Raw genomic sequence first — 53344 nt, forward strand, 5'->3', positions numbered from 1 at the left:
ATAAAGAGTTTGAGATTTCAATCCATCATATTTCATCCTATGATTCAGCAACGCCACAAATCCAGAATACAATTCAGCATATTTATGGTCTAGTTAGGTAGTCTTAGAGTGGGAACGGGTTATTGGTGACAGCGAATAAAGTGCAATAACTGGATGTGGGGACTGCCTTGTGCTTTATTAAATTGATCATCAAGCGCGCTAATACTGGTGAAAGTATACGTTCTTTGATAGACTTATATTGAATTGGCAAGCATACCAAGTAGTATTGAGCTGCATCTAGTTAATTCAAATTAAGAGCCTACGTATTACACTTAGCCGCGATCGCATCTATCTAATAAATTTTTTTGGCTAATCTTCCCTCAATTTGGCATGAAATGCAGTTGTGTCTCTAAAATAGTATTGCGTCTTAACTATAATCTATAGCTTCGATTGCAATTTATGAATTTGGGTGGATGAAGACGGCATCTTTTGAGTATCATATATTGGATGTCAGCTTATCCAAGCTCACATAACGCCTCACATTTACCGTTATTAGGGTCTGTGCTGTCATAGCAGTGTTTAAAAAACTCGCTTGCCAGAGTTTAGCTATTGCTAACAAAGTTTATAACAGCCAAACTTTCTGACTTCGGTTGCCAGTGACAACATTTTAAATATCGCCTTACCAGTCCTGATTTTTTGTGCAATTGGATCTGTGGTAAGTAGCGCTCAACAGTATGTAGTAATTACTGAGTTATCAGCATAATTACCATACTGCCATATTTCTGTAAAAAAATATTCAGTACTTTATAAAGGAAAACGTCAATAATGTTACTTAACTTTTGTACAAATCAGCAAATCTGGCACAAACTATCTCGTAAAAGCTTTAGTTTCTTGTTATACATATAATCATAGCCTATCTCCTTGCTACATAAATATTGCTCCTCCACAGCAACCCCCCTCTAGAGAGTCTACACATGCTTAAACCCCTTTTGCTGTCAGGCTGGTTCCGCGCGCGACCACTTTTTACTTACGCTGTCGTTATGATACTAATTGCACCCTTATTTGGGGCATCGAGTTATTCAAGTACAGCAAAAACTAAAGTAGCAAAAACAACTTCTACAGCGGAAGAATCTAATTCTGTTTCCCAAGAAGTTGTTGCGGTTGGGGAACCGAAAACAACCGAAATGACTAAAGCAGAGCAAGTCAACTCCTTAACAGCACAACTTGACTCTAATCTGAAGAAAATGCCTGTTGTTGAAGAACCACAGGTGTTACAAGCAGATAAAATTAAGTCTTTAGTAGAAAATAATTCTCTATCAAATAGTAATGTGTCTGTTAGCGACCAATTGAATGGTGTTGAATTGGCACCAGTAGTAGATGTACCTATTAGTCAATTTAAATTAGTACAAAAATTAAAAGCTGCCAGAGTCCAGTCTTTGAAAAGAGGAGAAAATATCCAGGTAAGAAAAGCTGTGGTGGCGAAATTATTAGCGACTGCTCAAGTTGCACCAAATGTAAGAATATCACAACCAAGCACGACCACAGAAATACCTGTTGAACAGCTTGACGAAGAAGCCCAAGCAGAACAAACAGATCCGATAGGAAGTCCTCATCCGATTCCTTGGAAGTGGATTACAGCTACTCAAGAGGCTATTGGTTCTCAAGGTGGTTCTGGAGTGCGCTACTACCGCAGCATTCCTGTGGTTTCTCCAGATGGCAAATATGCTGTTTATAGTCGAGTGCAGCTAGAAGTAAAACCAGAAATGTATAATAGCCGCGTCACCAGCGTTCTGTTTGTTCAAGATTTACAAACCAAGAAGTTGTGGGTGATGGCTTCAACTGCTGGTGATAAAGATCCGCTTTTAGAGACAAAGGTGGTGTCGTCGGAACCAACTGATGCCAAGGGTACAATTGGGGTGTTAGTTCCTGTAAGTTGGTCAGAAAAAGGCGATCGCTTTTTAGCACGCAAGTTTGAAGGTATATTTAACACTGGGGATGCTACAGATCATGCTGTCATCTGGGATCGGCAACAAAATCGCGCTAACACTGTCGCTCCTGCTCAGGTAGAAAATGACCATGAGAAGATTGCAGTATTGTTAGGTTGGAGTAAAAGTCAACCAGATCATGTACTTTTCCGTGCTGGAGAAATGGGTGAGGAAAACTGGCCTCTCGTAAAAGTTTCTAACAACGGTGAGACTGTAAATACAACTACAGATGCTGATCAGCCGATTACTTTTGGTAGAGAACTTACAGAAGTTTGGTCAGGGCCACAAGTTGCCTATCGATAGCATACAAGAAATAGGATATGGCTGAGTCATGGAATGATTGAGAGGGATGATTGTTGATGTAAATTCCCAAATCATCCCGCAATTATGCAACGCCAAAAATAGCATGTATTCCCGTTGTTACTAACGCTGACAACGGGAAATTTTTTTCTTAACTACTCTGTAATTTGGAATCTGGCTCGCTTTCTTGAGAAGCTTGACTCAAAATTAGTGCTGTTAAAACAAGAATAGCGCCAGCTAGACCACGTATTCCCAATTGTTCGCCAAGCAGCCAATATGAGAATATAGCTGCGAATAATGGCTCTATGGTGTAAATTAAAGCAGCGTCGCAGGCTGAAACCCATCGTTGTGCTTGGATCTGAAGCCAAGTTACAGCAGCAGTCGCAATCAGCGTTAGGTATACAATTCCTCTCCAGTGCTGTTCTATTGCCTCAAACTGGTTCAATATTTGCGAGTGACTCCAGAATGCGCCTAGCCCCCCAGTAAACAGTAATTGAATACCAGTGAGTGGTAAGGTGGGATGACGTAAAGCGACTCGCTCTATATACAATGTATAGACTGCATAAATAACTGCATCACAAAACATCAACACATCGCCAATTCCTAACTCCCCCTCTTCCCAAAACATCGCACCAATGCCAATTACAGCAATTACAGCTGCTAGGAGAGTTCTCAGCATTACACGCTGACCAATCAGCCATCCCAGCAGAGGTACAATGAGGGCGCTGAGGCTGACAATGAATACTGCTCGGTTTGCTGGTATTGTTCCAAGTGCGATCGTTTCGATCGCTAAGTAGAAAAATAACAAAAGTCCCAGTATTACACCATCACGGAGCAAAAGTAAATTTAGATTACGTAAGTGGATTGCAAAAAAAACTGACGCTATCATAAAGCGTGTGCCGATTAACACGCTTGGTGAAACGCTACTAACAATGTCTTTAGTCAATGGGAAAGTTGTCGCACTAATTAAATTAACAAGGATAAGCAGTGTTATTCCTTTTAAGTGCAAGGTATTTGCAGTCTGCATCAGATTATTGATTGAATAATGTTTTTTTACAAAAAAGGTATTAAAGTTTAAAGGCGAGTAGAATTGTGCAGCAATTGCGGTGAAGCAGTGCTTGGTTAAGCTTTAACTAAGTAGAGCAGTTGCTGTTGGCAACGCAGGAAAACTACACTTTAGGGCTTTAAAGTCTCACGCCAATCTTCTTAAATTGGGAGATCCATGGAGGATTTTCCAAGTAGAGTCAGCAGTATGCTCTTGGTGATTTTCCCTGTTGTAGTAGTTGTCGTCAAGTAATATGACAAAAAATCTTAAATTGCTAGGGCCAAAAACCCCGAAGTAAACCATTGTAGAGACGAGTCATGACGCGTCTCTACCAAAGGATTTATCACTACTTATATAACCATCAAAAATAAAGTAAATACTAGAATTAAACCTCTTGAGATGATCAATGCTTTCCTATTCAGAGGTTTCATCTTTGACTCGGCGGATGGGTAAATTAGCAATTAGGGCTGTTGTACGTTGGTTGCTTTCTAGCGAGAACTCCAAACCGTCTGTCTCAATTTCTACATAGCGACAGACTACATCTAGGATTTCTTGGCGCATTTTTTCTAACGTTTGCGGGGTGATGTCGGCACGATCATGAGCAATCACCAATTGTAGGCGACGCTTTACCTGAGTGCGACTGGTGTCAGGACTGCGAAAAAGTCGTTCTAGAAGTTCAATCATTGCAAATTAAGTCTGGGGCGGAGACTGGAAAATGAGTTAAACAATCTTTGTCCACAATAACCTTCGCAGACGGGCGAAGATGCTGTCATGGGATGAGTCGAGATCTAGAAACTCGACAGATTCTCCTTCCAATCTACGAGCAATGTTCTCAAAGGCTATGGCAGCTAAAGAGGGAGTATCCCCTAACACCAGAGGTTCGCCGCGATTGGTAGAGACGATTACGCGTTCATCGTCAGGGATCACCCCAATTAGGGGGATGGCGAGAAGTTCCTGAACATCTTGCACTGACATCATATCATTAGCACGTACCATTGTAGCTCTGATACGGTTAATTATTAAGTGAACACGCTTAACGCCTTGTGCTTCTAGCAACCCAACTACGCGGTCAGCATCCCGAACGGAAGAAATTTCTGGTGTGGTGACGATTAGGGCTTCTTTTGCCGGGGCGATCGCATTTTTAAATCCATTTTCAATTCCGGCGGGGCTGTCGATAATCACATACTGGTACTTTTGTGCCAGTGCATTCACCAATAATTTCATCTGTTCGGGGGTGACAGCATCTTTAGAACGGTTTTGTGCTGCTGGGAGGAGTACAAGATTGGTTTGCCGTTTATCTTTTACTAAAGCTTGTTCTAAGCGGCACTCTCTAGCTAGGACTTCTACCGCTGTATAAACGATGCGGTTTTCTAGTCCTAGCAGTAAGTCCAAATTTCTTAGACCAAAATCCGCATCAACTAGAGCAACTTGACGCCCCATTTTGGCTATAGCCATGCCCAAATTTGCCGAAACTGTGGTTTTACCCACTCCACCTTTGCCGGAGGTAATCACGATAATGCGAGTCATGATAGAAGTGCGCGCGATTAAGGTTCAAGAAATTTTACTAAGAATTTACGGCTCTTGATTGATTCTAGTTAATTGATTTCTGGAAAAATCAGTAGCCTTGGCGATGCGAATTCCTTTGGGTGTGATATGTGCCACTTCTGGAGAAAATCGCGTTGGCGATTTCTCTGGTGCCCTAGCTACAGCATCTGCGATCCGCAATTGGGTTGGTTCCATTTGCAGGGCCATAATCAGACACTCACGATTGCCGCCGGCACCGGCATGAGCGATTCCACGTAGACGACCCCAAATTAGAATATCTCCATCTGCAACTACAATACCACCTGGATTTAAATCTCCCAAGAGAATTACTGTTCCAGGATGACGAATTTCTACTCCAGAACGTACAGTCATTTCGAGATACAGTGCATCTGCTAAAGGTATGGGAATCTCTCTGGAGATAGAGTTGATTTTTGGTTGTAGTTGTTCTACAGAGTAACCAGATGTCACAGCGGCAATTGCGGTTTGCCGTCGGCTTGTGGCTACAGATGTCAGATGGAATTGAACTTTGTTTAAGGTTTCTGCCAGTTCTTGCAGTTGTCTGCTATCTAGTAAGCGGTCTTGTGCTAACAGATGCACTGCTGTGTTAGCTTTACGTAAGCGATCGCTAGCGTTGAGACGCTGCTTAATTTGTTGCCAAATCTCAGTCCAACCAACTTCCGAAGCCGGAACTTGAGATTCTGTTGGCAAAATTAATAACAGTCGCCCCTCTTCAGTTTTAAATTGGACTTGAATATTTTGATTGCTTTTTTGCTGTGCTAATTGTGACTCATTAGCATTAGCATTAGTCAGGATATAATCTGCATCTGAGTTAGCAGAAATTAAACCTTCATTAGCAGGAGTAGAATCAGATTCTTCTTCAACCAAGGTAGCATTTGATTTTAAATAGCGAAGAACAGATCTTAGCTCAGCTTCTGGGAAGATGGAATCTGATTCTCCATCAGAAACATGAGAATTTACCTGATCCTCAGCGGTAGTGGAATTTGATTCTGCATTAGGTAGTGCAGAATTTGACTTTAAATCAGGCATAGCAGAATCATAAGTCATGCAACACTAGCCAAAAGACAGTAGTCAGTGCTGAGTTAACCTACAATAGATTGTCCCCAAGGCATCAGCATCGCCGACATTACCCGGAAACAGCACTACAGGTAAGTTAGGAAACTGGGGATGATCTGGTGGTGTCAGCACCATTGAACACCCAGCTAAAATTTGACCGAGTAAACGCGCAGAAGTTAAGGCGAGTCCAGTACTTAAGACATCGTTTGAGGTGATGCCACCTTTTGTGATTAAAAATCCTATGCCAGATGGTAAACCGCGCACAATATCCATTAATAAACTTGAAACCTTTGTCCCAAACTCCAAACGTGTCTTTACATCCTGGAAAGTTAGTTCTTGGCGACTGGTAAAAATTACTGGTGTTTTACCAGCCTCGTGTACAACTTGGATACTTTCCTGGATATTGGTTAGCAGTGTAGCAGATTGATTCACATCATCACCAAGTAACTGCTCAACATTCACCTCAATACCGACTGTGCCCTCAACTTGCAACAGTGCTGCTAACTGCTGAGTCGTCTTTTTGACGTGCGAACCAACAATGACGGCACCTGGTTTACCTTGCTTGACATACTGTGCCATATTCTCGGCTGCGATCGGTTGGGGGGGTAAAGCTACCAAGGCGGTTAAAATACTGGCAGCGCTACGAAATAGAAAGCGTTTTCCTTGACTTGCTGCGGCTAATACGTCTACTGCAAAGCGGTTGAGATCTGCTTGAGTTTCACCATCGACAACAGCGCACTGATTACTAGAGAGTTTGAGTAGGCGTTCTAGACTACCGGCTTGAATATCAGCCAAGAGAAATCTTGTTACTGCCTGTGCTGGAATTTTACCTTGGGTTTTTTCTTCTACATATTTGGGTAAGTAACTGTGATGGTAGCCAAAGACCGAATCGCGAGCAAATTCAGTTTCATGGACTGGAGTGGGTGTACCATCAATAATCAAATAATGCACACTATCGCGGGTGATGCGTCCGCCCTCAAAAAATGCTGGGACGAGAAAATGAGCATCAAAGGGGCCGAGTTCAGTAGCGATCGCATCGGTTTCAATGGGATAATGTCCCCGTAATGTCGAATCAGAACGGCTGACAACCAGAAAATCTGTAATTTCTGTCGTATTCAAGGCTATTTTGAGGTTTTGACAGACTTCTCTAGTTACAGATGCGGCTGACTCTGGGGGTAGGGATCTGGTATTAGTCAGCACAAAGAAAATTGGTGAATCATCCCGTAACCCAGTGCATAAAGTATCCACATCCCATTGCATCAGCAGCAAGCAGCTGTGGACTGTTTGAGAACCTGTAGGGTCATCATCCAGGACGATTATCTTCGGTTTGTTGGTCATTTAAGTCACCGGGGGACTGTAGATACAGTAGGGAAAAGGGAATAGGGAACAGGGTTGAAAGTCTTTTTTATATAACTTTGTTCTGAAAATTTGTACCTCATTTACCTGCGATTTGCGGTATTTTTTGTTAAGACTGTCATTGGTCATTGGTTATTTGTCCTTTGTCTTTTGTAAATACAAATGACTAATGACAAAGAACAACCCTAACGAGTCAATATACAGTTAAAATGCGCCATACTTATTCTTTCTGCAATTTTCTGATTTCTGCTTGCACCTCAAGAGCAATCTGTAAAGATTGATTGAGCAGTTGACCGTATTCGCCTGCCTGACTACTAACTTCTAGAGCTTGCAGATTAGCTAAATTATTTATAAATAAATTTTGATTGTTGGCAAGCAGTTTTTTATTATCTCGTAAAACCCGCTCCGTTTTCAGAGCTTGCACTAAATCTTCTCTAATTAGTTGTAAGGCGGTAATTACTTGCTCACGATCATTAATGCTACTTTGAGAGTTTCCTGATGTTGCTAGTTGGTCATTAATATCGATCGCTTGCACGACGGCATGATATTTATCGACTTCATCTAAAAGTATAGTCAGCGCGTGGGGACAGGTAAAGCGCCGCCAAAGCCATCGCCCAACAAGCACAGCCACTGGGACTAAAATTAACAATAAAAGCCCCAATTTGATTGAAGAACCAATAGTTGGCAAAATCAGAAATGCATAAATAAAACCAACAATGATCGGAGTTAAGGCTAGCGCTACCAAGGCTTCATTCATCAAAAATCCTAATCGCTGTTCGCGATCTTTGATCATAGAAGGTCGGAAAACGTCTTCTGAATCGAAGCCAGTCAAACGTTTCAATTCTCCCTTGCTAATTTCCAAGCCTATTAAGTCCGGCTGCACAGCTCTGGATACTCCTATGGAAGCGCGATCGCGTGTTTATGCTATTGTAGTTGGGTTTTGCTGGTGAGTAACAACACTCTCGTCAATATCAATTGGCTGTAAGCTGTTTTAGGGCACTTGTAAAAATCTACATATGGCAACAATTAACGACAACTACCTCAAGCTAAAAGCAGGTTATCTGTTTCCGGAAATTGCTCGCCGGGTTAATGCCTTTGCTGAGGCTAATCCTGATGCTAAAATTATTAAGCTGGGCATCGGTGATGTTACTGAACCACTCCCAGAAGCTTGTCGCACAGCCATGATTGCAGCTGTCGAGGAGATGGGCGATCGCACCACTTTTAAAGGCTATGGCCCAGAACAAGGCTATGCTTGGTTACGCGAAAAAATTGCTACCCAAGATTTCCAAGCACGGGGAGCGAATGTGGATGCTGCGGAAATCTTCATCTCCGACGGTTCTAAATGTGACACAGGCAATATTCTAGAAATATTTGGTCACAACAATGTCATTGCTGTGACAGACCCCGTATATCCCGTATACGTAGACACTAATGTTATGGCGGGAAATACTGGAAGTGCTAACGAGCAAGGCGAGTTTGAAGGCTTAGTCTATCTACCAATTACCGCTGAAAACAACTTTACTGCCGAGATTCCCTCAAAGAAAGTCGATTTAATTTATCTCTGTTTCCCGAATAACCCCACCGGTGCAACTGCAACTAAAGAGCATTTAAAAGCCTGGGTAGAATATGCTAGAGCTAATCGCTCAATCATATTCTTTGATGCCGCTTACGAAGCTTACATCACCGATGCGGAGATTCCCCACTCAATTTATGAGATTGAAGGTGCGAGAGAGTGTGCGATCGAGTTTCGTTCTTTTTCTAAAAATGCAGGCTTTACAGGTACTCGCTGTGCGCTAACTGTCGTACCCAAAACACTCACAGCAAAAGCCGCCGATGGTTCCGATATGGAATTGTGGAAGTTGTGGAATCGTCGCCAATCAACTAAGTTCAATGGTGTATCTTACATCGTCCAACGGGGGGCCGAGGCAGTTTATTCGGCGGCAGGACAAGCACAAATCAAGACACTAGTCAATTTTTATTTAGAAAATGCCAAAATTATTCGGGAGAAACTCACAGCCGCTGGGTTGGCAGTGTCCGGTGGTGTGAATGCGCCTTATGTTTGGGTAAAAACACCGAATAGTTTATCGAGTTGGGAATTTTTTGATAAGCTGTTACAAACTGTAAATGTGGTAGGGACACCGGGGTCTGGATTTGGTGCTGCGGGTGAAGGTTACTTCCGCATTAGTGCGTTTAATAGTCGGGAGAATGTGGAAGAGGCGATGAAGCGAATTGCCGAGAAGTTTCAAGTGTAAAGCGATCGCTTGGAGTCACTTTTGTTAAACTCGTTCTATTGGTTTCGGTGGGCAGCATTACCCACCAACCTTTTAAATTTAAATGCAGAGGTTCGCAGAGGATGATGACAATCAAAGAACAAATTCTTCAAGAACTAGAGCAAGTACCAGAACCGACTTTACAAGAGATACTGGAGTTTGTGCGCTCTTTAAAAATTAAACAGCAACATGAGTTGCAGCAAAGTGATACGTGGAAAGCTTATCTAGCTTCTAAGCAAAAGAGAGAGGAGGTCTACCGTCGCCTTGCAAATTCCTAAATTTCTGATCATGGATGAGGTATTAGCTATTCACGCTGACCAAATTTCCAGCTTTGGCGGTAGTCATGGTGTCCGAGATGAAGGTTTGCTAGAATCTGCTCTTGCTCAACCCCAAGCTACATTTGCTGGAGAGCTTTTGCACGCTACAATGCATGAGCAAGCAGCAGCCTATCTTTACCACCTAGCCATGAATCATCCTTTTATTGACGGGAATAAAAGAACAGCATTCGCAGTGATGGATACCTTTATCAGGCTAAATGGCTATTCTCTGAATCTCACAGATGAGCAAGCTTATGACTTGGTAATGCAAATTGCTCAAGGTCAGATGAATAAATTAGAACTGGCAGATTATTTAGAGCAAGCGATCGCACCCATATAATAAAAAATACTTTTTTTGACTTTTGCAAATCATGATCAATCGCGGCTTTCTTCCATGATTATTTAGGGCGATCGCCTGTACCAAGAAACATTTGATACGCTGGGTTTTGATGCTCATCCCAATAGCGATAACCAAGCGTATCTAAAAAAGCTTGCCATTCTTGCATTTCATAAGGTGGAACTTGGATACCAACTACAATTCGACCGTAATCTGACCCATTGTTACGGTAATGAAACATACTAATATTCCAGTCTGGACTCATGGAACCAACGAATTTCATCAACGCGCCTGGACGTTCAGGAAACTCGAAACGGTAGAGTAATTCATTGTTGGCTAAATGAGAACGTCCACCAACCATGTGTCGCAAATGCAATTTTGTCAGTTCGTCATCTGTTAAATCAAGGGTTTTAAAACCACACGATTCAAAAATTGTCGCTATCTTTGTCGCATCGGCACGGTTTTGAATTTGCACGCCGATAAAAATATGTGCATCTTTGTCATCTGCGATCCGATAGTTAAACTCAGTCAAATTACGTCTGCCAATACATTCACAAAATTTACGCAGACTTCCGCGTTCTTCAGGAATTGTGACTGCAAAGATTGCTTCGCGGCGTTCACCAAACTCGGCTCTTTCTGCAACAAACCGCAGGCGATCAAAGTTCATGTTCGCACCGCAGGCAACAGCAATTAAAGTTTGTTCTTGGATTTGTTCTCGTTCTGAGTAGATTTTAGCAGCTGCGATCGCCAGTGCCCCCGCTGGTTCTAAAATTGAGCGTGTATCCTCGAACACATCTTTAATCGCTGCACAGGTATCATCTGTATCAACCAAAATAATATCGTCTACATACTGCTGGCATAAGCGGAAGGTTTCTTCGCCAACTTCCCGCACTGCCACCCCATCAGCAAACAAACCCACCTGAGACAAGCGTACCCGATGCCCAGCTTGCAGCGATTGACGCATAGCATCAGCATCTACTGGTTCAACCCCAATAATCTTAATTTCAGGACGCAACCGTTTGACATACGCGGCAATTCCCGAAATCAACCCACCCCCACCAATAGCTACAAAAATTGCATGGATAGGTTGCTGATATTGCCGCAGAATTTCCATACCAATAGTTCCTTGTCCGGCAATTACATATGGATCATCAAAGGGATGAATAAAAGTTAAACCTTTTTGCGCTTCTATTTGACGAGCATAGGCGTAGGCATCATCATAGGTATCTCCATGCAAAACTACCTCTCCCCCACGCGCTTTCACTGCGTCTACCTTTACCTGGGGTGTAGTAACAGGCATCACAATTACAGCTCGTGTTCCTAGACGACTCGCACCAAGGGCAACCCCTTGAGCATGGTTCCCAGCAGATGCAGCAATTACGCCCTGTGCTAACATATCTGGTGGCAAATTCACCATCTTATTATAAGCACCGCGCAGCTTGAAGGAAAATACTGATTGCATATCCTCTCGCTTGAGCAGCAGCTGATTATTTAGTCGCTTAGATAAATTTGGAGCATATTCTAAGGGTGTTTCCTGGGCAACATCATACACACGAGCCGTCAGGATTTGTACTAGATAGTCGCAAAGCATGGGCGTCAATGGAGTAGCAGATGGCTGATGGATGATAATTTTACGCCACTTGCGTGCCCATTTTGTACATAATAATCTGCGATCGCTCTCTTCACACAGTCTTTTTCGGGAATACTATCTAAAACCACCAATATCCCCAGTTGTCAACTAACTTGAGGAATATTTAACAATGTCTATTGAGCAACTACAGCCTGCTAATCAACAACAAGCTAGTGTTTATTTACCTTACATTCAAGGCGCTAAGCGGAATATTTTACCTTTTGCGATCAGTCTCTATCAAAAAGGCGTTCTAGAGGGACAGCGCAAAATCGAAGCTAGCGAGCATATTCCTTTTATTGTAACTTGGAATGTTGCAAGCTTACCTTCAGATCTCACGCGTTGTCGAGTACAGTTTGATGGCAACGCTGACCTCAGCTACGAGCTGATGATGGCCAGCTTTGAATTTATTAATTTTTTAATCGAACTGATGGAAAATTATAAGCGCTATCGCGTCACTGATTTCTCGCAAATATTTTACCGCAAACTGCTGCGAATAGATGAATAAGTCCCGGGGATGAGGGGGATGAGGGGGAAATTTTCTTTGCGTCCCCAATCCCCAATCCCCATTACCCACTCCCCACTCCCTAATCCCTACTCCCCACTCCCCACTCTTAATACAGCAGGCTTTTGCCAGAACCATCTAAAATTAGGAAACACCTAGCTTGGTTCTTCTGAGTTTTGAAATTAGGAGTGCATGTGTGCCAAAATCCCATAAGTATTTGCTGATTGGCTCAACCGAGACTTACAGTGGTAAATCGGCAACTGTTCTGGGTTTGTCTCATCAGCTACAACAAAAAGGACTGGATATTGCCTACGGTAAACCGCTGGGTACTTGTTTAACTACATGTGGTGAAACTGTAGTTGAAGAGGATGTCCAATTCGTCGCCCTAAGCCTCAATCTGCCAGAAAACCGCATTGCACCAACTTTGCTGACGTTAGATGAAGTCAATGTGCAAAAACGTCTGCGTAATCAAGACAACACTGATTATCATCAATCTTTGATACAGCAGTATCTGCAAGTATCCAGGGGAGATTTGGTATTACTAGAGGGGCCTGGTGATTTATCAGAAGGCAATTTATTTAATTTGTCTTTGCTACAAGTAGCTGAAGTCTTAGAAGCTGCTGTGCTACTAGTAGCCCGCTATAATTCGTTGCTTTCGGTTGAGGCGCTATTAGCTGCTAAACAACGTGTAGGCGATCGCTTGATTGGTGTTGTGATCAATGACATCCCTACTGAACAACTAACAGCAGTTGAGACTCTGTTACGTCCATTTCTAGAACAGCAGGATATTCCAGTACTAGCAGCACTACCAAAAAATGATTTACTCCGTAGTGTCAGTGTCGGGGAATTAGCCAATCAATTAAATGCCGAAGTCCTTTGTCGGAGCGATCGCTTAGATTTAATGGTCGAAAGTCTAGCGATTGGGGCGATGAATGTTAACTCCGCTGTCAAATATTTCCGCAAACGCCGAAATATGGCTGTGGTGACAGGAGGCGATCGCGTGGAAATTCAGCAAGCGGCTTTGGAAACCTCTACCCAATGTCTCATCCTGACTGGACAACTCCCACCTCCGGCTTTTATTCTCCATCGCGCTGAAGAGCTAGAAATTCCCATTTTATCGGTTGATCTCGATACCCTAACAACTGTAGAAATTGTTGACCGCACTTTTGGGCAAGTTCGCCTCCATGAACCGATTAAGGTTGAGTGTATTCGCCAATTGATGGCTGAGCATTTTGATATTGATCGATTGTTGTCTAAATTAGGGTTAACGCCAGCAACAACGTTGTCGTAATACTCACCACCGACGGGGATCGTCCTTTGTCATTGGTCATTAGTCATTTGTATCTATAAAGGACAAAGCGCAAAGTCTGAGCGCCGACTTCCGGCGCTCAGACTTTGTAAGAATTGATCTGTAAAATTAGTCATCAGCGAACAGAATTTTCTCTGCCAAACAAATTTGCGGTGCATTCACTTAATGAAAGTTCACCGCTATCAAGAGTGCCAGTTCGGTTGATTTTAGTCCACTACTTTTCTATTTTATTGACACTGCGGTATTCCCAAGGATTGACAAATTTCCTGTCACCCCAAACCCCCATTCTTTGTTGCCTCGCTTCCGCTTCAGCTTGTTGCACAACATCTCTACTGGGGCACTTATTTAAATAAGGACGATACACCTTTGCTAAGCCTTCTTGAACTAGAACTTGTTGGATGAAAGTGCCGTCCCTGAGACGAATTTCAGCGATTTTGCGTCCATAACGATCGCTATCGGTAACATTCAAAGTGACGCGATCGCCTCCTTGCCTGACCAGTTCCTCTACCCGTTCTTGCGCCTTTACGCCCCAATTAAATTGATTGCGATCGCTAGTACGTCTGCTTTGTCTTTCTTTGTTGGAATGAGCTATCTCCGGTGCATCGATACAAGCAAAGCGGACAGTGAGATTTTTGTTATTAGCATCTTTGACTACTAAAGTATCACCATCACTGACTCGCTCAACAGTATTTCCAGAAGCACTAGAGAGGCGATCGCAGCCCGCCAAAGCTAAACAGAAGATAATTGCATAAAGCCAAAAATGTGTTTGTTTAGTTAATTTCTCCATCCCGACTCACCAAAATACCTCTGAGGGATGATACTAACAAAATAACCATCATCAGAATGTGCAACAAGAGCAGTGCCAAAATTGTGTATTCAAGCTTAATTTTATGGCATAAATTTAGTGAAAGCGAGCGATATCTACATAGCAGCATTGATCACTGGGGATTTTATTTATGACTAACACCACCTATCAGCTAGATGATTTTGTACTAACATTGCCTATCTCTCAAACAGCTCGCGTCACTGCTGAGCAGTTTGCCAAAGAACAACCGACTCCCGAAAAAGCAGAGCAAGTCCGGCTAAATACGCTGGCTGTATGGGTGGTGAATGACTATTTGCAGATGATGGATATCCCTACTAACCTCGCAGCAAGTGACAGCTGGAACCCTATAATGCGCCTCTGTGCTAATGTAGCTGACTTAGAAGTCTCTTCACTTGGTCGTTTGGAATGTCGCCCTGTGCATTTGCACCAACAAACTTGTTCCATCCCCCCAGAAACTTGGGAAGAACGAGCAGGTTATGTAGTAGTTCAATTTGACGAATCACTCCAAGAAGCAAGAATGCTAGGGTTCATCCCTAATGTGGCAGTCGAAAAACTGCCTCTAACTCAACTACAACCCCTAGAAGATTTAATCGACCACATAGCACAATTGCAAGAATCTCCATTGACTCCATTGGTGAATTTAAGTCAGTGGCTAGCTGGTGTTTTTGAAACAGGTTGGCAAAATATCGAATCTTTATGGAATATGCCAGAACTCAGACCAGCTTATGCCTTTCGTAGTACTGAAACTATAGAAAGAAATGCTACCAATCAATCAGAAGCAGTTACTAGGCGTGCAAAATTGATTGATTTGGGAATCCAAATTCTCAATCAATTCGTCATGTTAATTGTAGAAATCACCCCAGAAACGAACCAACAAAATAGTATTCGCCTTCAGTTACACGCTGTCGGTGAGCAAATATATTTACCAGCCGGAGTCCATCTCACTGTTTTAGATAGTTCAGGAGCAGTTTTTTTAGAAGCTCAATCTCGCAAATCAGACAATTACATTCAATTACAGTTTCGCGGTGAAACTCTAGAGCGCTTTAGCGTTAGAGTAGCATTGAATGACACCAGTATTACAGAACATTTCATGATTTAAGGCATGTAACGTCTGTAATTGGTTATTGGAGAATTAAAAATTCATTAATTTTGAATTTTGTTAGCGTAGCGGTAGCGAGTCCGCAAGCCTTATTTTGAATTTTGTTAGCGCAACGGTAGCGAGTCCGCAAGCCTTATTTTGAATTTTGAATTCCCCAAAGGGGCAGCGACGGTCATGGGTAAGTTAGTAGTTCTAAAGTTCGGAGAGGGGAGTTTTGAGCAAGGGTTTGCTGTCACCCTGCAAATTGGTGAAGAACATGAGCGTCCTTCAACAGAAATAATTGGCAAGCTACCTCCATCAGCCGAGATGCCACTGTATTACAGCCACTGGCAGTCTAGCTATCGACAGTTGGGCAACCGCTATCGTTTACATGCTGATCGAGTACAAGTCACGAATGTCTCGATGACCCAAGACTGCGAAAGTACTGCCCATATTTTACGGGCACGCTTTAACACCTGGCTGCGAGCAGAAGAGTTTCGTCCTTTGCGAGAGAAATGGTTAGAAAGATTATTGCCCACAGAAGAAGTGAGGGTAATTCTGCAAACGGAAAATAGCCAATTGCAGCTATTACCATGGCATTTATGGGATTTGTTAGAACGCTATCCTAAAGCTGAAATTGCCCTTTCCTCACCAACTTACGATCGCATTCACAAGCCATCTACCCACAATCAAGTAGTCAATATTTTGGCGATTGTGGGCAACAGTATGGGAATTGACACTCAAGCTGATCAAGCTTTATTACAACAGTGTCCCAATGCTGAAATTAGCTTATTAATTGAACCTCAACGCAAGGAGTTAACCGAGCATCTCTGGGGGAAAAACTGGGATATCCTCTTCTTTGCTGGACATAGTTGTACTCAGGGGAATGGCGAAACCGGTCGGATATACATCAATCAAACCGATAGCCTCACCATTGGTGAGTTAAAGTACGCCCTGAAAAAAGCGATCGAGAATGGTTTGCAACTGGCTATTTTCAACTCTTGTGATGGCTTAGGATTGGCACGAGAATTGGCTGATTTGCAAATACCCCAGATCATCGTCATGCGCGAACCAGTCCCAGATTACGTTGCTCAAGAATTCTTGAAGTATTTTCTCCAAGGCTTCGCAGGTGGCCAATCTTTGTATCAGGCAGTCAGACAAGGACGAGAACGCTTACAAGGACTTGAAGATAGATTTCCCTGTGCAACTTGGCTACCAGTAATTTGTCAAAATCCAGCCCAGATACCACCCACTTGGGACGAACTGAGATCTACACAAAACGAAGAACTACCAACAAAGGTACAAATAACCCGCAAAAGCAAAATTCAACACGCTTTGCTCTCTGGTGTCATAGCGACAACTGTAGTTTGTGGGATGCGGCTTCTGGGACTGTTGCAAGGTTTAGAACTCACAGCCTATGACCAAATGATGCGATCGCGTCCTGACGAAGGTGTAGACTCACGTTTGTTGATAGTGACAATTGATGATGCTGACATAGCTAATCAACGACAAAATAACGAGTCCCTCAGAGGGACTTCTATCTCTGACAAATCTCTAGGTCAATTGCTAGCAAAACTAGAAAAATATCAACCACGAGCTATTGGCTTGGATATTTACCGTGATTTTCGTGGCGAAGACCGAGATTTAGTCACTCGTCTTCAACAAACTCAGAATTTAATTGGAGTGTGTAAAGGAAGTGATGCCACAGCGAATACAAAAGGCATTAAGCCACCACCAGAAATCCCCAAACAACGTTTAGGATTCAGCGATTTTGTGGCTGATAATGATGATGTTATACGTCGCCATCTTTTATTTATGAACCAAGAAGCAGCTTCCTTGTGTTCTACTCCCCATGCACTCAGTACACAATTAGCATTCCGTTATCTCTTACCAAAAATTACACCCAAGTTCACCCCGCAAGGCGATTTACAACTAGGTAATACAGTTTTCCCAACTCTTAAGTCTCCCACTGGTGTCTATCAAGGTATCAATACTAGTGGTCAAATCCTCCTTAACTATCGTTCCTCAAAAAAGATTGCTGAACAGGTGCCACTCACACAATTTTTATCTAATTCGGTTGACCCCAGTGCTGTCAAAGACCGAATTGTTCTCATTGGTGTGGTGGCTAAAGGAGATTTTCAAGATACTTGGTCTACGCCTTACGGAACCTCCTCTAGTAACCAAATACCAGGGGTATTAGTCCATGCACATATGGTCAGCCAAATCCTGAGTGCTGTATTAAATCAGCGTGCATTAATACGGGTTTGGTCAGTGTGGATTGAAATAATCTGGATTTTAGGCTGGTCAATGCTTGGGGGAGTGCTAGCTTGGCGGTGGCGATCGCTACCTTGGTTAGCATTGAGTGTTAGTGTTACCTCTAGTGTCTTATATTTAGCTTGCTTTGCTCTGTTGGTTGGTGGTGTTTGGGTGCCATTTGTACCATCAGCTTTGTCATTAGCAATGGCAGTTGGTTTAATGTCAATTTACAATTTCAAACTTAAAAACCAATATCAAATCTAACTTTTCCACAGCAGTAAACGTTAATTATGAAAAAATCTTTTTTACCCCACTCCCTATTGAAGCTAATTTGCATTTATCAGGAAAGATTGATATGAAATCAAATTCACAATCATTAAAACTGTTTTTAGTAATCGCTTTTAGCTGCATTAGTTTGTTGAGTAGCCTTACCTCAGTCTTGGCAAAACCAACCTCATCATCTCCAGGACGCTCACCCAACAGTTCTGATCGCAAACCAACCCGGTCACAAACTCCGCCTTTTAATCCCCCCTCACCCCCGCCAGGCCCCGCAGTTGGAGGTCGTCCTCGCGGGGGAGCTAGTCGTAATCCAGGTTTATGTAAATCTGTGAAGCCTGAACTCACCGCTTTAGTACATTATGAAGAAAAAGGCTCAGTGACAAATGTCTGGGGATTGACAACATTAGAACGTCCTAGTTGGTTGTTTTATGTGCCATACATCAAGGAATATGGCTATCCAGCTGAATTTGTGCTGCAAGATCAAAAATCAAATATTTATGAAACCGCGATCGCTTTACCGGCTCGACCAGGTATTGTCAGAGTCTCTTTACCTAGCACAGCCCCAGCGTTAGCAGTAAATAAACAATATCGCTGGTACTTCAATATTTACTGCGACCCTCAAAAGAATTCGCCCCCAATTTACGTTGAAGGGGTAATCCAAAGAGTTAACCTGAGTCAGACAATAGCTGAGCAACTAAAAACTGCTACACCAATCAAGCGCTTTGCCATCTATGCCCAAAATGGCATCTGGTACGAAGCAGTCACAACACTATTAGAACTACGGCAAAAAAATCTTCAAGACCCAGCACTTCAGGCTCAGTGGAGAGATTTGCTAACCAGCGCCCGCTTAGATAACGTCGCAACAGAACCGATTATTTCAGAATCTGGGAAGTAGGGACTGGGGAACTCGAGGCCCCCGCCTCTTATGGGTAGGTTTTTTAGATTTCGCGTTTTGGTTGACGCGGGGACGCGGGGACGCGGGGACGCGGAGAGTGTAAATTAAAATTTCTCCCCCTCATCCCCCTCATCCCCCCTAATCCCTACTCCCTACTCCCCACTCCCCACTCCCCACTCCCTACCTATGCAAATATTTATTAAAAAATTAGACATTAATCCTGGCTCAAAATCAGTGTGAATTTTGATCCCAAAGTTAAAAATTGATTAGCTATAAAAAGTCTACTTAATAACAGGAGTTTGCAGTCCTCAGTTTATAAGAGTTCTCAAAGAAAACCACACTGAGTTATGGAGAATTAATCTTATTTTCCGGTAATTATATCGAGATAGTAGGCTTATAAATTTGGTAAAAAATCTCCTATTGACTCTTTAAAAGAATCTGATTACTGTTGTAAGTAGTCCTACCTGGGACTTGCTTTATACATCAAAAAATCAGGAGGTATTTCCTATGATGATGATGATGACTGAAACCATGACAACTGAAATGCAAACCTGCATGAATGCTTGCATGGAATGCCAAAAAATGTGCATGGAAACCATGACTTATTGCATGGGTAAAGGCGGTAAGCACATGGACATGAGCATGATGAGCATGATGCATGATTGCGCGGAAATGTGCATGATGTGCATGAACATGATGATGGGTGGTTCTGAGTTTATGGGACGCACTTGTATGCTCTGTGCCGAAATGTGCGATCGCTGTGCGATGGCTTGCGAAAATATGAGTGATGACCCAAAAATGATGGAATGTGCTGCCGCTTGCCGCAAGTGTGCAGAAGCTTGCAGAGCTATGCAAATGATGCCTGCTTAATTCCACCACTCAGCAGAAGTTTCTCTGCAACCTAATATTCAAGCGCTCAGGCTCTTCGAGTCTGGGCGCTTGAAGTTTTTATGATTTGTAATTAAAGTACCATATTACAATTTAGAAATAGGAGTATAAAAGCTTGAAGCAAACAACACTTGACGCATTATTGTGGGTATATGTAAAACTTGAGGAAATAATAAGAGAACTATACAACTTAGCAGATGATGCTATAGACCAAGGAGATTATGACGACCTAGCTTACTCCAAGCTAGAGCAAATATACTTTATGAACAGATGGAAAATGTAGACGTTGTAATTTCAGAATTAGGAGGCTGACCTAAGATGCCATCAACAGTAGAGCATGAAGCACTCAAAGCCAGAATCAAAGAACTCAGCCTCAAAGCCGCTCAATTAAGCAATCAGTCAGTAGAAGTTTCTAAAGTGGATAGAAAACTTGGACTTGATTTAATGCGGCAAGCTAGAGACGCTAGTAAACAATGTCTTGCGTTGATACAAGAATTGAAACGGCTACAAGCAGCATAAACACCGTGTCTAATTAAAAGCGGCTCCAGATTAACCTGCTCTTGAGCGCAATGTACTATTGTTTAAATTCTTTGAGAATTCGCGCAAAGGGTTTGACTGCAACGAGTTAAAACGCGACAAAAAATTCTGTAACAAAGAAGTACAAAGCTTGGACTGACAGAATGCTAGCTTTTATGAAATACTGATCCTGCTGACGTGTGATAGCTAACGGCAGATGAAACACCTTAAATCCCGTTCTCAAGATTTGCGGAGTTTATTTGAGAACAATATCACGATTGAATATGTTGCAGAACCCCTAAAAGCTGTACCAGCAGCAGCAGAGGTAACAGAGGTGCTGCATTGGATGCAAGCACAGGATTTCGATGTGGTTGGCATTGAGACGGAAGATACTATCAGCGGCTATGTAGAACGCTCTAGTTTGACACAAGCGAAGTCTGGTAAGTGCAGTGACTATCAACGGGTGTTTCATCCCAAGGAATTAATTGCTATTTCCACTCCTTTGATGAAGTTGCTACCCATTTTGCAACAAACTCCCCGATTGTTTGTTTTGGACTGTAATCAAGTGAGTGGAATTATTACCTGTGGCGACTTGCAGAAAGCACCAGCACGAATGTTGCTGTTTGGTTTGGTGACACTGCTAGAAATGAATCTGCTGCGGCTAGTACGGCTTTATTACCCACAAGATTCTTGGCAAAAAGTTCTCAAACCTGAGCGCTTGATAGTTGCACAACGCCTATGGCGTGAGAGTCAAGAAAGAAATGAAGCGACGGATTTATTGGACTACTTACAATTTTGTGATAAGCGAGAATTGGTTTTGAATCAACCAGAACTTCTTCAGCAACTTGGGCTAAAATCAAAGCGATTTGGTGAACGTTTTCTAAAATCGGCCGAACAGTTACGCAACCGATTAGCTCACGCTCAAAATTTAGTTACTGGTTCCTCTTGGACAGAGTTAATTTCCTTAGCAGAAGCGATGGAAACGCTGTTAATTCGGTGTGAGGAAGTAGAATAAATTATCAGCTACTTGTACTGAGCAGAGTCGAAGCATCAGTTACTTACTTGTACTGAGCGTACCCTTTGGGATCTTGCTACGCGTAGCGTCTCCGACAGGAGAAGTCAAAGTATCACAGAAGCAAGAACAGAAAATAATCCCCCATTCCCAATTCCCCATTTCCCCCAACACCTTAACGCGGTTTGTTGAGCGAATCACTTAGTTGAGTTCCTGTATAAACGGGCATCCAACCTTCTACATGTGCGAAGTAGCGTACTGCTTTGAAATGCAACGATGCTGTTGGACTATTCCAATGCTCAACCCCGGCAGGAATATAGAGATAGTCTTGTGCCTGAACTAAAAGTTGTACTTGACTACCATCAGGTCGCACAAAGCCATAAATCATCTCTCCTGTCAAGACGTAGAGGGGTTCAGGGGCAGTATGAGTGTGGTAACGGCTGTAGGTTGTGATCAGATGATGGAGGTTAGGCGAACCTGCATGTATATTCAGCAAATCACACCACAAAGAGTCATTTTCTTGCTGGAGGAATTCAAAGATGGTGCTATGGAGTTCTATGATGTAGCGCTTTTCAGATTCGGTCACAACGTCTTGCTCTGCCAAACTGGGAAATAAAAGCGATGTTCCTGGATCGTAGTGTCTAAGTTGGATACCCAGGGGGGCAAGTTCACGAGCTATCTCGCCTAAGTCACTCTCGATTGTGCCGTCGTCAAGTAGTAAGGTAGCCATGACAAGAAAATTAATTATTAAAAAAAAGTATACTGAATTTTAAGTCAATAAGCCACTATTCCCGATAGGTAAACCGATGTTTTTTTGTGGGGACGCGGGGACGCGGGGACGCGGGGACGCGGAGAATAATCAATTCCCCATTCCCTATTCCCTATTTCCTATTCCCCATCAAGGATTGTCATATCACATAAATCACGCACATCATCATAGTAAAACTCATATAAAAACTCATATAAAAATTGTTTTTTTACTCATATAAAAACTATATTTAAAATGAATCTAACAAAAAATATATATTTTATCGGAATACCTATTGTGTAATTTTTCAAAAGCGATATTATGATCAATAGCCGAATAAATTTGATGTTTTAATATTTCTAAAAAGAATTATACTTTGCTAACAAAGCAAAGAAAGTTACTGTTAAGTATCTTTCTGTGAAGATGTTTAGAAATATAAAAACAGTAAAGTTATTTTTGGCAAAAGTCACTGGCAAGTATATCGTTTTTGTGTAAATAAATATCCCCAGAGAACATAAAAATAGATATTGAGCTAAGTGTTATGGTGCTGCTCAAAGTATTTACAAAGGAAAAAGAACTAATGGGAGTCTTAGCGAAAGAATGTGCAATTTAGACGCATATTAGCTAAATACATTTGTGTATTTATTTTGCTGATCGGATAAAAAAGACTCATAACCAGGCGAAACCCTCTTAAACAGAGGAGGAAATTAAAGTTGAAAGCTGGTTCGTTAACCGTTGTTGGCACAGGTATTCAATTAGTAGGTCATCTGACTTTGGCTGCAAAAGCCTGGATTGAACAAGCTGATAAAGTTTTGTTTGCTGTGGCTGACCCAGTGACAGCGAAGTGGCTGCGATCGCTCAATGCAACAGCTGAATCTCTGCCATACAATACCAACAATCAGCGCCGCCGAGAAACCTATTGTGAAATGACCGAGAAAATCTTGGCTGAAGTGCGCCAAGGATTGAATGTTTGTGCTGCTTTTTATGGTCATCCAGGCGTATTTGCAGACCCGGCACATGCGGCAATTAAACAAGCGCGTCAAGAAGGTTTTCGAGCGCGGATGCTACCAGGAATTTCAGCAGAAGATTGTTTATTTGCAGACCTTGGTCTTGACCCCGGTAAAAACGGTTGTCAGAGTTTTGAAGCAACAGATTTTTTAATCCGACAGCGTAAATTTGATCCCACGAGTGCATTGATTTTATGGCAGATTGCCATGGTGGGAAATCTCAGTTTTTATCAGCCAGGAGGAAACTTACATTCTCTGAAAATATTGACCGAAGTCCTCAACAGGTATTACGACTCTGAACATGAAGTAATTGTTTATGAGGCATCTGTTTATTATCCGGTTTGTGAACCTGTGATTTGTCGTGTGCCTTTGGCTAGGCTGCCAGAAACTGAGATGACAGAGGTTGCAACACTATATGTCCCACCCAAATCCCCAGCACCAATTGATAGGGAAATGTTGATGCGTCTGGGTATGTCTGTGTCTGTGGAACACAAGAAGGAAGAAACTAGCCAATGGAAAACTACCAACAAACTCTAATCAAATTGAATGGAGCAATTGAGAAAAATCCTCGTGATACTCAAGCGTTTGCCCACCGAGGAGAAACTTACCGCCTCATGGAGCGCTATCAAGAAGCCCTAGAAGATTTCCAGCAAGCGGTCAATCTCCAGCTAGATTATACTTGGGCGATCGCTCATCGAGGCGAAACCTACTATTTGATGAAGCGCTACCCAGCAGCCCTGGCAGATTTTAACCGCGCCATTGAGTTGAACCCTAACTATACTTGGGCGATCGCTCATCGGGGCGTCACCTATCGCTTTCTGGGAGAAGCACATTACACAATGGCACTAGCTGACTTGGATCTAGCTATTCAATTCAAACCGGATTACTATTGGGCGCTTGCTTATCGGTGTCGTGTGTATGAATTGATGAAGCACTACAAGAAAGCCCTCATCGACTTCGACCGAGCGATCGCTTTTGATAAAAATATTTTTGGGAAAAATTGGCTAATTGAGAAGGGGTTGATGCTTTGCTACGACGGTCAATATACTCAGGCGATCGCCTATTGTGAGCAGAGGTTGCAACAAGCCCCAGATGACACAACAGCTTTGTACTGCATAGCAGTATCCAAAGCATGTAGTCAAGGTTTATACCGCGCCAAAATAGAGATTGAGCAAGCCAGAACAGCATTGCACTCTCAACAGCAGACAAAAGACCAAGGAGATATTCTCTATCGTCTTAGCGGTTTGGCAATTTTAGAAAATAACTGCGAGCAAGCATGGCAATATCTCCGACAAGCTATTCCGATTAATGATGAAGCCATCGAGTTAGTTGGTCACGATCCAGCTTGGCTAGACTGGCGGTATAACCCCCAAACTCAGGCATTACTGATTAGTGGGGCGATTAATGCCGCCAACCTCGAAGAGTTAAGTTTCAAATAAATTTTTTAGGAGAATTTTATGCAGATTGATTGGAACGACCAATTTTTAGCTCAAAGAGGAGAAACCTTTCGCTTATCAGGGGCTTATGAACAAGCGATCAATATTTTTAATGAGTTCCTGCAAAAGGATGCAGACAATGCTTGGATTCATGCTCATATCGGCACAACTTACCGGCAGTTGATGGATTATGAGCAAGCAGAAGATCACTTAAAGCAAGCGACCGCCCAAAATGATGAGTATCTCTGGGCACATGCACAACTAGGTGAAACCTATCGCTTGCTGGCGATCGTCAATAATCGTCAAAAAGAATATATCGAACTAGCTATCAAACATTTTAAAAAAGCGTTTGATTCTCATAAACCAGAAAATAGTAATTATGCTTGGGCGTTAGCTCATTTAGGAGCAACCTACCGCCTGAGTATGGTTTGTTTTCAGCAGGAATCTTTGTGTATACAGATAGATCAAAATATTAAACAAGATGCTTTGAATTGCCTAAATAGAGCGATTGAACTCATCCCCACATATGCATGGGCGTGGGGTATGCGAGCAACGGTTTATAGATTAGCTCAAGAATATGAGAATTCATTTTGGGATTTAGGAGTAGAAACATTAATTGCACCAAATTCTGAGATTTTGCAAGGTTCTTCTTCGCCAGTTTCATCTTTGGAAAGTAGAAGAGTTAATCTGCATGAACATGCATTTTTATCTTTTTATTTAACTAAAAATGAAGCAGATAAAGAAGGAAAGCGCAAACATTATGAGCGAGCGATCGCTTATGCCTTGCAAGCTTTGATTATCAATCCAAATGACTTAATTGCTAAGCTGATTGTGATTGTAGTTAAAGCGAATCAAAAAAAAGAAGAACAAGATGGTTCTTTGTTAGAAATCAATGATATTAAAGAAGAAGTAGAGGAATTCTTGCAAGATGCAAGGCGAGATTTTTCTGAGGCTTGTCAGAAAGTATTACTATGTTTAGTTAAAGCCGAACGAATTAAAATCGAAGACTTGCAAAAAATTAAGAACAATGCTGGAGAGAAACATCCACTGACGCAACTTGTTTTAGAGGATGTCATCAATAACACTAGTTCAGATGTTGAAGAAGATCCGAAATTGTGGATACAGAAAAACTTTGCGCTCACAGAAACCTGTAGTAGCGTACTGACGCTATTTGGGAACTTAAGCCATATTCTCAACGGAGACCCTCTTCTTGGCAAAGCACAGCCCTATCGAGACCTTGCTGCAACAATCAATCCTATATATGCATTGGAGAGGATTTATCAAACTCCAGTACTTTCAGAAAGCGAGCGATCGCAAATCTTCAATCTTTTATCCGACTTAATCATATTATAGTTACACGTAACTAGCAATAAAATCTTTGCTCTGATAGCAAGGAAGGGTCAAAAATGAAGATTAGTTTGTATTCTTCATCAGTCACGACATCAAATCTTAGGAGAATATATCGTGAGTAACCTATTTCATCTACTAACTAACTTAGCAATTGAACCTAAAAAAGAAAGTGTTTTCATCAATAATCCTAAATTATTCATGGACGAGGTAGGCTTATCTGAAGCAGAGCAAGCTTTAATATTAAGTCAAGAAAGTACTAAAATTGCTGCATTGTTTGCAGATGAGCAAGTTGAACTTGCCATTAGTGCTGCTGACCCCGGCCCAGATCCCTTACCAGATCCAGACCCTTTTCCCATACCAGATCCAGGTCCTTCTCCTCCCACTGATGTGTATGCTTGATAAATATAATTAAGGTCAAATTGCTTATGACTCCCTAAAATTTTAATAGCGAATCAAGACTCCATTAACTGAAACCGCACTTGCTGCGGTTTTTTCCTAATAAAAACGCTTTAGAAGGAAGTAAAAATGCATAATTTTTCAGGTTATCAAATTACTGAAAAACTGCATGAGAGTAACAACTCGCTGGTTTATCGTGGCATTCGACTAGAAGATAGCCAGCCAGTTATCCTTAAAATACTCAAACAAGTCTATCCACCAACTGAAAAAATTGCTTGGTTTAAGAGAGAATATGAAACAACTCGAAGTATTAATATTCCAGGTGTCATAGATGTTTATAGTTTAGAAAATATAGAGAATCGCTGGGTAATTGTATTAGAAGATTTCGGTGGTGAATCTTTAAATAGGATAGTTACTTACAAGCAAATCACAATAGCCGAATTTCTCTATTTCGCAGTTGAAACTGTTGATATACTAGGTCAAATTCACCAGCAATATATTATTCACAAAGATATTAATCCATCAAACATTATTTTGAATCAAGAGACAGGAAAGCTGAAACTAATTGATTTTGGCATTTCGACAACGCTGTCACGGGAGAATACAACCTTTTGCAACCCGAATATTTTAGAAGGAACGTTAGCGTACATCTCGCCAGAACAAACTGGTCGAATGAATCGAGTAATTGATTATCGCACTGATTTCTACTCGCTAGGAGTGACCTTTTATGAATTGCTGACGAAGCAGTTACCTTTTCCTACAGATGATGTTTTGGGTTTAGTACATTGTCATATAGCTAAACAACCTATTCCTCCACACACTATTCAACCAGAAGTTCCATCAATTATTTCAGCAATTATTTTGAAATTAATGGCCAAAAATGCTGAAGATCGCTATTTGTCAGCATATACAATCAAGGCAGATTTAGAAGAATGTCTCAGACAATGGCAAAATAAAAAGCAAATTGACTCTTTCTTAATAGATCAACATAATGTTTGCGATCAATTTCAAATTACCCAAAAGCTGTATGGACGAGAACAAGAAATTTCTACCCTATTAGCTGCCTTTGAAAGAGTCAGTCAAGGCACTAGTGAAATGATGCTAGTTTTGGGATATTCTGGTATCGGTAAAACAGTGTTAATACAGGAAGTATATAAACCACTAACTTACCAGCGTGGCTATTTTATTTCTGGTAAGTTTGACCAGTTTCAACGAGATATTCCTTATGCCTCTCTAATCCAAGCATTTCGCTCATTAATACGGCAATTATTAACTGAAAGTGAAGCAGAAATTAACAAGTGGCGAGAAAAGTTACAAACGGAATTAGGAGAAAATGGACAGGTAATCATTCAAGTTATTCCTGAAATAGAACTAATTATTGGTTCACAACTACCCGTTCCAGATCTACCACCAGCAGAATTGCGAAATCGTTTTAATATTGTTTTTCAAAAATTTATTAAGGTATTTACTCAACCTGAACATCCATTAGTCATTTTCTTAGATGATTTACAGTGGGCAGATAAAGCTTCATTAGAATTAATTCAATTATTGATGACAGCAGTAAATAATAAATATTTGTTTTTCATTGGAGCATATCGGGATAATGAAGTTAACGAAGTACATCCATTGATTCAAAGTTTAGAAGCGATCGCCAAAGCAAAAGTAACTATTAATAGAATATTTCTTCCACCTTTAGCCTTAAATCAAGTTACAGAACTGATTAGTGATACGTTTTTTGTAAAATCAAGAACTGCCAAACCACTAGCGCAATTACTTTATGAAAAAACTGGCGGCAATCCATTTTTTATCAATGAGTTTCTTAAATCATTATACTCTGAAGAGTGGCTATATTTTAACTATGGTTTTCAAGAATGGCAGTGGAATTTAGACCAGATTAAAGCACAACCATTCACAGATAATGTTGTGGAACTGATGCTCAAAAAAGTAAAAAAAATGCCCACAAAAACTCAAGCAGTGTTAAAGTTAGCAGCCTGCATCGGCAACCAGTTTGATTTGAGAACGTTAGCAGCAATCTATGAAAAATCTACAAAAGAAACTGCAACAGATTTACGCTCAGCGCTCCGTTCTGGTCTAATTGTACCCCTTGATTATGCCTACCAATTGGTAGAACTTGATGTAGAAGGATTGTCAAATCAGTTAGTTGCAGAATACAAATTTGCTCATGATCGCATCCAACAAGCAGTATACTCTCTTATTCCTCAAGCAGATACACAAGCAGTACATTTACGTATTGGCAAGTTATTACTACAAAACACATCCTCTGAAGAACCTGAACAGAATTTATTTGAGATTGTTAATCATTTAAACAAAGGACGAGAGCTAATTAATCGACAAACAGAATTATATGATTTAGCTAAATTGAATTTACAAGCAGGTAAAAAAGCTAAATCTTCAGTGGCTCGTCAAGCAGCTTATAAATACCTCCAAACTGGCTTAAGCTTGTTGGGAAAAGAGAGTTGGTCGCAACAGTATCATATGACCTTAAATTTGTATGTAGAAGCAATAGAAGCAGCTTATACAATTGCTAACTATGATGAGATGGAATCATTGAGCCAAACAGTTTCACACAAAGCTCAAACACTATTAGATAAAATTAAAGTCTATGAAGTTAAAATGCAAGCTTATTGTGCCCAAATTAAATTTATTGAAGCGGTTAAGACTGGATTAGAAGTTTTGAATTTACTGGAAGTAGAATTACCTGAACAACCAAACCAATTAAATTTAACACAAGAGATAGAGCAGATAAAGTTAATGTTGGCAGGAAGAGAAGCCAAAGAATTAATCAGCTTACCACAAATGACCGATTTGCATAAATTAGCAGCAATGCGGGTGATGAATTATTTATTTGGCCCTGCATACATAGCAGTTAATCAACTCAGCTTAATAAATTGGTGCAAACAAGTGAATTTATCTATTCAATATGGTAATTCAGCTGATTCTGCTTTTCCCTATGCAGGTTATGGGCTAATTCTCTGCTTAACAGGAGAATTGGATAATGGCTATCAGTTTGGTCAGCTAGCTTTGAAGTTAATCGAACAATCTCAAGATAAAACATTTAAAGCCAGAACTTATGCAGCCTATAAATTCTTTCTTAAGCATTGGAATGAACCTTTAAGAGATACATCATCTTTTTGCATTGAAGCTTACCAAAGTGGCATAGAAACTGGAGATTTGGAGTATGCTGCTAGTGCAATTACAAGCTATGCCTATGCTTTATACCTCAGTGGCGCAGAACTGGTGGAGGTTAAGAAAGAGATGGAAAAAGCAATCGCTGCTACTCGTGAAACTCAGCAGAAAGCTTATCTTGATTGGGCACAAATTTACATGCAAGCTATCCTTAACTTGATAGAAAAAGCTGAAAACCCATGCCGTTTAATTGGTGAAATATACGACGAAGAAAAGATGATACCTGTTCATCTAGCAACTAATGATCGAACTGCAATGATGCACGCTTACTCACATAAACTTTCTCTATGTTATCTTTTTCAAGAATTTCAGCAAGCTGTAGAGAATGCAAACCAGTTTGAAGAATATGCAGCAAATGCAGGCTCATCATTTATTTTACCTACTGCTTACTTCTATGATGCACTATCTCGGTTAGCAGTCTACCCGAATAGCTCAGAGATTGAAAAAGAAGAAATTCTCAAAAATGTTAGTGCTAAACAAGCAAAAATGGAACTCTGGGCAAAGCAAGCCCCAATGAATTTTTTGCATAAATTTTATTTAATAGAAGCCGAACTTGCTCGTGTTTTAAATAAAGAACAAGATGCAAGAGAATATTACGATCGCACCATTACTTTAGCCAAAGAAAACGAATATCTCAATGAAGAAGCTCTTGCTTATGAACTAGCAGGTAAATTCTATTTAGCGAGAAATCAAAAACATATTGCTCGTTATTATCTACAAGATGCTCACTATGCTTATCAGCGTTGGGGAGCTATAGCTAAAGTCAAAGATTTAGAAACAAGATATCCCCAATTTATAGTCAATTCATCAACAGATAACTTTCCCACTCCATCGCATTCTTCAATAACCAACTCGGGTAAAACCACATCAAATGTTTTAGATATAAATAGCGTGATGCAAGCTTCGCAAGCCTTAGCTAGCGAAATTATGTTAGAAAAATTGCTAGAAAAGTTAATGAATATCGTAATTAAGAATGCAGGCGCACAAAAAGGCTTTCTGATTCTCAATCAAGCAGATAATTGGGTGATAGAAGCGGAAGGAACTATCAATTCTGGTAATGTTACTACACTACAGTCAATTCCTTTAGACTCAATAGATGCTCATAATCAAATCCCTCTGCTGTCAGTCTCCATTATTAATTATGTTGTGCGTACTCAAGAAAATGTAGTTTTAAATGATGCAACTCAAGAAGGACAATTTACTCGTGACGCTTACATCATTGCTACTCAACCCAAATCTATTCTTTGCACTCCTTTAATTCATCAAGGCAAACTCAGTGGTATTCTATATTTAGAAAATAATTTAACCACAGGTGCTTTTACAAGCGATCGCGTCGAAGTATTAAGAATCCTTTCTGCTCAAGCTGCCATCTCTATTGAAAATTCTCGCCTTTATGAACAATTAGAAGGCTATAACCGGAATTTGGAACAGAAAGTCAAAGCCAGAACTCAAGAATTAGAAGAAAAAAATCAACAGTTGGCCAGTCTTTTGCAAACGCTTAAAGCGACACAAACTCAAATTATTGCTCAAGAAAAATTAGCTTCTTTGGGAGCTTTAACGGCAGGTATTGCTCATGAGATCAAAAATCCCCTAAACTTTGTGAATAACTTTGCTGAGCTTTCTATCGAGTTAACTCAAGAACTAGAAGAAGAGATTGAGAATCAAAAAGATAGCTTAGAATCAGAAAGTAGAGAATATATTGCCGAAATTTTAAATGATCTCAAGCAAAACGCTCAAAAAATTTACGAACATGGTACAAGGTCTGACAATATTGTCAATGGAATGCTGATGCATTCGCGAGGGCAAATAGGCGAGCGAGAATTGACAGATATTAACGCTTTATTAAAAGAAGCTGTTGAGTTAGCTTATCATGGAATGCGTGCCAAGGAAAGCTCTTTTAATATAACTGTAACAATAGACTGCGATCGCAACCTCAGACAAATAATTGTCATACCACAAAATATTAGTCGTGCTTTTATCAATGTCATCAACAACGCTTGCTATGCAGCACATAAAAAGAAAATGCGTTTTTTAGCAGAACCACAACAAGAAAGGGAAATATTCTCACCTACACTTTCAGTCAGCACCAAAGATTTAGGAGAACAGATAGAAATCCGCATTCGTGATAATGGTGAAGGTATTTCTCACGAAGTATTAGATAAAATTTTTCATCCTTTTTTCACTACTAAACCTACTGGCGAAGGAACTGGTTTAGGCTTATCTATTACTCATGATATTATTGTCCAACAGCATCAAGGCAAAATTAAAGTAGACACAGAATTAGATAGCTACACAGAATTTATGATTAATTTACCTAAATTTCCATCTAAAAATAGCAATATGTAAATGTAAATCGCGCTCATGAAACTTTTGGTGCGTGACGCGTACCAGAGTTAAGAAAATATGTATTAGCACACCGTGATGATATGGAAGCTATGCGTGCGCTGTTTCATCATCCTAGTTTGAAGTGCAAAACTATGGCTCCACTCGCTATAGCAGATGAAACTCAAGTAGAGGAAAATATTCGCATCGCTGAGGAAGCAATTAAACACAGAGGGGAGTTTTTGTATTCGTACAACAGATTTAGTGATTTCAAGAATTATCTGAGCTTGATTTCATCCTAATTTCATCTGTGAATGAAAAACTAGTAAAAGAGTGCATTTATGAAACTGTTATCTCAATTCTCCAAAATTAGGAGACAAAAGCACTTTTAAGCGATCGCAATTCCCACTCAAGGACTTTGAATAGCGATGTCTAAATCTCTGCGTTCCCAAACACCTACAGCTATTAGTCGTGTTTCTGGCACATGCCTCAGCCTGCTGTTATTGGTAAGTCCTACAGTTGTTATGGCTCATGGTGGACATGGCGATGAATTTAAAGGAGCAACTGAAGCCACTACAACTAATAATTCTATTCGAGTTGATGCCGACACGTCTAAACGGTTAGGAATTAAAGTTGAGCCGGTTCAACGGCAAAAGTTAGCTATTGGCATCAAAACTACTGGACAAATCGAAACTCTTCCTAGTCAAAAAGTGGAAGTGACTACCCCAATTCAGGGGGCGAGAGTAGTTGAATTATTAGTAGAACCTGGTGCGTCAGTAACAAAAGGTCAGCCTGTTGCTGTTGTTACCAGTCCAGATTTAGTCACATTGCGCGTAGAATCTCAGGATAAACTAGCACAAGGTCAAGCTGATTTACAGCAGGCAGAAGCTGACTTGAGACTGGCTCAACAAAATTACCAAAGATATCAGCAAATAGCAAACTCTGAAATTGCCCAGGCACAGAGTCAGGTTGACTTTGCTCAAGAGAAGTACAACAAAGACAAGCAATTGGCTGATAGTGGTGCTTTGCCTCGTCGCAATGTTTTAGAATCTCAAACTCAGTTAGCACAAGCAAAAGCCGAACTCACTAAAGCCAAAAGCCGCCGGGATGTAATCGCAGCAGAAAATCAACTCAAACGCGCTCAAGCATCGGTTCAACTGGCAAAGTCAAATATTAATCGTAGTAATACTAGTTATCAAACTCGACTGGCTCAGTTAGGAAATCTGCCCAATTCTCAAGGACTAGTGACAGTAACTGCTCCCATCTCCGGCAAGGTTGCTAATAGAGAAGTAACTATTGGTCAAACTTTCAATGATGCAGGCGGCAAATTGATGACGATTGTCAATGACACTCAAGTGTTTGCTACAGCTAACATTTATGAAAAAGATTTAAGCAAAGTAAAAACTGGTCAAAGAATTATTTTAAAAGTTGCCAGTCTCAGCGATCGCACATTTTCAGGACGAATTTCCCGAATTGGAACGGCAGTAGAAGGAGAAACACGAGTTGTACCAGTACAAGCCCAGGTGAATAACTCTAGCGGTAAACTTAAACCTGGAATGTTTGCAGAACTAGAAGTTTTAACAAACCAAACATCAGCAGCTATTTTAGCTATTCCTACCTCAGCAGTGGTTGAAGTAAATGGTAAAAAACTTATCTATCTGCAAAATGGTAATGCTTTTCAGTCTACTGAAGTAACTTTAGGACAAACCTTTGGAGATCTGGTTGAGGTAAAAAGTGGTTTATTTGAAGGGGATATGATTGTCACTCAACGCGCACCACAACTTTATGCCCAATCATTGCGGGGTGGTAGCAAATCGGCATCTGGAGAAAAAAAGGAAGAAAATACTCATACAGAAGTCACCCCAACAAAAACAAACTTACCAATACCTTTATGGTTGTTTGCAACAGGAGGAGCAGTAATTGTTGGTGTTGCTGCTTTTGCGGCAGGTAGTTTTTGGTCAACTCGTCGAATACATCAGCATTTTGTCTCAGTTGGTCATCCTCAATATGATGGTTTTACTTATGAAAGTGAAACTCATATTGATAACCACAAGCAACCAACCACCTCAGATTCTACTCCTGTCTGTGATCAACCAGACAATCACATTTAATTATCTCAAATATCAAATCTCAAATGCTCAATAACATTGTCAGGTGGGTGATTGACCGACGTTGGCTCGTTGTCTTAGCTACAATTATCGCCGCCTTGTGGACATTCTACATCATTCCCCAAATGCCCTTGGATGTGCTACCACCCTTTGCACCACCTCAAGTAGAAATTCAAACCGAAGCACCGGGACTCGCACCGGAAGAAGTTGAATCTTTAGTTACTTTACCAATCGAAAGTGCAGTTAATGGGACACCAGGAGTAACCGCAGTGCGTTCATCCTCGGCGGCGGGAATTTCTGCCGTCAGGGTAGTATTCAACTGGGGGACAGAAATTTACCAAGCACGTCAATTAGTTACCGAACGACTGCAACAAGCTGCAAGCAAACTTCCCCCACAAGTGGAAACACCCCAAATTTCTCCCACTACTTCACCTGTGGGTTTAGTTGTTCAATACGCTTTTACAGTTGAGTCAGAAAATAATCATCCTCAACCGAAAATTGACTTGATGGAAGTTCGGCGAATTGTGGATTGGCAAGTCACAAATCGTCTTTTAGCTGTTCCAGGTGTGAGCCAAGTATTAGTTTTTGGTGGTGATTCTCGTCAATATCAAGTTTTAGTTTATCCAGCAAAATTAGCCGCTTTTAATATTTCTTTGGAGCAAGTTACCAACGCCACAAAAGCTGCTAATAGTAATGCACCTGGTGGTTATTTAATCACAGCAGATACAGAAAGAATAATTCGCGGTATTGGACGAATTGAATCAATTGAAGATTTAAAAAAATCAACTATTACTTCACGTAACGGAGTACCTGTTAGGCTGCAAGATGTAGCCCAAGTACAAATTGGTGGTGCAATTAAACGGGGCGATGCTAGTTTTAATGGCAAATCAGCGATTATTTTAATGGTTAATAAACAGCCGCTTGCGGATACTCCCAGTGTCTCTCGGGCAATAGAAGCGGTGATGCAAGAAATTAAAGCTGGTTTACCACCAGAAATTAAAGTTACTACGACATTTCGCCAAGATAGTTATATTAATTCTTCGGTGCAAAATGTCCGCTCATCATTAATTCAAGGTAGTATAATTGCCGGGATAATTCTCATTCCATTTTTAATGAATTGGCGAACTATCGCAGTCTGTTTACTGGATTTTTTCTTAACTTTATTATTTGGGTTGCTAGCCCTTTCTTTGTTAGGAATAGGGCTGAATACAATGACTTTAGGGGGTTTAGCAGTAGCGATTGGTACAGCGATTGACGATGCAATTGTTTATGGTGAAAATACTTATCGCAGGTTGCGAGAAAATAAAGTTTCTCCTAACCCATTACCACCATTAGAAATTATTTTTGAAGGTTCTGAAGAAGTACGAGAATCGCTGATTGGTGCAACAATTATTGGCATTATTGTTTTCTCACCAATTTTTACTCTACCAGGTGTAGAAGGTAGAATTTTTACACCGATGGGAATTTCTTATTTGGTAGTAGTTGTCATTTCTAGTTTAGAATCGCTGTTAGTTTCCCCGGCTTTATGTGCAATTTTATTACCTAACGTCAAGGTAATAAAACGAGAACCTTGGTTAGCGAGATTATGTAAGAAAATTTACAGTAGCTGTCTCAACTTTTCTTTTCGGAACGCCTTACTAATTATTGGTGTTATATTCGCTTTAACAGTAGCTGCTATTACTATTATTCCTTCATTTGGCAGGGCTTTTTTGCCAGAGTTCCAAGAACAAACGATGGTAAATACCTTAACTTTATATCCTGGTGTGTCTTTAGAAGCAACGACAAAAGCAGGTTATGTAGTAGAAGATGCACTGAAAGGTGACAATCGTTTTAAATTTATTCAAACACGATCAGGACGTGCTGAGGGAGATGCAGATGCTGCGGGTGTGAATATTGCACACGTTGATATTGAACTTAGTGAGGTAGGGATGAAAGACCGTGCGAAAACTTTAGCAAAGATACGTCAAGAGTTTGATAAAATACCCGGAGCAGCACCGAATATTGGTGGATTCATCTCTCACCGTATGGATGAGGTTTTGTCTGGAGTTAGAAGTGCGATCGCAGTCAAAATTTTTGGTTCTGACTTAGCAGAACTCCGTCAAATCGGGGAACAAGTAGAAGCACAAATGAAAACGATTGATGGTGTTGTAGATTTATTGCTAGAGCCGCAAATTCCCGTTCCGCAAATTCAAATCAAATTTGATCGAGATGCTGCTAGTCGCTATGGTCTTTCCGTCGGAGAAATTTCTAGCATTATTAAAACTGCACTCAATGGACAAGTTGTTTCTCAAGTTTTAGAAAATCAACAATTGTTTGACATTTTAGTGTGGTTGAAGCCAGATGCACGGCAAAATTTGTCAACGATTCGCAATTTATTAATTGATACCCCCAATGGACAGAAAATTCCTTTAGGCAATGTGGCAATAATTGACAATGGAACTGGGCCAAACACAATTAATCGTGAAAACGTTTCCCGTTTAATTGTCGTTTCAGCTAATGCTAAAGGTAGAGATTTACGCTCGATTGTTAATGAAATTGAAGCTAAAGTCAAAAGCAATGTCCAAGTGCCTGCGGGTTATTTTATTCAATACGCAGGTCAATTTGAAGCTGAAGAACGTGCGACTAATAATATTTTTGTATTCAGTGCGATCGCGTTTGTGATAATTACAATCCTCATGTATCTTTCAGTGAAATCTATACCCTCTACTATCATGATTATGATTAACTTGCCAATTGGTTTAGTAGGAGGTGTAATTGCGGTAGCGTTAACTGGAGGAGTTATTTCTGTTGCGTCTTTGGTAGGGTTTGTTTCCCTGTTTGGAGTGGCAACTCGCAATGGTTTGTTATTAGTGGATAACTATAATAGTAAATTTGCAGAAGGAATACCCTTAAAAGAAATTATTGTAAAAGGGTCAATGGAACGACTGAATGCTATTTTAATGACGGCTTTGACTTCTGCGTTAGGTCTAGCACCAATGGTGTTACAAGGCGGCCCAGGACAAGAACTTTTGCAACCACTTTCTATTGTTGTTTTTGGTGGTTTGTTTACTTCGACAGCGATAACTTTGGTAGTTTTACCTGCTTTGTATGTAAAGTTTGGTAATCATTTATTTCCCAAAAAAATAGAGAACATACAAGATAAAGATGAGAAATTTTTTATGCATATGTAGCTACTCATACCAATTCTATATGAGCCTGCACTTTATTTATAAACCCTCTCTTACTTGGCGTTCTTGGCAGTTAAATTTTTAAAACTATGAGAGTGCTGTTACTCGAAGATGAACCAGATTTAGGTGCCGCTATTAAACGTACCCTAAATCAACAAAAGTACTTAGTTGATTGGGTACTAGATGGTAATGAAGCATGGGCTTACTTAGAAAATAGTTCAGCACAATATACAGTAGCGATTTTTGATTGGATGCTTCCAGGAATTAGTGGTTTAGAGTTGTGCAAAAGACTGCGTTACAAAGGAAATCCTCTGCCTGTCTTGATGCTAACTGCTAGAGATAGAATGGAAGATAAAGTTGCCGGACTAGATGCAGGTGCTGATGACTACTTGGTGAAACCTTTTGGAATGGTGGAATTGCTGGCAAGATTGCGGGCTTTGCAGCGTCGTTCACCGCATTTTCAACCCCAACAATTGATTGTTGGTAACTTAACTCTAGATTATGGCAACAGTACAGTTGTCAGACAAAATACTATGGGTGAAAAGGAAAGGATTCCTTTAACAAATAAAGAATTCCAACTACTGGAATATTTTATGAAACACCCCAACCAGATTCTTACTACTGAGCAAATTCGCAATCAAATTTGGGAAGTTAATGCCGAATCTAGCAGCAATGTAGTAGCAGCGCAAATACGTTTATTACGTCGCAAACTCACAAGTATTAACTGTACTAACTCAACACTTCAGCTACACTCAGTAACCATTGAAACTTTGCACGGTATGGGATATCGTCTTCATTTCACTGATGAATCAAAATAAACTGTTTTGGCTTACGCGCATTCGTTTAGCTCTATATTATGCCATCGTTATGGGTTTAATTTTAAGCGTATGTGCCTTCGGTTTTTATCGAGCAGTGTTCCATGCTCATGTGGTGGCTTTAGACAGTGAAATAGAGTCTGTAGCGGGGACACTGCACGACAGTATCGAACTAAAACTACAATCACCTGGACGTTTGGAACCTTTGGCAAATAAGTTATTTCCAAATCTAGATAACTGTGGAACTGGAGAGAATAATTGTATTCCACAACAGCCACATTCTAAACGTCATCTTCTTGGTATCGTTACTAAAACTAGCTACTATATACGTTTTTTTGATACTTCAGGAAAATTAATTGCTAATGCTGGTTACTATCCAGAGGGATTACCTGATGTTTTTCATCAACAAACTTGGCAATTTCTCAAAGACAGTCAAGGCAAAGAATACCATCAAATTACTCTATCACTGCATACCCAAAATTATCAAGATTGGGGATATATGCAAGTAGGGCGAAGTCTAGAAGAATTTAATCATTACTTGGATAGTGTCAAACTAATTTTAGTATTAGGGCTACCGATGGCTATGGCTGTGATTGCTGGTGCTAGTTGGTGGTTATCTGGATTAGCTATGCAGCCAATTTATCAATCCTATCGACAAATTCAACAGTTTACAGCAGATGCCGCACATGAATTACGAACGCCTTTAGCTGCAACAGGCGCAACCGTAGAATCAGCACTTTTAATGCCACAAATGCATGAAGAGGAGACACGAGATATATTGCAAACTATACAGCGTCAAAATCAACGGTTAACAGCTTTAGTTGTTGATTTATTGATGTTAGCGCATATAGATAGACAAGTCCAAAAGTTACAACGTGAAACTTGTTCTCTGAATGATATTGTGAGCGATTTAGTTGAGGAGTTTGGAGCAATGGCAACTGCGGCAGGAATAAAGGTGACATCTTCAATACGGGTGCATCAACCCGTGAATATTATAGGTAATTCTGATCAGCTTTATAGATTATTTTCTAATTTAATTGTCAATGCAATTCTATACACAACTAAAGGAGGAGAGGTCACAGTTTTTTTAGATCGCAACGAACATAACGCCGTTATTAAAGTTCAAGATACAGGCATTGGTATCCCGAAACATGAACTTAAGCGGATTTTTGATCGCTTTTATCGAGTAAGTAGCGATCGCTCTCGTAGTACTGGTGGCTCTGGTTTAGGATTAGCTATTGTTCAAGCTATTGTTCTGGCGCATCAAGGTAAATTAAATGTACAAAGCGAATTAGGTAAAGGCAGCACTTTTACCGTTGAATTACCCTTCAATACCCCCTCACTTAAAAGTTTTTACTCAATGCAGTACTAAGACATCAAAAAAATTGCGATCGCAATTTTTTTGATGTGCTAACCTCAGTCTGAGCTAAGCAAAACTTAAAGGTACAGATTTTAGTGAAAGTAAGTAGTTAATTGAGAAGATAAAAGAACTAAAATCTCATATAATTTAGTAAATAAGATGCAATTTGTCTCAGCAATTGCTAGTGATGAATAAGCTGCTCTTTTAAATTAGACTTCTTGCACGAATATTAGAAAATAAAAACTTTTATTTTCATGCAGAGGAACCAATGCGTTACCCGGTTTACCCATGTTCTAGCGACTGGCGTCGCGCAGTGAGTATGAGTAATAAGAAAGCCTTGCGACGCAGGGGCCTATCTCTAGTGCATACTTCCTTTTTCCAGCTTAAACAAGTTGATTTTGGTAATTGAGAAAATGAGTTTCTCTATGTATTTTACAAAAGATAATGATCCGCTCCCAAAAATTAGCGAAGTAAATATTAATCACACTTTTGCTAAACAAGCTAACATTTTTGATAATTCTTCAAATTACTCTGATTTCACAGATAAGATTAATTTGAGTAATCGTAGTAGTTATACATCAAAAAGAATATCTGCTGTTGGAGACGATAATCGCACATCTCATACGTTAGAAGCTGCAAGCAGTCAAATTACTACCCAAACTCTTGCTGTTACTCCTACTCCTAAACCAGATTTGGTAATACAAAATGTCGCTGCTCCTAGTTCGGTACTAGTTGGTAGCAACATGCAAATAAACTATCAAATCAAAAACCAAGGTGGTAACAATGCCGCTGCTAACTACACCTTATTTTATCTATCTAAAGATCAGACTGTTAGCGATGATGATGTTTACTTAGGATCGAACTCTGTTAATAGTTTGGAAGCCGGCAAATACAATTCACAATCAGCTAAATTTAATCTAGGCACTGGTCTGGCTGTAGGTAGCTATTACTTAATATTTAAAACTGATGGTACTGGCGAGATTATTGAAAGCAATGAAAATAATAATCTCTTTGTCAAAGCTATTAATCTCACTCTCATTAAGGCAGATTTAATAGTCCAGAATGCTGCTATTCCTACATCGGTAACTGTTGGAGATACTATCAAAGTCAGCTATCAGATAAAAAACCAAGGCGTTGGTAATGCTATTTCTAGTTATACTAAGTTTTATCTGTCTAAAGACAAAGCTATCAGCAATGATGACACATACTTAGGTTACGACTCTGTTAATAGTGTGGCGGCAGGTGCTTATAGTTCAGAAACACGCTCACTAAGTATTGTTAAGAATATTGTGGCAGGTAGTTATTATTTTATATATCAAGCCGATGGCTATCAAAATGTCATTGAAAGTAATGAAAGTAATAATGTATTTTCTAAATATATAAATGTCAAAAATAACTATAGCTCTACAAATGGTTATGGCTTGATTAATGCAGCAGCAGCAGTGGCTAAAGCTATTAATCAAAATACATTTGTTGACGTTCCCAATCTTGGCGGTAATAATTGGGGAGCAGACCAAATCAAAGCTGCAGAAGTTTGGGCAAAGGGATATACAGGTAAGGGAATTACTGTTGCTGTTGTAGATTCTGGAGTCGATCGCAATCACCCAGACTTAAGCGCTAATATCTGGAAGAATACGAAGGAAATTTTTGGTAACGGTAAAGATGATGACGGCAACGGCTACGTTGATGACATCTATGGTTGGAATTTCCATGACAATAACAACAATATTTTAGATAAAAACGGTCATGGAACTCATGTTGCTGGCACCATTGCTGGAGTGAAGAATAGTTTCGGTGTTACTGGCATTGCCTATAGTGCCAAAATTATGCCAGTGAAAGTCTTGGGTGATGATAAAGTAGGTGACGATACTGCGGTTGCTAGTGGCATTCGCTATGCTGTCAACAATGGAGCTAATGTGATTAATCTCAGCTTAACTCAACAGCAGCCCAGCATTTACTTAGAGTCAGCGATTCAATATGCTAGCAGTAAAGGGGCGATCGTTGTGATGTCAGCTGGTAATAGGAGTAGCTTAAAACCTGATTATCCTGCTAACTATGCGAAGAGTTGGGGACTTGCAGTTGGAGCAGTAGATCAGTATGGTAAGATGGCTAATTTCTCTAACTTAGCAGGATCTGACCTATTAGCCTATGTCACATCTGGCGGAGTTAATATTTACTCTACACTTCCAGCTAATAAATATGGTTATCTAAGTGGAACCTCTATGGCCACTCCCCATGTTGCTGGTGCAATAGCTTTAATGCTTAGCGCTAACAAAAGTTTAACTGGTGCCCAAGTACGACAAATTATTACATCAACAGCAAGAAATACTTTGATAATCTAGTGGTCTGTCCCATTAATTTGATAGGTATGTAGTTGCGCTTTAGCACCTCTAAATTTGATGACTAAAAGAATTAAATCCTCATACTAGAAGCTTTAGTAAGTTTTTCAAGTCAGACTAAAGCTTCTTACCAATCATGAACTCTAGATAAGTAGCAAGTACAATTCTTCCATAGAAAAAGGGAACACAAACATATACTTCGTGTACTGTGCTGTTCGAGTTATAGATTGGTTTAGGATTGTTTTAAGCTAGCTGCTTGCTTTTTTCTCAGCCATACTCCTAGTAGTCCTGCAACTGCTGTGCCTCCTAAAGTGAATGGTTCTGGTACAGCTGCACCATCAATATCTTTAGTACGATAGACACTCACATCATCCAAGTTTAACCAGTCGTATCCAACCTTAGAGACAAACTTTAAATCTGTACGTTTTGAGGTGGCTGTAAAATCAACATCATATCGTGTGTAATCTTGGAGGGTGATATTTGTCAGACCAAAAACTTCGTCGCCATCGACAAATACTTTAAATTCGTTACCGAGGCGAGGCGCTTCTTCTGCTGATGCTAAGTAGAAGCTAAGTCTGTATTCCTTATTCTTTTTGGTTTTCAGAGTTTGTGACAGACTAGCAGATAGGTCATCAGGAGTGTAACCAAGACGTATACCTTGGATGCCACTGTTGGCATAACTGGACAGATATGTAGTGTAAACCCCAAAAAATTGACTATCATTAGTCCACCCTGTAAAGAAAGGATTGGGCCGGGTAGGATCGTAGTCTTCATTAATAAATGGGTCGTCTTCAAAACTACCATTTTCCACAAGATTTACTTTCGCTGCTTGCGCCTTGGGAATATAAGTACCCGTGATGATAGCGGTACTCACAAAAGCACTGGTTACACCACAAACAACGAGTCCTAATTTTTTAGCTGATTTCACGAAACTTCACTCCAAATAGTTGAATTTATTGAACCGCAAAGATGCCAAGAGCGCCAAGAATTCGTATAGCCTACGGTAAGCTTGTGTTAAGCAGGAACACCAAACCCACGACCATTGAATTTTGATTTAGCTGTAGTACTCTTCAGGTAGTTAGCAAAACTATTTGCTTTCGTACTGTTAGTAGTTCTTGTGAGTACGGCTGCTGGATACTCAATGGCTGTGTGACAACTTTGTGGTGCGGGTGAGCCGACTTGTTGTGTTTGTGTAGTACTGGAAACTGCTTGATCAGTAACGTAGACTATACCTGCATCGATAGTGTTACCGTTCAGGGTTTTAGTTTGAACTGCTGTTAAGACGTTACGGACATTGCTAGCAAATACTAGCTTGTTGGCAGTCGTGCTATTGAGGAGGGTGTTGTAAGTACCTCCTCCACAACCGCTACCGGTACTTTGCAAAACTTCTCTGGCATAAGCCCCGGCTGGAACTGTTGCAGGATCGCCAATGGCAATGCCTCTGATGCCGCTGCGAGGAGGACTACTAGTGGTACTGTTTGTGAGTTTACTAAAACCAGAAATAGCCGGACTAGGAGCAGGAGAAGTGGGCGTAGTCGGTCTAATTAAGACTAGACGATTAGTAGCAACTATCTTGGGCCAACCTGATTGTAATTTCCCTGCGCTCTGCAAGCTATTCATTTGGCTTCTAGCAGCAGATATGAAAATGTCTGGTATGCCTGCTGACTCATTTGCTGGTAGATTTATTTGGCTTAACAAAGCACCGGAAGAATCAAAAGTATTAACAAAGGTTATCGGCGGGTTAGCTGCGTTATACGCACTCTCAATCTCTGGTAGCACTTCTGTTAAGCTAACAGCAGCAAACACGCGCAGTGTAGTCGCCTGTGCCTGTGCTGTTTTGATTGTGGAATTTAAAAGCGGTAAGCCAATTACCAGCATTAAGCTAGCAACTGCTATACTCATCAAAGTGATAAATCGTCTTCTGTGACTGTGAAACATTTTGTAGATGAAATTGATAGAAGGCGTAATATTACCAACTGAAATGGTGTATACCAAAAATATTGGTAATAAGATTATCAGTAATATTACCAGTACCAGCCAAAATTACCAACATAATTGGTAATGAAATCTTGACATCTCTTCTCTGTTCCCTGTTGCCTATTTTTAAGGCAGGTCTATTGAGCGCATTGCAAAATTTTTGCTTGAGGATAGTCTTTTCGTAGTTGTAGTTGCCGTTGTCGCTGCGATCGCCCGTAAGTTGGTAACTGTTGTAATACTTCTGGCTTCGGTGGAATTAATGACTTTTCTTCTCCTAAACTGCTAAACATGATGACAGACTGTAATTGCAAACGACGTTGTTGATGCTGCTGGTATAGTTCAGTATAAGCTTGAACAACCTGCTGCCACTCTGCTGCTGGGCAATAGCTGCGATCAATCAGTACTGTGATTGCCGGAATTGCAAAGAACCAACCGATCAGCAATCCAGTAATTAAAAACACCAACCAACTAAATCCTAAAGTTTTGAGGAGTTGCATTTTTTTAATTCGTAATTCGTAATTTAAGTAGCCATCATGAACTGCGTATATCAATTCCCCATTCCTAACCTAAAGATTGGTCTGAAATAAGTCTTTGAGCAAAACTTGCACTCTTTCGGGTGTGCCTTCGTAAACACTACCTTCCCGAATTGCGGCGATCGCTTCTAATTCCTGTTGATTCACTTCACCGTAGGCAATGGGATATACTCTGACTCTGCTGTGCTTAATTACACCCTTAATTTTCTCAAAATCGATTCCGTTGGTTCGTTCTCCGTCGGTAAGCAGTAGTGCATAAAATCGCCCTGATGGATCGGTTTTCTGCTTTTCTATGAGGTCTGCTAGACCAACGGCGAGTCCGTCATAGAGAGCGGTTGCGCCATCAGGACGGAGTTGATCAATAGCGGCAAATAATCGCTTTTGTTCTAACTCGTTGAAGGGAGCTAGAGCAATGCGGCGAGTGGGGCGATCGCTAAATGTTACTAAACCAATCTGATTACCTCGGTTAATTTGTTCGCTGGCAAGTCGTAGAGCTTCTTGAACCGCTTTCAGGCGATTGTTCTCTTCCATCGAACCGCTTGTATCGACAATCAATTCCATGTATACGGTATGTCCACCATCCTTACGCTGTTTCCAGAATGATTGAGCCGCTTTTAAAACTTCACCAGATGGTACCGGTGGAAATTGAGCTTGCTTGAGATAATTGGTCTGTTCATATCCTTGTTGTTCTGCTAGCTTTTGCATTGGCGCAGAGGTGGCAAATGCTGCAAACTTTTCCAGAGCTGCTGTTTGAGAAGCACTATTCCACTTAAAACCAACCAATGGCGAATTTTCAGGAGTACCGAAAGGAATGTAAGCAAGCTGTTCAAATCCTGGTTGCTTTTTTAAATTGACATAGCTTTGGTAGGCCATGACGATCGCTTGAAACTTTTGAGGATCACGAATCCAAATTTGCTTTAAGTCCAGGTATGTCGGCGTTGTGAGGGCGATTTGTTTTTGGAAGGAGCTAAAGACGGAGTTGACTTGAGGAGATTCTAGTTCAGCGACAGTCAACGGTTTACCATCACGAGCATGGCCTGCTGAACGCCAAAGCAGTGTGTGCAGAAAATTTAACGCCGATGAGGCAATATAAGGATTGGAATAACCAACTTTGATTTTATCTGCGAGAATGGCACTCATCAGGCGATCAAACGTCACTTCTCCACCTTGAGCCAGTTCTTGATACGTCTGGGGTTGGATAGCAAAGATGGCTTGGTTGGGGATTAATGCAGGTGCGATCGCTTGTATTGGCAATCCTTCAGCTTTTAGTAGTTCCAACCACAAAGTTGTTGCTGGTGTGTAGCCTGCGGGTTTCGCTTTCTTGGCAGCTAAAATTTGTGCCCCCAATCCAGAGGGAATATTGCGAATCCCTACCTGAATGACTTTTCCAGATGCGAGGGTTTGTCGTTGCTGATTGAATTTTTCTACAACATCAATTAACCAGCGTTCATCTTTGCGTTCTCCATTGGCTTTTTCAGCCGAGCTGTAGATTTCGATATACACAATATTTGCATCGTTGCTGGGCTTTGCACCGTATAAAGGAAAGGTATTGGGATCGGGTACAGAATTAACTACTGGGGGAATCACGACATTATACGCAGTGGTATCAGATACTAGCTGTGAATCGACTTCAATACTAGGCAACAGATTTTGACGCAGATAGCGATCAGCACTTGCAAATGAATCGATTGTTGGTGTACAAGCCCACAAAAAACTCAGGCATAGTCCGATCGCTAGCCAAAATTTAAAACGCAACTTTTTCATATTCATTTAATCCCCTAAAATTCCTCTTTCGTTTTCAGCAATCAGGATTTGTAGTCGTTTTGAGATTACCGTAGGAACAGTGAGCGATCGCCGCTCTAGGTTTTCCAATGCAAATTGGTCGCGCAATTCCTGAAGTTGGTCATGGGTTTGCTGGAGGCGAGTCAAACTGCTTTGCAACTGTTGTTGTGCTAACTCTCGATAGTGTGGCGTTTGCATTTGTTGAGTAACCTGCAATGCTTGTACGAGTCGATCAACTAGATCTAGAACAGTGTGTAAGGTTTCTAGTAGATCTAAAGTGAAGGTTGATTCTTGCTGAGCAATTTGTGTTGCTATCTGCTGAATCGCTTGAGCTTGTTGCTTAACTGTTAGCCACAAAGTATGATCAGCATCAGGAATTTGCGGATCTAAACAGTTAATATGACTAAGAAAAATATCTATTTGTAGTAAATTTGCAGAGTTTGCCCAAGAGCTTGTTTTTTGGCGTTTGAGTTGGAGGTACCAAGAGGCGATCGCCAATACAACAATTACTGCACCGCTAAATAGAACAATCAAACGCACTCCTAACCACAAAATGAAGCCAACATAACCAATTAAGAGACCAGTTAGTAATAATTGAGTTTCAGATAGTCGAAAAGAATTGCGTTTAGTTTGAGTGGTCACGTCACTTTGCTCCAAATTCAAAATTAATGATTCCTCTATTTTGTAAAATGCTGTCGTAACTGCTGCAAAAACCATTCTTTTACTGTAAAAATAAAGTATGCAAAGAAGTAAATGGGGAGGAATAGTATGATGAATAAAAATAAGGAAATTATAAGTGGCTGCAACCAGTTATAGAAACATAGCAATGCTGCGTCTCTACAGGTTTGAATATGATAGGTAATCCGCTTCTGACTCTGCTAAAGGACTATCGGTGGCTAGAGTGAAAATCGCCGGGATATTTACTTAACTTTACAAATTGATTTATTTACGACAAGGAACATCTTTCACAAGTTCAAACTTTAAGTTATTATTCACAGTCACGATCGCACGGGTAGTAAATTCTCTGCGATCGCCTCTGGCATCAAAACTAATCGATAAGCCTTTGATAATCGTACTTGATGCTGCTATTCCCGGTCTAATTCCTGTTTCAGATAATTTTTGCTGGATATCTTGTCGATTTATAGGTGAATTTGATAGTTTAATAGCCTGTAAAATTGCTTGCACAGCGTCATCTGCTAGGGCTGTGCGTCGATTCAAATCACCACCCCAATATTCATTATTTTGTTGCCGATACTCTTGAGCGCCACATTGGTTTGGATGCCAATCAACTGCCAAAAATAAGCGATTTACTGTTGTATTTTTAGCCTGATTAATGACTTCTTGGAGATAGAGAGTATTTGCGCCTAAAATTGGTCTTTCTCCATTGTTCAATTTGATAATATCTACCGCTTTTTGAAATGCTAAAATATCATCAGTTCCGCCATCAGGTAATACCACTAGAGCATCCGCATCTTTAACTTGTGGCGGAAGGTGACTAGTATCAAAGTTTGAATCTGATATATCAAATGTAGCAATTACGCGTCCTTGAAACGCTTTGAGAACCCGAACAAACTCATTAGATAAATCCTTACTAAAAGATTCTTTACTGTTATAAAAAATTACCACTCCTGGCTGAGGTTTTTTGAGATCCTCAACTAAATATTTCACTAAACTATCAGCTTCAACTCTACTGGATGAAACGGTACGGAAAAATACTCGATTGGGGTCTTTACAGTCTTGATATGATTGCAAGTTGACAACAGTGCTAGTGGGAGAAATAACCACAAGTTCTTTGAGTGAATAAACCTTCAAAGCTGCACAAGTATTAGGAGAGGTATAGTGTCCTACCACAGCGATAATTTTGGGATCTTCTGTCAGAAATTTGGCAACCTTCTCAGCTTGAGCGCGGTTATTGCTATCGTTAGCGATCGCAACTTTTAAGTTGATTCCTTTGTTGATGGCTATATCTTGGGCTTGAGCAACTCCAAATACAATATGCAATCCCGAATCGAGATTCAATGGCCCAGCTACAGCAATGGTATAAATTGGCAAACTTTTATTTTGGCTATGTCGATGATTTAAAAAAGCATTATTACGATAAATCAGAATTTCTGGATCTTGTAGTGCTGCTAAAGCCACTTGACGGCGGTTAGGAACATCTTTATTTTGTTTTGCCTGAATGCGGATATTATCAAAAATCGTCACCGATTTGTCATATTTACCTTCAGAAAATGCTTTAATTCCTTGCTGCTTTAATGAGAGATATGGTTCACTGAGTTGCACTTTACTATTAGCTATTGGCTTTTCTCCATAGCTAATAAAGTTCTCTATATTATTAGCAACTGGCTTTTGAACCTCGCTGTGATTGATGCAAATTGAGCCAAAAAGCTGACAGCGATTAATTGTAATTACAGCAATTATGCCAACCAAGGCAACAAATCCAATCAGGAAATGAGGACGAAGCAGGTAAAATTGTGAACGGCACAATGATGATAAAAACTGTCGCTGGCGAGTTGGAGTAGGCCAGATAAACTCTGGCTGATTTGGATTCAAGCAAACAGCGGGTAGCCAGGAAGCGGCAGGAAAGTTGCTTTGTACAGATTCAAGGCGATCGCGGGCTTCACGAACTGCTAAACAAAGGGGTTTACCTTGAGAAAATTGCTCTAAAAAGTAGAGTAAGAATTTACAAGCAATCTGATCGGGTACAGGTTCCCGCATTACAATCATGGCTGGCACATTCAATTTTGCGAGGAAATCTGCAATCCCTAATCCATCACATGAATTGAAAATTGCCAACTTTAAACCATTCGTTACCGCTCTCGCTAAGCTCGGGCGTAACGTATTTAACGATAGAGAAATGTGCTGATTAATTTGAATTTGTCCACTTTCAACTTCGCTGGAACTATGTCCGGCAAAAAACAATATATCCCAAGTTTCATTAAATAATAAATCAGATAAAGTGTCTTCAGTTGGCTCTAATTGCTTAATAATTTGCGCTCCCCGCTGCTTTAGTATTTCTAGTGCGGCTTCATCTTTTTCTAGTTGCAAACCACCATGAGAACTGCCGAAAATAGCTAGAACTCTGATTGGTGCTTTCAAAGAGGGAACTCGCTGACTAAACTTAGTGAATAAGGCAAATTCAGCATGGGGAAGGTTAGTAAATAAATCCCAGAAATGCCAGGGTAGCCTACGCAAAAGTTCATTTTGCTGATGATCTCTTGTCTGAGTACGAATGATAATTGGTACAGATTGATCAGCATTCACCCTTTCATTGGCGCGGATGCGATCGCACAAACGCTCGAATGCTTGATCCCCAAACCAATTTCTACATAAAATTTCCAGCTTTTTAGTTTTTTGTCTCCAGTCTACTTTGGCTACATTTGTGACTTGCAGAGGAACCACTTGCAGTTGCCGACTGCCTTCGAGTGATATCTCTTTCCACTCCTGATAAAGCTTCGGCATTTCTGGCGCGGCAGGAATAGAAAGAAAATGATCATCTTCTTGAATAATTTGGCCATCTTCTAAAATCTGAAGCGTCACAGAGAATCCGTCAGCGAAGCTACCACCATTAATCTCAATCACGACAGCAACGTTTTGAGGGAGTTGAGGATTGGAGGGAGGCTTAGCCATAGGGGGCAGCTGACAGGTGTAGGTTTTTAATATTTTGCGTTTTGTATCGACGCACAGACGCAAAGAAAGATTTCGGAACGGAAAAATATATAGGCTTTTTCAGATTGAATGTGAAAAACCTACACTTGTGGGGTAGGAGGTAGAGGGCGACTGTCGTCTTGGGGTTTCAACCTACCTTCTTTAGCTTATCAAGACTAAACAACAAAACTCTCGCTAAAACTGGCATCATTAAGAACTACACGAATACTAAAGCGATCGCCTCCGTCCGCTGTAAATTTGAACTGCATATAGTGATCTTGCTGTCGTGATTCTACTTCAAAAAACGGATTTCCTCTTTCATCTAGTCCGATGAGCTTCAACCCCGATGGCAAGTGAGATAATTGTTTCAAAGAATACACTCTTGACAAAATTAGCATCTTGCTATCTGACTTCGGCAAAATACCGATCATTAGTACTATAGGATGTCCTGTAAGATAAATTCCTAAATCTTTCGCACTGATCACCGGACAAGCCACATGTTGTGGATTTAGTTCCCACAACAACTCGGCAGACTGCCAGCGAATTTCATCATCTTGAGTCGTTTGAATTAGCTTTACTAAGGTTTCTTGGAGATTTAGATTCACCGGAATAGGTTGCACTGATTCAGCAGATTGTCGGCGATAGAGTTGTTCGACTCGTTGGCGAATCGGCTCATCACCTCGTTGAGGCTGTAACTCGTAAAATTGTAGAATTGCTGCTCTCAAAGTGCTAAGCAAGTCTTGTGGGGGTTGCCAATCGGGTTCAAATATGCGTTGACGCCACTGATTGAGTTGCACGATTGGTTGCGGCGATCGCTCTAAAGTCAAGCGGTCAAGTAATATATCAAGCGGTTGAAAATAACTGCGTGGTAATTCCGGCACTGATATCGATTCTACAAATCCTAAAACTTGTCCCTCTTGATAGGGTTCATCGAGTTGAATCATCACATAGCCGATGCGTTCTGACCACACTTGTTGGGGAATTTTACACTTGCGATCGCTTTGCCGCAGTGAACGACACTCTAAAAAGCCTTGCAAACTAGGAATATACAAATCTGCAATATTTTCTAGCAGGCGCTCAAGGGGGTTCCAGCTATGACTTGCTTCTAAATCGGTATGAACGCCTAACAATTGCAAATAACGCTGAGTTACCAATACAGCTAGCGTATTACGATAAACTTGTTGCGATCGCTTTGGAGTTGGTTGTTGTTGGGCAAACTGGTAAGCTTGCTTGCGGTCGGTTGCCGTAATGGGAATTGCGATCGGCATAAATTTTGTAACAGTATCAATCATGATTCATGTTCAGAAAACTAGAAACTGTTGGGAATACTATTCAGACAACAACTGTTTGAAACGAGGGAAACATCGCGTTCGACAAAATCTTTTCAGTACCAATGGTTCGACTTCGTATTTTTGGGCGATCGTATTCCAAGAAAATTCCCCAGAATCGCCCAACACTGTCAAAATCTGAATTAACAAAACCTGACAGTTAAAATGGGGAGGACTCTGCATTCGACAATCTTTGAACAAATGCGAATGATTTTTGACTAACTCTAGCCATTCTTGGATCGTTTCATGCCAACGTTCTGGTTCTGGTGCAGGAGGATAAATCCACTCAGTATCCTCTTCACTCGCTGGAGGATGTAATTGTCTTCTGGCTTCATCAGCTTTTTCTCGAATCACATCCAGAATCACCCATCCCAGTTTTTGGTTAAACCAAGTAACAAAGCTTGCCTTTTGTGGGTTATATTGATCAAAATCTTCCACAAACCATACCCAGGTTCGTGATAAAGCTTCACCGTAGACATCCGGTGATATCCTGCCACCGTGCCGAAGCAGCCTGGAAGATTTGATCATTGCAGTGATCAAATCTATGCCTCGATTTGGGTAATCAGTCTGACATGCTTGCAGAAATAGCCATTGACGAGTAGGGATATCGTTCATGATTTCCCGGATTAGTTCTTGTTGCTGTAATAGCCTGCTCCTCTCAATTGGATTATTTAAAGCAGCCTGAAGCAAGCCAATCAAAGGAGGGGCGCTTAAGTCATTACACATAGAAGTTATCCAGGCCCAATCAATTGAGGTTTGAATATCATCACAGCACCCCACATTCTCTTAACTTGTCTTGATAGACTATCGGAATCAGAGATGAGGATAATCGAGATTATTTACAAAACTTTATTAAGGGAGTAGGGAGTAGGGAGTAGGGAGTAGGGAGTAGGGGGAGAGTAAAATAATTACGAATCCCAATTCCCCAGTCTCCATTCCCCAGTCTCCATTCCCCAATCCCCAATCCCCAGTCCCCAATCCCCAGTCTCCATTCCCCAGTCTCCAGTCCCCAATCCCCAATCCCCAGTCCCCAATCCCCAATCCCCAGTCCCCAATCCCCAGTTCCCACACCTAACGCAACGATTCGATTGTAGGCGAGCCGTCAGATTTAATCCAAGCTATTTGAGCAATACCGCGATCGCGTGCATATTGCCTGATGGCTTGTGCGTCTCTTCCCCCTAAATCCATTTCTACTCGCACTAGATGAGTTGAATCTCGCAGTTTTTGCGCGTAGGCAAAGGCAGTAGCGTTAGCACTTGCTGTCTCTGATACTACTAACCAATTACTCGCTGGGGTTGCTTGTGGTAATTGCTGAGTAGATAAGAGTATTTGGTATAAATCTTCTATATTGAGAACAAAACCAATACCGGGAATATTTGCTTTTTGGGGATGATATAGCCCTAAAAGTTGGTCGTAGCGACCACCCCGTCCTAAAACTCTGGCTTGCGACTCGGTATCACTAACTACTTCAAAGACAATGCCAGTATAGTAATCTATCGTTTGAATGAGGCTGAGGTCAAGAATTAGGGGAAAATCTTTACCAAATTCTAGTAAATCTACTAGGGATTTGAGGTGATTAAATGCTTGTTGCTGCTCTTGGTCTAAATCCAGGCTGCTGACTTTTTGCAAGACATCTGTACTTGTGCCACGCAAATCTAGCATCATTCTGGCGCGATCGCGCAGTTCTTCACTTAAAGGTAGAGTATCTATAGTAATGCGGTCAAGATTAGCGATCGCACTACGTATTTGATCTTGTAAATCGACAGGGAAAGCATTTAAAAGCGATCGGGTAATTCCTGCCTCACCTAAAATTAAATGCCATTTTTTTAAACCTAGTGCGGCTAAACAATCTGCTACTAGCAGTAGCACCTCTGCGTTTGCTAGCAATCCACCAGTACCCAATAACTCTACTCCAGCCTGATAAAACTCTTGCTGGCTATTATGCCTACTTTCCCAAGTGCGGCGGAATACATTAGCATTGTAGTACAAACGTTGTGGATAGGTAACACCGTCCATCCGAGTCACAACAGTACGAGCAATAGACGCGGTTAATTCTGGACGCAACCCTAACTCGTCACCTTCGCCATTTTGTAGTTGAATCACCATCTGGCGCTGAATTGCTTCCCCTGCCATCAGGGTATCCATTCGCTCTAGAGTAGAGGTGATAATTCTGTGATATCCCCAACGGTGAAACACCTGTTGTAATCTATCTTCAATCCAGCGTTTTTGAGCCACATCCAAAGGCAGCAAATCCCTGGCTCCCGCTGCTGGTTGATACACCATTCCATCCTCCGTAATCTCAGTCTCACCGTCACCTCAAGCTTATACTAAGTTGGGAATGGGGAATTAAGAGGACGCGGGAACGCAGGGACGCGGGGCGCGGGGAATGTACATGAAAGGACACGGGGACACGGGGATGCGG

At 40.9% G+C, this 53344-nt stretch carries 40 protein-coding genes and 1 pseudogene; 23 read left to right on the forward strand and 18 right to left on the reverse strand.

Features of this window, described 5'->3' with window-relative positions; genetic code table 11:
• Nucleotides 1-953: 953 nt before the first annotated feature.
• Nucleotides 954-2267, forward strand: coding sequence for a hypothetical protein (locus tag AC5JMF_RS05070; RefSeq protein ID WP_495794637.1), 1314 nt, complete (start codon nt 954-956; stop codon nt 2265-2267).
• Between the two features lie 148 nt (nt 2268-2415).
• On the opposite strand, the gene AC5JMF_RS05075 is transcribed toward AC5JMF_RS05070, so the two are convergent.
• From AC5JMF_RS05075 to AC5JMF_RS05100, 6 genes are all read right to left on the reverse strand, one after another.
• Nucleotides 2416-3291 carry a DMT family transporter gene (locus tag AC5JMF_RS05075; RefSeq protein WP_495794638.1) on the reverse strand — a complete coding sequence of 292 codons (876 nt, stop codon included), beginning with the start codon at nt 3289-3291 and terminating at the stop codon, nt 2416-2418.
• Nucleotides 3292-3723: 432 nt separating this feature from the next.
• Complete coding sequence (gene minE / locus AC5JMF_RS05080) at nt 3724-3993, reverse strand: cell division topological specificity factor MinE (protein WP_495794639.1); 270 nt, start codon at nt 3991-3993, stop codon at nt 3724-3726.
• Between the two features lie 36 nt (nt 3994-4029).
• A complete protein-coding gene (gene minD / locus AC5JMF_RS05085; protein WP_495794640.1) occupies nt 4030-4836 on the reverse strand; it encodes a septum site-determining protein MinD in 807 nt (268 codons plus the stop codon).
• Nucleotides 4837-4881: 45 nt separating this feature from the next.
• Nucleotides 4882-5919: a septum site-determining protein MinC gene (gene minC, locus AC5JMF_RS05090; protein ID WP_495794641.1), complete on the reverse strand. Its 1038-nt coding sequence runs from the start codon at nt 5917-5919 to the stop codon at nt 4882-4884.
• A gap of 24 nt (nt 5920-5943) precedes the next feature.
• Complete coding sequence (locus AC5JMF_RS05095) at nt 5944-7266, reverse strand: four-carbon acid sugar kinase family protein (RefSeq protein ID WP_495794642.1); 1323 nt, start codon at nt 7264-7266, stop codon at nt 5944-5946.
• A gap of 238 nt (nt 7267-7504) precedes the next feature.
• Nucleotides 7505-8167 (reverse strand): hypothetical protein, encoded by a 663-nt coding sequence (locus tag AC5JMF_RS05100; RefSeq protein ID WP_495794643.1) that lies wholly within the window; start codon nt 8165-8167, stop codon nt 7505-7507.
• Nucleotides 8168-8300: 133 nt separating this feature from the next.
• Between AC5JMF_RS05100 and AC5JMF_RS05105 the strand changes: the two genes are divergently transcribed.
• The 3 genes from AC5JMF_RS05105 to AC5JMF_RS05115 all read left to right on the forward strand — a co-directional run bounded on the left by AC5JMF_RS05105 (nt 8301) and on the right by AC5JMF_RS05115 (nt 10211).
• Nucleotides 8301-9536, forward strand: coding sequence for an LL-diaminopimelate aminotransferase (locus tag AC5JMF_RS05105; protein ID WP_495794644.1), 1236 nt, complete (start codon nt 8301-8303; stop codon nt 9534-9536).
• A 101-nt stretch (nt 9537-9637) separates the two neighbouring features.
• The gene (locus AC5JMF_RS05110) at nt 9638-9832 is read left to right on the forward strand and encodes a DUF2281 domain-containing protein (protein WP_495794645.1); all 195 of its coding nucleotides are present in this window, start codon (nt 9638-9640) and stop codon (nt 9830-9832) included.
• Nucleotides 9819-10211: a type II toxin-antitoxin system death-on-curing family toxin gene (locus AC5JMF_RS05115; protein ID WP_495794646.1), complete on the forward strand. Its 393-nt coding sequence runs from the start codon at nt 9819-9821 to the stop codon at nt 10209-10211. The genes AC5JMF_RS05110 and AC5JMF_RS05115 overlap by 14 nt, the downstream gene beginning before the upstream one ends.
• Before the next feature lie 58 nt (nt 10212-10269).
• Here AC5JMF_RS05115 and ilvA read toward each other — a convergent pair whose 3' ends face one another.
• Nucleotides 10270-11799: a threonine ammonia-lyase, biosynthetic gene (gene ilvA / locus AC5JMF_RS05120; protein WP_495794647.1), complete on the reverse strand. Its 1530-nt coding sequence runs from the start codon at nt 11797-11799 to the stop codon at nt 10270-10272.
• A gap of 169 nt (nt 11800-11968) precedes the next feature.
• Between ilvA and ebsA the strand changes: the two genes are divergently transcribed.
• Together ebsA and AC5JMF_RS05130 are read left to right on the forward strand one after the other, a co-directional pair.
• Nucleotides 11969-12343 carry a type IV pilus biogenesis protein EbsA gene (ebsA, locus tag AC5JMF_RS05125; protein ID WP_495794648.1) on the forward strand — a complete coding sequence of 125 codons (375 nt, stop codon included), beginning with the start codon at nt 11969-11971 and terminating at the stop codon, nt 12341-12343.
• A 193-nt stretch (nt 12344-12536) separates the two neighbouring features.
• Entirely contained in the window at nt 12537-13631 is a 1095-nt protein-coding gene (locus tag AC5JMF_RS05130) for a phosphotransacetylase family protein (RefSeq protein ID WP_495794649.1), read from the forward strand.
• Between the two features lie 232 nt (nt 13632-13863).
• Here AC5JMF_RS05130 and AC5JMF_RS05135 read toward each other — a convergent pair whose 3' ends face one another.
• Nucleotides 13864-14436: a thermonuclease family protein gene (locus AC5JMF_RS05135; RefSeq protein ID WP_495794650.1), complete on the reverse strand. Its 573-nt coding sequence runs from the start codon at nt 14434-14436 to the stop codon at nt 13864-13866.
• Between the two features lie 169 nt (nt 14437-14605).
• Between AC5JMF_RS05135 and AC5JMF_RS05140 the strand changes: the two genes are divergently transcribed.
• The 6 genes from AC5JMF_RS05140 to AC5JMF_RS05165 all read left to right on the forward strand — a co-directional run bounded on the left by AC5JMF_RS05140 (nt 14606) and on the right by AC5JMF_RS05165 (nt 21402).
• Nucleotides 14606-15574, forward strand: a complete 969-nt coding sequence (locus AC5JMF_RS05140) for a DUF1822 family protein (protein ID WP_495794651.1) — start codon at nt 14606-14608, stop codon at nt 15572-15574.
• A 174-nt stretch (nt 15575-15748) separates the two neighbouring features.
• Complete coding sequence (locus AC5JMF_RS05145; protein WP_495794676.1) at nt 15749-18073, forward strand: CHASE2 domain-containing protein; 2325 nt, start codon at nt 15749-15751, stop codon at nt 18071-18073.
• Nucleotides 18074-18164: 91 nt separating this feature from the next.
• A complete protein-coding gene (locus AC5JMF_RS05150; protein WP_495794652.1) occupies nt 18165-18983 on the forward strand; it encodes a DUF928 domain-containing protein in 819 nt (272 codons plus the stop codon).
• A gap of 507 nt (nt 18984-19490) precedes the next feature.
• Nucleotides 19491-19853, forward strand: coding sequence for a four-helix bundle copper-binding protein (locus AC5JMF_RS05155; protein ID WP_495794653.1), 363 nt, complete (start codon nt 19491-19493; stop codon nt 19851-19853).
• Nucleotides 19854-20189: 336 nt separating this feature from the next.
• Complete coding sequence (locus tag AC5JMF_RS05160; protein WP_495794654.1) at nt 20190-20390, forward strand: hypothetical protein; 201 nt, start codon at nt 20190-20192, stop codon at nt 20388-20390.
• Between the two features lie 214 nt (nt 20391-20604).
• A complete protein-coding gene (locus AC5JMF_RS05165) occupies nt 20605-21402 on the forward strand; it encodes a hypothetical protein (protein ID WP_495794655.1) in 798 nt (265 codons plus the stop codon).
• Nucleotides 21403-21574: 172 nt separating this feature from the next.
• Here the strand turns inward: AC5JMF_RS05165 and AC5JMF_RS05170 are convergent, their stop codons facing one another.
• Nucleotides 21575-22129, reverse strand: a complete 555-nt coding sequence (locus tag AC5JMF_RS05170; RefSeq protein WP_495794656.1) for a cupin domain-containing protein — start codon at nt 22127-22129, stop codon at nt 21575-21577.
• A 731-nt stretch (nt 22130-22860) separates the two neighbouring features.
• Between AC5JMF_RS05170 and AC5JMF_RS05175 the strand changes: the two genes are divergently transcribed.
• The 11 genes and pseudogenes from AC5JMF_RS05175 (at nt 22861) to AC5JMF_RS05225 (ending at nt 41657) form a co-directional block, all read left to right on the forward strand.
• Complete coding sequence (locus AC5JMF_RS05175; protein WP_495794657.1) at nt 22861-23691, forward strand: SAM-dependent methyltransferase; 831 nt, start codon at nt 22861-22863, stop codon at nt 23689-23691.
• A complete protein-coding gene (locus AC5JMF_RS05180; protein WP_495794658.1) occupies nt 23667-24593 on the forward strand; it encodes a tetratricopeptide repeat protein in 927 nt (308 codons plus the stop codon). The genes AC5JMF_RS05175 and AC5JMF_RS05180 overlap by 25 nt, the downstream gene beginning before the upstream one ends.
• An 18-nt stretch (nt 24594-24611) precedes the next feature.
• Entirely contained in the window at nt 24612-25943 is a 1332-nt protein-coding gene (locus AC5JMF_RS05185; protein WP_495794659.1) for a tetratricopeptide repeat protein, read from the forward strand.
• A 111-nt stretch (nt 25944-26054) separates the two neighbouring features.
• The gene (locus AC5JMF_RS05190) at nt 26055-26339 is read left to right on the forward strand and encodes a hypothetical protein (RefSeq protein WP_495794660.1); all 285 of its coding nucleotides are present in this window, start codon (nt 26055-26057) and stop codon (nt 26337-26339) included.
• A gap of 126 nt (nt 26340-26465) precedes the next feature.
• Entirely contained in the window at nt 26466-31889 is a 5424-nt protein-coding gene (locus AC5JMF_RS05195; protein ID WP_495794661.1) for a trifunctional serine/threonine-protein kinase/ATP-binding protein/sensor histidine kinase, read from the forward strand.
• Between the two features lie 56 nt (nt 31890-31945).
• Nucleotides 31946-32167 (forward strand): annotated as a pseudogene (locus tag AC5JMF_RS05200) (DUF6887 family protein); the annotation flags it as partial.
• 126 nt (nt 32168-32293) lie between these two features.
• Nucleotides 32294-33976, forward strand: a complete 1683-nt coding sequence (locus AC5JMF_RS05205; RefSeq protein WP_495794662.1) for an efflux RND transporter periplasmic adaptor subunit — start codon at nt 32294-32296, stop codon at nt 33974-33976.
• 23 nt (nt 33977-33999) lie between these two features.
• A complete protein-coding gene (locus tag AC5JMF_RS05210) occupies nt 34000-37143 on the forward strand; it encodes an efflux RND transporter permease subunit (RefSeq protein ID WP_495794663.1) in 3144 nt (1047 codons plus the stop codon).
• An 86-nt stretch (nt 37144-37229) separates the two neighbouring features.
• The gene (gene rppA / locus AC5JMF_RS05215; protein ID WP_495794664.1) at nt 37230-37958 is read left to right on the forward strand and encodes a two-component system response regulator RppA; all 729 of its coding nucleotides are present in this window, start codon (nt 37230-37232) and stop codon (nt 37956-37958) included.
• Entirely contained in the window at nt 37945-39327 is a 1383-nt protein-coding gene (gene rppB / locus AC5JMF_RS05220; RefSeq protein WP_495794665.1) for a two-component system sensor histidine kinase RppB, read from the forward strand. Before rppA ends, rppB begins: the two co-directional genes overlap by 14 nt.
• Before the next feature lie 413 nt (nt 39328-39740).
• On the forward strand, nt 39741-41657 hold the full coding sequence (locus AC5JMF_RS05225) for a S8 family serine peptidase (protein WP_495794666.1): 1917 nt from the start codon (nt 39741-39743) through the stop codon (nt 41655-41657).
• A 229-nt stretch (nt 41658-41886) separates the two neighbouring features.
• Here the strand turns inward: AC5JMF_RS05225 and AC5JMF_RS05230 are convergent, their stop codons facing one another.
• The 9 genes from AC5JMF_RS05230 to AC5JMF_RS05270 all read right to left on the reverse strand — a co-directional run bounded on the left by AC5JMF_RS05230 (nt 41887) and on the right by AC5JMF_RS05270 (nt 53205).
• On the reverse strand, nt 41887-42582 hold the full coding sequence (locus AC5JMF_RS05230) for a PEP-CTERM sorting domain-containing protein (protein WP_495794667.1): 696 nt from the start codon (nt 42580-42582) through the stop codon (nt 41887-41889).
• Between the two features lie 86 nt (nt 42583-42668).
• Nucleotides 42669-43556, reverse strand: a complete 888-nt coding sequence (modA, locus tag AC5JMF_RS05235; RefSeq protein ID WP_495794668.1) for a molybdate ABC transporter substrate-binding protein — start codon at nt 43554-43556, stop codon at nt 42669-42671.
• 212 nt (nt 43557-43768) lie between these two features.
• Nucleotides 43769-44128 (reverse strand): hypothetical protein, encoded by a 360-nt coding sequence (locus tag AC5JMF_RS05240; RefSeq protein ID WP_495794669.1) that lies wholly within the window; start codon nt 44126-44128, stop codon nt 43769-43771.
• 69 nt (nt 44129-44197) lie between these two features.
• The gene (locus tag AC5JMF_RS05245; protein ID WP_495794670.1) at nt 44198-45934 is read right to left on the reverse strand and encodes a vWA domain-containing protein; all 1737 of its coding nucleotides are present in this window, start codon (nt 45932-45934) and stop codon (nt 44198-44200) included.
• Nucleotides 45935-46588: a hypothetical protein gene (locus AC5JMF_RS05250; protein WP_495794671.1), complete on the reverse strand. Its 654-nt coding sequence runs from the start codon at nt 46586-46588 to the stop codon at nt 45935-45937.
• Nucleotides 46589-46888: 300 nt separating this feature from the next.
• Complete coding sequence (locus AC5JMF_RS05255; protein ID WP_495794672.1) at nt 46889-49576, reverse strand: ABC transporter substrate-binding protein; 2688 nt, start codon at nt 49574-49576, stop codon at nt 46889-46891.
• A 194-nt stretch (nt 49577-49770) separates the two neighbouring features.
• Nucleotides 49771-50886, reverse strand: a complete 1116-nt coding sequence (locus AC5JMF_RS05260; RefSeq protein ID WP_495794673.1) for a DUF1822 family protein — start codon at nt 50884-50886, stop codon at nt 49771-49773.
• A gap of 36 nt (nt 50887-50922) precedes the next feature.
• Nucleotides 50923-51648, reverse strand: coding sequence for a hypothetical protein (locus tag AC5JMF_RS05265; protein WP_495794674.1), 726 nt, complete (start codon nt 51646-51648; stop codon nt 50923-50925).
• A 345-nt stretch (nt 51649-51993) separates the two neighbouring features.
• Nucleotides 51994-53205 (reverse strand): ATP phosphoribosyltransferase regulatory subunit, encoded by a 1212-nt coding sequence (locus AC5JMF_RS05270; protein ID WP_495794675.1) that lies wholly within the window; start codon nt 53203-53205, stop codon nt 51994-51996.
• Between the last annotated feature and the right edge of the window lie 139 nt (nt 53206-53344).

The sequence above is a fragment of the Desmonostoc vinosum genome, from assembly GCF_059505385.1.

Bases quoted from the DNA above. Each gene is read 5' to 3' on its own strand.
- AC5JMF_RS05095 (WP_495794642.1), bottom strand. From the start codon at position 7,266: ATGACCAACAAACCGAAGATAATCGTCCTGGATGATGACCCTACAGGT.
- AC5JMF_RS05160 (WP_495794654.1), top strand. From the start codon at position 20,190: ATGCCATCAACAGTAGAGCATGAAGCACTCAAAGCCAGAATCAAAGAA.
- rppA (WP_495794664.1), top strand. From the start codon at position 37,230: ATGAGAGTGCTGTTACTCGAAGATGAACCAGATTTAGGTGCCGCTATT.
- AC5JMF_RS05245 (WP_495794670.1), bottom strand. From the start codon at position 45,934: ATGAATATGAAAAAGTTGCGTTTTAAATTTTGGCTAGCGATCGGACTA.
- AC5JMF_RS05270 (WP_495794675.1), bottom strand. From the start codon at position 53,205: ATGGTGTATCAACCAGCAGCGGGAGCCAGGGATTTGCTGCCTTTGGAT.
- AC5JMF_RS05110 (WP_495794645.1), top strand. From the start codon at position 9,638: ATGATGACAATCAAAGAACAAATTCTTCAAGAACTAGAGCAAGTACCA.
- minC (WP_495794641.1), bottom strand. From the start codon at position 5,919: ATGACTTATGATTCTGCTATGCCTGATTTAAAGTCAAATTCTGCACTA.
- AC5JMF_RS05205 (WP_495794662.1), top strand. From the start codon at position 32,294: ATGTCTAAATCTCTGCGTTCCCAAACACCTACAGCTATTAGTCGTGTT.
- AC5JMF_RS05140 (WP_495794651.1), top strand. From the start codon at position 14,606: ATGACTAACACCACCTATCAGCTAGATGATTTTGTACTAACATTGCCT.
- AC5JMF_RS05105 (WP_495794644.1), top strand. From the start codon at position 8,301: ATGGCAACAATTAACGACAACTACCTCAAGCTAAAAGCAGGTTATCTG.
- AC5JMF_RS05135 (WP_495794650.1), bottom strand. From the start codon at position 14,436: ATGGAGAAATTAACTAAACAAACACATTTTTGGCTTTATGCAATTATC.
- modA (WP_495794668.1), bottom strand. From the start codon at position 43,556: ATGAGTATAGCAGTTGCTAGCTTAATGCTGGTAATTGGCTTACCGCTT.
- AC5JMF_RS05180 (WP_495794658.1), top strand. From the start codon at position 23,667: ATGGAAAACTACCAACAAACTCTAATCAAATTGAATGGAGCAATTGAG.
- ilvA (WP_495794647.1), bottom strand. From the start codon at position 11,799: ATGCTTTGCGACTATCTAGTACAAATCCTGACGGCTCGTGTGTATGAT.
- minE (WP_495794639.1), bottom strand. From the start codon at position 3,993: ATGATTGAACTTCTAGAACGACTTTTTCGCAGTCCTGACACCAGTCGC.
- rppB (WP_495794665.1), top strand. From the start codon at position 37,945: ATGAATCAAAATAAACTGTTTTGGCTTACGCGCATTCGTTTAGCTCTA.
- AC5JMF_RS05240 (WP_495794669.1), bottom strand. From the start codon at position 44,128: ATGCAACTCCTCAAAACTTTAGGATTTAGTTGGTTGGTGTTTTTAATT.
- AC5JMF_RS05210 (WP_495794663.1), top strand. From the start codon at position 34,000: ATGCTCAATAACATTGTCAGGTGGGTGATTGACCGACGTTGGCTCGTT.
- ebsA (WP_495794648.1), top strand. From the start codon at position 11,969: ATGTCTATTGAGCAACTACAGCCTGCTAATCAACAACAAGCTAGTGTT.
- AC5JMF_RS05145 (WP_495794676.1), top strand. From the start codon at position 15,749: ATGGGTAAGTTAGTAGTTCTAAAGTTCGGAGAGGGGAGTTTTGAGCAA.
- AC5JMF_RS05170 (WP_495794656.1), bottom strand. From the start codon at position 22,129: ATGGCTACCTTACTACTTGACGACGGCACAATCGAGAGTGACTTAGGC.
- minD (WP_495794640.1), bottom strand. From the start codon at position 4,836: ATGACTCGCATTATCGTGATTACCTCCGGCAAAGGTGGAGTGGGTAAA.
- AC5JMF_RS05150 (WP_495794652.1), top strand. From the start codon at position 18,165: ATGAAATCAAATTCACAATCATTAAAACTGTTTTTAGTAATCGCTTTT.
- AC5JMF_RS05185 (WP_495794659.1), top strand. From the start codon at position 24,612: ATGCAGATTGATTGGAACGACCAATTTTTAGCTCAAAGAGGAGAAACC.
- AC5JMF_RS05165 (WP_495794655.1), top strand. From the start codon at position 20,605: ATGAAACACCTTAAATCCCGTTCTCAAGATTTGCGGAGTTTATTTGAG.
- AC5JMF_RS05075 (WP_495794638.1), bottom strand. From the start codon at position 3,291: ATGCAGACTGCAAATACCTTGCACTTAAAAGGAATAACACTGCTTATC.
- AC5JMF_RS05255 (WP_495794672.1), bottom strand. From the start codon at position 49,576: ATGGCTAAGCCTCCCTCCAATCCTCAACTCCCTCAAAACGTTGCTGTC.
- AC5JMF_RS05155 (WP_495794653.1), top strand. From the start codon at position 19,491: ATGATGATGATGATGACTGAAACCATGACAACTGAAATGCAAACCTGC.
- AC5JMF_RS05260 (WP_495794673.1), bottom strand. From the start codon at position 50,886: ATGATTGATACTGTTACAAAATTTATGCCGATCGCAATTCCCATTACG.
- AC5JMF_RS05225 (WP_495794666.1), top strand. From the start codon at position 39,741: ATGTATTTTACAAAAGATAATGATCCGCTCCCAAAAATTAGCGAAGTA.
- AC5JMF_RS05070 (WP_495794637.1), top strand. From the start codon at position 954: ATGCTTAAACCCCTTTTGCTGTCAGGCTGGTTCCGCGCGCGACCACTT.
- AC5JMF_RS05265 (WP_495794674.1), bottom strand. From the start codon at position 51,648: ATGTGTAATGACTTAAGCGCCCCTCCTTTGATTGGCTTGCTTCAGGCT.
- AC5JMF_RS05195 (WP_495794661.1), top strand. From the start codon at position 26,466: ATGCATAATTTTTCAGGTTATCAAATTACTGAAAAACTGCATGAGAGT.